The organism is Candidatus Cybelea sp., from assembly GCA_036489315.1.
Classification (GTDB): Bacteria; Vulcanimicrobiota; Vulcanimicrobiia; order Vulcanimicrobiales; family Vulcanimicrobiaceae; genus Cybelea.
Genome location: DASXFZ010000015.1, coordinates 1 through 53,028, shown reverse-complemented (window position 1 = coordinate 53,028; position 53,028 = coordinate 1). Strand labels below are relative to the sequence as shown.

49 protein-coding genes and 1 pseudogene are annotated in these 53,028 nt (G+C 62.0%); 28 read left to right on the top strand and 22 right to left on the bottom strand.

What is annotated here, in order from left to right; all coding sequences use genetic code 11:
* Positions 1 to 252 precede the first annotated feature (252 nt).
* Positions 253 to 1,563: an alkaline phosphatase family protein gene (locus VGG51_04445; protein ID HEY1882273.1), complete on the top strand. Its 1,311-nt coding sequence runs from the start codon at positions 253 to 255 to the stop codon at positions 1,561 to 1,563.
* A 71-nt stretch (positions 1,564 to 1,634) separates the two neighbouring features.
* Here the strand turns inward: VGG51_04445 and VGG51_04440 are convergent, their stop codons facing one another.
* Positions 1,635 to 2,213 carry a TMEM175 family protein gene (locus VGG51_04440; protein HEY1882272.1) on the bottom strand — a complete coding sequence of 193 codons (579 nt, stop codon included), beginning with the start codon at positions 2,211 to 2,213 and terminating at the stop codon, positions 1,635 to 1,637.
* Between the two features lie 219 nt (positions 2,214 to 2,432).
* Here VGG51_04440 and VGG51_04435 point away from each other — a divergent pair, with 219 nt between their 5' ends.
* Complete coding sequence (locus VGG51_04435; GenBank protein ID HEY1882271.1) at positions 2,433 to 3,200, top strand: SDR family oxidoreductase; 768 nt, start codon at positions 2,433 to 2,435, stop codon at positions 3,198 to 3,200.
* Positions 3,201 to 3,208: 8 nt separating this feature from the next.
* On the opposite strand, the gene VGG51_04430 is transcribed toward VGG51_04435, so the two are convergent.
* Positions 3,209 to 3,457, bottom strand: coding sequence for a hypothetical protein (locus VGG51_04430; protein HEY1882270.1), 249 nt, complete (start codon positions 3,455 to 3,457; stop codon positions 3,209 to 3,211).
* A gap of 215 nt (positions 3,458 to 3,672) precedes the next feature.
* Between VGG51_04430 and VGG51_04425 the strand changes: the two are divergent.
* From VGG51_04425 to VGG51_04410, 4 genes and pseudogenes are all read left to right on the top strand, one after another.
* Positions 3,673 to 4,806 (top strand): annotated as a pseudogene (locus VGG51_04425) (L-lactate permease).
* A 122-nt stretch (positions 4,807 to 4,928) separates the two neighbouring features.
* Positions 4,929 to 5,411 (top strand): hypothetical protein, encoded by a 483-nt coding sequence (locus tag VGG51_04420; protein ID HEY1882269.1) that lies wholly within the window; start codon positions 4,929 to 4,931, stop codon positions 5,409 to 5,411.
* On the top strand, positions 5,404 to 6,030 hold the full coding sequence (locus VGG51_04415) for a hypothetical protein (protein ID HEY1882268.1): 627 nt from the start codon (positions 5,404 to 5,406) through the stop codon (positions 6,028 to 6,030). The genes VGG51_04420 and VGG51_04415 overlap by 8 nt, the downstream gene beginning before the upstream one ends.
* Before the next feature lie 18 nt (positions 6,031 to 6,048).
* Positions 6,049 to 6,927 carry a hypothetical protein gene (locus tag VGG51_04410; GenBank protein HEY1882267.1) on the top strand — a complete coding sequence of 293 codons (879 nt, stop codon included), beginning with the start codon at positions 6,049 to 6,051 and terminating at the stop codon, positions 6,925 to 6,927.
* Here VGG51_04410 and VGG51_04405 read toward each other — a convergent pair whose 3' ends face one another.
* Positions 6,928 to 7,437 carry a hypothetical protein gene (locus VGG51_04405; GenBank protein ID HEY1882266.1) on the bottom strand — a complete coding sequence of 170 codons (510 nt, stop codon included), beginning with the start codon at positions 7,435 to 7,437 and terminating at the stop codon, positions 6,928 to 6,930.
* Positions 7,438 to 7,704: 267 nt separating this feature from the next.
* On the opposite strand from VGG51_04405, the gene VGG51_04400 reads away from it, so the two are divergent.
* From VGG51_04400 to VGG51_04390, 3 genes are all read left to right on the top strand, one after another.
* Complete coding sequence (locus VGG51_04400; GenBank protein ID HEY1882265.1) at positions 7,705 to 8,037, top strand: MarR family winged helix-turn-helix transcriptional regulator; 333 nt, start codon at positions 7,705 to 7,707, stop codon at positions 8,035 to 8,037.
* Between the two features lie 117 nt (positions 8,038 to 8,154).
* The gene (locus VGG51_04395) at positions 8,155 to 8,541 is read left to right on the top strand and encodes a MerR family DNA-binding protein (protein HEY1882264.1); all 387 of its coding nucleotides are present in this window, start codon (positions 8,155 to 8,157) and stop codon (positions 8,539 to 8,541) included.
* A gap of 256 nt (positions 8,542 to 8,797) precedes the next feature.
* Positions 8,798 to 9,130 carry a hypothetical protein gene (locus VGG51_04390; GenBank protein HEY1882263.1) on the top strand — a complete coding sequence of 111 codons (333 nt, stop codon included), beginning with the start codon at positions 8,798 to 8,800 and terminating at the stop codon, positions 9,128 to 9,130.
* Between the two features lie 79 nt (positions 9,131 to 9,209).
* Here the strand turns inward: VGG51_04390 and VGG51_04385 are convergent, their stop codons facing one another.
* Positions 9,210 to 9,629, bottom strand: coding sequence for a hypothetical protein (locus tag VGG51_04385; protein HEY1882262.1), 420 nt, complete (start codon positions 9,627 to 9,629; stop codon positions 9,210 to 9,212).
* Positions 9,630 to 10,280: 651 nt separating this feature from the next.
* Between VGG51_04385 and VGG51_04380 the strand changes: the two genes are divergently transcribed.
* The 3 genes from VGG51_04380 (at position 10,281) to VGG51_04370 (ending at position 15,331) form a co-directional block, all read left to right on the top strand.
* Positions 10,281 to 13,463: a LamG-like jellyroll fold domain-containing protein gene (locus VGG51_04380; GenBank protein HEY1882261.1), complete on the top strand. Its 3,183-nt coding sequence runs from the start codon at positions 10,281 to 10,283 to the stop codon at positions 13,461 to 13,463.
* A gap of 44 nt (positions 13,464 to 13,507) precedes the next feature.
* Positions 13,508 to 14,353 carry a hypothetical protein gene (locus VGG51_04375; GenBank protein ID HEY1882260.1) on the top strand — a complete coding sequence of 282 codons (846 nt, stop codon included), beginning with the start codon at positions 13,508 to 13,510 and terminating at the stop codon, positions 14,351 to 14,353.
* 108 nt (positions 14,354 to 14,461) lie between these two features.
* Positions 14,462 to 15,331 carry a GAF domain-containing protein gene (locus tag VGG51_04370; protein HEY1882259.1) on the top strand — a complete coding sequence of 290 codons (870 nt, stop codon included), beginning with the start codon at positions 14,462 to 14,464 and terminating at the stop codon, positions 15,329 to 15,331.
* On the opposite strand, the gene VGG51_04365 is transcribed toward VGG51_04370, so the two are convergent.
* On the bottom strand, positions 15,328 to 15,975 hold the full coding sequence (locus VGG51_04365; GenBank protein HEY1882258.1) for a hypothetical protein: 648 nt from the start codon (positions 15,973 to 15,975) through the stop codon (positions 15,328 to 15,330). The two genes, VGG51_04370 and VGG51_04365, sit on opposite strands and share 4 nt — an antisense overlap.
* Before the next feature lie 143 nt (positions 15,976 to 16,118).
* Positions 16,119 to 16,856 carry a transporter substrate-binding domain-containing protein gene (locus VGG51_04360; GenBank protein HEY1882257.1) on the bottom strand — a complete coding sequence of 246 codons (738 nt, stop codon included), beginning with the start codon at positions 16,854 to 16,856 and terminating at the stop codon, positions 16,119 to 16,121.
* A gap of 232 nt (positions 16,857 to 17,088) precedes the next feature.
* On the opposite strand from VGG51_04360, the gene VGG51_04355 reads away from it, so the two are divergent.
* The 3 genes from VGG51_04355 to VGG51_04345 all read left to right on the top strand — a co-directional run bounded on the left by VGG51_04355 (position 17,089) and on the right by VGG51_04345 (position 19,373).
* On the top strand, positions 17,089 to 18,273 hold the full coding sequence (locus tag VGG51_04355; GenBank protein ID HEY1882256.1) for a hypothetical protein: 1,185 nt from the start codon (positions 17,089 to 17,091) through the stop codon (positions 18,271 to 18,273).
* A gap of 207 nt (positions 18,274 to 18,480) precedes the next feature.
* On the top strand, positions 18,481 to 19,077 hold the full coding sequence (locus VGG51_04350; GenBank protein ID HEY1882255.1) for an RNA polymerase sigma factor: 597 nt from the start codon (positions 18,481 to 18,483) through the stop codon (positions 19,075 to 19,077).
* Positions 19,074 to 19,373 carry a zf-HC2 domain-containing protein gene (locus tag VGG51_04345; protein ID HEY1882254.1) on the top strand — a complete coding sequence of 100 codons (300 nt, stop codon included), beginning with the start codon at positions 19,074 to 19,076 and terminating at the stop codon, positions 19,371 to 19,373. Before VGG51_04350 ends, VGG51_04345 begins: the two co-directional genes overlap by 4 nt.
* A gap of 18 nt (positions 19,374 to 19,391) precedes the next feature.
* Here VGG51_04345 and VGG51_04340 read toward each other — a convergent pair whose 3' ends face one another.
* A complete protein-coding gene (locus VGG51_04340) occupies positions 19,392 to 19,970 on the bottom strand; it encodes a DUF4336 domain-containing protein (GenBank protein ID HEY1882253.1) in 579 nt (192 codons plus the stop codon).
* A 154-nt stretch (positions 19,971 to 20,124) separates the two neighbouring features.
* On the opposite strand from VGG51_04340, the gene VGG51_04335 reads away from it, so the two are divergent.
* Complete coding sequence (locus VGG51_04335; protein HEY1882252.1) at positions 20,125 to 21,909, top strand: chloride channel protein; 1,785 nt, start codon at positions 20,125 to 20,127, stop codon at positions 21,907 to 21,909.
* 122 nt (positions 21,910 to 22,031) lie between these two features.
* Here the strand turns inward: VGG51_04335 and VGG51_04330 are convergent, their stop codons facing one another.
* Genes VGG51_04330 through VGG51_04320 form a run of 3 tightly spaced genes read right to left on the bottom strand, consistent with a single transcriptional unit; the run spans position 22,032 to position 26,625 of the window.
* Positions 22,032 to 23,471, bottom strand: coding sequence for a multicopper oxidase family protein (locus VGG51_04330; GenBank protein ID HEY1882251.1), 1,440 nt, complete (start codon positions 23,469 to 23,471; stop codon positions 22,032 to 22,034).
* Positions 23,472 to 23,521: 50 nt separating this feature from the next.
* Positions 23,522 to 25,525 carry a signal peptidase I gene (gene lepB / locus VGG51_04325; GenBank protein HEY1882250.1) on the bottom strand — a complete coding sequence of 668 codons (2,004 nt, stop codon included), beginning with the start codon at positions 25,523 to 25,525 and terminating at the stop codon, positions 23,522 to 23,524.
* A 38-nt stretch (positions 25,526 to 25,563) separates the two neighbouring features.
* Positions 25,564 to 26,625, bottom strand: coding sequence for a hypothetical protein (locus VGG51_04320; protein HEY1882249.1), 1,062 nt, complete (start codon positions 26,623 to 26,625; stop codon positions 25,564 to 25,566).
* Here VGG51_04320 and VGG51_04315 point away from each other — a divergent pair.
* Entirely contained in the window at positions 26,620 to 27,063 is a 444-nt protein-coding gene (locus tag VGG51_04315; GenBank protein HEY1882248.1) for a hypothetical protein, read from the top strand. The two genes, VGG51_04320 and VGG51_04315, sit on opposite strands and share 6 nt — an antisense overlap.
* Positions 27,064 to 27,067: 4 nt before the next feature.
* Here VGG51_04315 and VGG51_04310 read toward each other — a convergent pair whose 3' ends face one another.
* From VGG51_04310 to VGG51_04285, 6 genes are all read right to left on the bottom strand, one after another.
* A complete protein-coding gene (locus VGG51_04310; protein HEY1882247.1) occupies positions 27,068 to 28,177 on the bottom strand; it encodes a hypothetical protein in 1,110 nt (369 codons plus the stop codon).
* Positions 28,174 to 28,602, bottom strand: a complete 429-nt coding sequence (locus VGG51_04305) for a DUF1775 domain-containing protein (GenBank protein HEY1882246.1) — start codon at positions 28,600 to 28,602, stop codon at positions 28,174 to 28,176. Before VGG51_04305 ends, VGG51_04310 begins: the two co-directional genes overlap by 4 nt.
* A 65-nt stretch (positions 28,603 to 28,667) precedes the next feature.
* Positions 28,668 to 29,549 carry a hypothetical protein gene (locus VGG51_04300; GenBank protein HEY1882245.1) on the bottom strand — a complete coding sequence of 294 codons (882 nt, stop codon included), beginning with the start codon at positions 29,547 to 29,549 and terminating at the stop codon, positions 28,668 to 28,670.
* A 1-nt stretch (position 29,550) separates the two neighbouring features.
* Positions 29,551 to 30,186 (bottom strand): TlpA disulfide reductase family protein, encoded by a 636-nt coding sequence (locus tag VGG51_04295; protein HEY1882244.1) that lies wholly within the window; start codon positions 30,184 to 30,186, stop codon positions 29,551 to 29,553.
* A 100-nt stretch (positions 30,187 to 30,286) separates the two neighbouring features.
* The gene (locus VGG51_04290; protein ID HEY1882243.1) at positions 30,287 to 30,838 is read right to left on the bottom strand and encodes a hypothetical protein; all 552 of its coding nucleotides are present in this window, start codon (positions 30,836 to 30,838) and stop codon (positions 30,287 to 30,289) included.
* Positions 30,839 to 30,904: 66 nt separating this feature from the next.
* Positions 30,905 to 31,585 carry a hypothetical protein gene (locus VGG51_04285; protein ID HEY1882242.1) on the bottom strand — a complete coding sequence of 227 codons (681 nt, stop codon included), beginning with the start codon at positions 31,583 to 31,585 and terminating at the stop codon, positions 30,905 to 30,907.
* A gap of 173 nt (positions 31,586 to 31,758) precedes the next feature.
* Here VGG51_04285 and VGG51_04280 point away from each other — a divergent pair, with 173 nt between their 5' ends.
* Complete coding sequence (locus VGG51_04280; protein ID HEY1882241.1) at positions 31,759 to 32,160, top strand: nuclear transport factor 2 family protein; 402 nt, start codon at positions 31,759 to 31,761, stop codon at positions 32,158 to 32,160.
* A 20-nt stretch (positions 32,161 to 32,180) separates the two neighbouring features.
* Positions 32,181 to 33,062, top strand: coding sequence for an alpha/beta hydrolase (locus VGG51_04275; GenBank protein HEY1882240.1), 882 nt, complete (start codon positions 32,181 to 32,183; stop codon positions 33,060 to 33,062).
* A 44-nt stretch (positions 33,063 to 33,106) separates the two neighbouring features.
* Here the strand turns inward: VGG51_04275 and VGG51_04270 are convergent, their stop codons facing one another.
* Complete coding sequence (locus VGG51_04270; protein HEY1882239.1) at positions 33,107 to 33,817, bottom strand: alpha/beta hydrolase; 711 nt, start codon at positions 33,815 to 33,817, stop codon at positions 33,107 to 33,109.
* A 176-nt stretch (positions 33,818 to 33,993) separates the two neighbouring features.
* Here VGG51_04270 and VGG51_04265 point away from each other — a divergent pair, with 176 nt between their 5' ends.
* Positions 33,994 to 36,456, top strand: coding sequence for a helix-turn-helix domain-containing protein (locus VGG51_04265; GenBank protein HEY1882238.1), 2,463 nt, complete (start codon positions 33,994 to 33,996; stop codon positions 36,454 to 36,456).
* Between the two features lie 35 nt (positions 36,457 to 36,491).
* Here the strand turns inward: VGG51_04265 and VGG51_04260 are convergent, their stop codons facing one another.
* Complete coding sequence (locus VGG51_04260) at positions 36,492 to 37,550, bottom strand: alpha/beta hydrolase (GenBank protein ID HEY1882237.1); 1,059 nt, start codon at positions 37,548 to 37,550, stop codon at positions 36,492 to 36,494.
* A 332-nt stretch (positions 37,551 to 37,882) separates the two neighbouring features.
* Between VGG51_04260 and VGG51_04255 the strand changes: the two genes are divergently transcribed.
* Entirely contained in the window at positions 37,883 to 38,497 is a 615-nt protein-coding gene (locus VGG51_04255; protein ID HEY1882236.1) for a hypothetical protein, read from the top strand.
* Between the two features lie 242 nt (positions 38,498 to 38,739).
* Here the strand turns inward: VGG51_04255 and VGG51_04250 are convergent, their stop codons facing one another.
* On the bottom strand, positions 38,740 to 39,447 hold the full coding sequence (locus VGG51_04250; GenBank protein ID HEY1882235.1) for a DUF2461 domain-containing protein: 708 nt from the start codon (positions 39,445 to 39,447) through the stop codon (positions 38,740 to 38,742).
* A 131-nt stretch (positions 39,448 to 39,578) separates the two neighbouring features.
* Between VGG51_04250 and VGG51_04245 the strand changes: the two genes are divergently transcribed.
* The 5 genes from VGG51_04245 (at position 39,579) to VGG51_04225 (ending at position 45,710) form a co-directional block, all read left to right on the top strand.
* Positions 39,579 to 41,045, top strand: coding sequence for an FAD-dependent monooxygenase (locus VGG51_04245; GenBank protein ID HEY1882234.1), 1,467 nt, complete (start codon positions 39,579 to 39,581; stop codon positions 41,043 to 41,045).
* A 45-nt stretch (positions 41,046 to 41,090) separates the two neighbouring features.
* Positions 41,091 to 42,014, top strand: coding sequence for a hypothetical protein (locus VGG51_04240; protein HEY1882233.1), 924 nt, complete (start codon positions 41,091 to 41,093; stop codon positions 42,012 to 42,014).
* Positions 42,015 to 42,053: 39 nt separating this feature from the next.
* Positions 42,054 to 43,016 (top strand): hypothetical protein, encoded by a 963-nt coding sequence (locus tag VGG51_04235; GenBank protein ID HEY1882232.1) that lies wholly within the window; start codon positions 42,054 to 42,056, stop codon positions 43,014 to 43,016.
* Positions 43,017 to 43,254: 238 nt separating this feature from the next.
* Positions 43,255 to 44,226: a hypothetical protein gene (locus VGG51_04230; protein HEY1882231.1), complete on the top strand. Its 972-nt coding sequence runs from the start codon at positions 43,255 to 43,257 to the stop codon at positions 44,224 to 44,226.
* A gap of 164 nt (positions 44,227 to 44,390) precedes the next feature.
* Positions 44,391 to 45,710, top strand: coding sequence for a hypothetical protein (locus VGG51_04225; protein HEY1882230.1), 1,320 nt, complete (start codon positions 44,391 to 44,393; stop codon positions 45,708 to 45,710).
* A 33-nt stretch (positions 45,711 to 45,743) separates the two neighbouring features.
* On the opposite strand, the gene VGG51_04220 is transcribed toward VGG51_04225, so the two are convergent.
* On the bottom strand, positions 45,744 to 46,709 hold the full coding sequence (locus tag VGG51_04220) for a hypothetical protein (GenBank protein HEY1882229.1): 966 nt from the start codon (positions 46,707 to 46,709) through the stop codon (positions 45,744 to 45,746).
* A 541-nt stretch (positions 46,710 to 47,250) separates the two neighbouring features.
* On the opposite strand from VGG51_04220, the gene VGG51_04215 reads away from it, so the two are divergent.
* Positions 47,251 to 48,276 carry a hypothetical protein gene (locus tag VGG51_04215; protein HEY1882228.1) on the top strand — a complete coding sequence of 342 codons (1,026 nt, stop codon included), beginning with the start codon at positions 47,251 to 47,253 and terminating at the stop codon, positions 48,274 to 48,276.
* 89 nt (positions 48,277 to 48,365) lie between these two features.
* Here VGG51_04215 and VGG51_04210 read toward each other — a convergent pair whose 3' ends face one another.
* Positions 48,366 to 49,946 carry a hypothetical protein gene (locus VGG51_04210; GenBank protein HEY1882227.1) on the bottom strand — a complete coding sequence of 527 codons (1,581 nt, stop codon included), beginning with the start codon at positions 49,944 to 49,946 and terminating at the stop codon, positions 48,366 to 48,368.
* A gap of 79 nt (positions 49,947 to 50,025) precedes the next feature.
* Positions 50,026 to 50,970, bottom strand: a complete 945-nt coding sequence (locus VGG51_04205) for a hypothetical protein (GenBank protein ID HEY1882226.1) — start codon at positions 50,968 to 50,970, stop codon at positions 50,026 to 50,028.
* 144 nt (positions 50,971 to 51,114) lie between these two features.
* Here VGG51_04205 and VGG51_04200 point away from each other — a divergent pair.
* A partial coding sequence (locus tag VGG51_04200) for an amylo-alpha-1,6-glucosidase (GenBank protein HEY1882225.1) occupies positions 51,115 to 53,028 on the top strand: 1,914 nt, incomplete at its 3' end.

Below are 53,028 nucleotides of genomic sequence, written 5' to 3'. Positions count from 1 at the left end.
CGGAAGGTTTCAGCTCGTTTGAGACCACGCGTCGCGCGTGATTAGTGAGCGATTGCGAGGATTTTACGTGCACGTTACGCGTTTGTCAAGCATCGAGTTGTCGTGCTGGTTGAATCGATGCGCGGCACGTGCGCTGCCGTCGTGTTGTTGATCGGACAACGGTCTGTTGATGTAAACGGCGTTCGCCAACGCATACGTCGCCGGCCCGGTGGGACCGCGCCGGCCACCTCCTCGGCAATAGGACAAGCCGCATTGCCGCCCGCGCTCGATGCTGCCAGCAGAGCAAAGCCGCAGAGCGGCAGTCTGAGCGACATTCAACACATCGTCGTGATCTATCAGGAGAACTGGTCCTTCGACGCGCTGTACGGGACGTTTCCCGGCGCCAACGGCGTTGGGCCAAATACGGACGTTCCGCAATATGCGTGGAACGGGCCGCAGCTGACGTTCGCGCCGCAGCCGCTCAACTATGCGGGCAATCCCGATAAGCGATTCCCCATCCAGCTGCCGCTGCAGACCTATCTTGCGTCCAAGTACGTGCCGTATTTCGACCGGACCAGCGACCTGGTGCATCAGTTCTACCACGAACAAAACCAGATCGACGGCGGCAAGATGGACAAGTTCGTCGATTACAGCGACAACGGCGGACTGGTTCTCAGCCAGTACAGCGATAGCCGGCTGCCCGAGGCAGAGCTGGCGCGCCGCTACACGCTGGCCGACAACTTCTTCCATAGCGCCTTCGGCGGATCGTTCCTCAACCACCAATACCTGATCTGCGCATGCGCCCCGGCCTGGAAGAACGCGCCTGCGAACTACATTTCCCACCCCAGCAAAAATCCGGCGAAGCTCGTCGACAATCACGTAACGCCTTCCGGGCACGTGGTCAACACGTCGTACTCGGTGTACTCGCCGCATCCGTCGGGCATTGCGCATCGGGATCTCGTGCCGCCGCTAACCGAAACGACGATCGGCGACCGGCTCAACGCGGCACGCGTCAGCTGGAAGTGGTACTCCGGCGGCTGGAACGATGCGCTGGCTGGGAACCCGAATCCGTTGTTTCAGTTCCACCACCAGCCGTTCGCGTACTACAAGAACTACGGCGATGGGACGCTGCTTCGCCAAGAGCACTTGGTCGATCAGTCCGTGTTGAACCGCGACCTGACGCGCGGCTCGCTGCCGTCGGTCGTCTTCATCAAACAGATCGGCGCGGACAACGAGCATCCAGGCTACTCGGCGCTGCTTCGCGGCCAGACGAAAACGATGGAGATCGTTAACGCGATTGCGGCGACGCCGTACTGGAAGAATACGGTCATCATCATTACGTACGACGAAAATGGCGGCCGCTGGGATCACGTTGCGCCGCCGGCGATCGACCACTGGGGACCCGGAACTCGCATTCCCGCGATAATCGTCGGGCCGTTCGCTCGCCGTCACGTCGTGGATCACACCCAATACGAAACGGTTTCGATCCTCGCACTCATCGGAAAACGCTTCAACCTCAAGCCGCTCGGAACCAGAGACGCGCAGGCCAATCCGTTCTCCGGTGCCTTGAACCTCAGCATGTAGAAAAGACGCGGCTTTCATTCCGAGAGGCCCGCCTCGTTCGCCGAGGCGGGCCTTTTCACGCAAGCGGCTGCCTAATGGGTTTTTAGGGCGGGGAGCTCCGGGCGCGCGTACGTTATCAGAACGCACGTTACCAGGGCGAAGGCCGCGAGCGGCAGCTTGAGCGACAGCAACATCGCCGTGGTAAACAGGCCCAGCGTGAGCGCGGACCGCGCGAGAGCTCTGCGGCGGATCTTTGGGTTCTCCTCTGCCGCGCGCGGCATGACTTCGTTAGCGAATCCATGATACGACAGATTGACCAAGATAATTACGGCGGCGTACACGAAGACCGGGACGGCCGCGATGCGCGATTCCGCCACCCAGGCGGTGGCAAACGGTACGAGCGATGCCGTGAGCATGTGCGCAAAGTTCCAGAAGATCAGCTTCGGCGCCGAGTGCTTCGCAAAACTCCACAAGAAGTGATGGTTGATCCACATGATCACGATGAGGAAGTAGCTGACCACGTAGCTGAGCGCCGTCGGCCACTGCGCCAGCAACGCGTCGAAGCTGGCATGCTGCGGCAGCTTCAGCTGCAAAACCATGATCGTGATGATCACGGCGAAGACGCCATCCGAAAACGCTGCCAGCCGCTCCTTGGTGATGCTCTGAGTCACGGTCCCACCCTCCTACTGATCGCACGCGATGCGCCCGCGGCTGCTTGCCGTGTGGGGGCGCAACGATCCGTTCTTCCTGCCGGCCGGCGGGCGAACCGATCGAGCTCGCGGTCGGTTTGGGCCACATTGCAGCGTGCGGTTGCGAAACTTGCATCCGAATCCGACGTAGGCCCGATTATGCACCCGTCGGTCGAACGCCAATAGGATTAGGAGAGCAATATGGAAGCGCAAAATGCGATAGCGCCGAGCGCCGCGCTGACGCTGAAGGACCAACGGATTGTCGCTTTCGGAGGGACGTCCGGAATCGGTCTCGCCGTAGCGGAGTCGGCGCTGGAGGAAGGCGCATTCGTCGTCGTAGCATCTGGCCGGCCGGAGCGGGTAGAGCATGCCCGCGCGGAGCTCGGATTGCGGTGGCCCTCACGTACCACCGCGCAGATCGTCGATGTGAGCGACGAGGGAGCGGTTAGAGAATTCTTCGAGAGCGTCGGGCCATTCGATCATCTCGTCTACACCGCCGGAGAGGACTTGCCGCTCGGGCCGCTGGCGACTACCGACTTGCAGAAGGCCCGCGCGCGCTTTGAGGTCCGCTACTGGGGCGCCGCCGCAGCCGTGAAGTACGCGACGAAATTCATTCGCCAGAGCGGGTCCATCGTTCTGACCTCCGGGTTCTCGGCAACGCGGCCGCTAGCCGGTTGGACTTCGCAGGCGAGCATTCAGAGCGCGCTCGAGGGATTGACGCGGGCATTAGCGGTTGAGCTGGGCCCAATTCGCGTCAACTGCGTCTCGCCCGGCTTGACGCGAACGCCCCGCTGGGATGCATGGCCCAGTTCGGCCCGCCAGGCCTTTTACAGCAACGAGGAGCGGCGCCTCCCCGTTGCGCGCATCGGCGCAGCGGCCGAACTCGCGTCGGCCTACGTATATTTCATGAAAAACACCTACGCGACGGGAAATATTCTTAGCGTCGACGGCGGTGGGGCACTCGTCTAGCTCTTGTTTCACCAAATACTGACGCCCATCGGGGGCTCGTTGCCGCTCTCTTTTGTCGTGGCAACGGCCCCGATCGCTACCGTGCTCGTGACGCTTGGCATACTGCGGCGGCCCGCGTGGCAAGCGTCGCTCGCCGGGCTCGCGGCCGGCGTTCTCGCCGCCGTAGCGTTGTGGCACTTTCCGGCGAAGCTCGCACTTGCGGCCGCGGCAAACGGCGCGGCGTTCGGGCTCATCCCGCTGATGTGGATCGTGTTCAACGCAATTCTGCTCTACAATGTGGCGGTCAAGTCGGGAAGCTTCGATGCGTTTCGCGATTGGATTCTCGACCGGCTGCCGAACGACCGGCGCGTCGTGCTCGTCGTAGTCGGATTTTGCTTCGGCGCGCTCATCGAAGGAGTCGCCGGTTTCGGTACGCCGGTTGCGATCACGAGCTCGCTCTTGGCGCTGATGGGCTTCGTGGCCGCTCGATGCGCTCGTTTACGCGCTGATCTTCAACACCGCCCCCGTCACCTTTTCGGCGCTGGGCGTACCGATCAACGTTCTCGCGACCGTCACCCACTTGCCGGCTTCGACGTTAGCCGCGATGGTGGGCCGTCAACTGCCATTGTTTGCGCTCATCCTGCCCTTCTACGTGACGGCGATGTACGCCGGGTGGCGATCGATCGCGGCGTTGTGGCCGGTGCTGCTCGTCGCGGCCGGGACGTTTGCGGTGACGCAGTTCGTGGTCTCGAATTTCATCAACTACGCTTTGACCGACGTGCTTGCGTCGCTCGCGTCGCTCATGGCGACGCTCTTTTTTCTGCGCCGCTGGCAGCCGGCTGAAGATTTGCGGTTTGCGGTTCAAAGGAGCGTCACAACCGGCCGGCCCACGCGCGAATCAACGCGGCGTGCTCTGGCGCCCTGGCTTATCGTTTCGGTGACCGTGCTCTTTTGGGCGACATTTTCGGTTTTCACGGTTTATGAGATCAAAGTTGCATGGCCGGTGCTGGACAATGCCGTTGCGATTACGCTGTATAAGGGCCAGTTATATCCGGCCATATGGAATTTCCAGCCGTTCGGCACGGGAACGGCGATACTGGTCGCGGCGATCGTTACGACGGCCTTGCTGCGCCTGCGGGCCGGGGATTTTCTCGGCTGCGTAATTCAGACGTGGCGGCAGACGCGCCTGGTGATCCTGACGGTTACGTTCATGGTTGCGCTGGCCTACGTGATGAATTATTCAGGAATGAACTACACGCTGGGCTTCGGCGTCGCGTCACTGGGCGTGCTGTTCGTCGCGCTCTCACCCTTTCTTGGATGGATCGCCGTGGTGCTCTCCGGCAGCGACACCGCGGGCAACGCTCTCTTCGGTAATCTGCAGGTCGTGGCGGCGAGCCAGCTTCAGCTCGATCCCGTTCTTTTCGCGGCGACGAACTCGTCCGGCGGCGTCATGGGAAAGATGATTTCGCCCGAAAACATCGCCGCGGGTTCTTCGGTAGTTCGGGCCAAAGGCGGGGAAGGAGCCGTATTCGCCCGCACGTTCCCGCACAGCTTAGTTCTGACGGGCGCCCTGGCGGCCGTCGTTATCGTTCAGCAGTTCCTCGTACCGTGGGTCGTTCCGCATTGACCGTCGACTGCCCGCGAGGATCGCCGGTGCCGGCGGGGCACGAAGGAAGCGCCGTCTCCGTTGGTTGAAGCCACGCCCAGGCCTCGTCTAAGGGCAGGCGAACCATTAAGGGCAGGCGAACCATGCGAACAGCGGCCTTCCTTACTTCGCTCGCGCTGGCGGCCGTTCTGCCGCTCGCGCAAGCACGAGCAAACGGCAATCTCGCCGGGCACCCCGGGGCGATGCTCGTCGCGTCGGCGTCGTGCGTGGACACGACGGTCCGTTCGGTTGAGCCGCGCCTAACCAGCGGCGAGCCGAACGAGCGTTATACGCGTCAAGAGATCGTCGACAGCGGCCCGGCGGTCACGTTCAACACCAAGCTTGGACAGCCCAACGGCGTGATGTGGGCGGAGGTCGTGCACTACGGCGGCATGCCCGGTAACGACGTGATGATCGCCGAGCGGGCCGGCGACAGGGTGCGCGTGTGCTTTTTGGGATCCCCCAAGCCCGACGACGGCTGCAATCCAAAAACGGACTTACGCGGCCGAAAGTTCAGCGTGTACGACTATCGCCAGGCCGCGTCTTATTCCGGTATCAACAGCGAGCACGATTGCGGCGGTGCGTAGCGCGATTTTGGCTTGCGGCCTGATGCTGCTCCCGGCCGCGGCAGGAGCGAGCACGCAAAGTGCCGGCGCGACGGCCGTGGTCACGAAGTTTTACAACTGGTATGTAGCGCAGCACGGCGACGTCGACTGGTATGCGCCGCAGAACGGCCCCATCGATTGGCATGCGGCACTGCAGCACCACACCGCGAAGTATTTTCAGGCGCAGCCGTTCTTTCATCCCGCTTTATTCGAGCTGCTCGACGAGACGTATTTGAAAGCCATCGGCGATGACACGCCGCCGATCTACGTTTCGACCACGCCCAATCACGACCAGGCAAAAATGTCGGGCTTCGATCCATACGTCGGCGCCGCGTCGCCGGCAGCGGCGTTCCGGGTTGGATCGTCGTGGGCCGGCCGCGTCAACGTCGCGGGCGCCGGCAGCGGTCAGCTGCGCGAGGTGACGTTCGTTCCGGTCACGTTCGCATTCGCCGGCACGCGATCGACGACTCAAGTCACGGTCGTCGTTCGGGAAAACGGCGGCGCTTTTCAGATTTACAATATTCACTACGGGGCGATCCCGTTCTACTACGCCGGGGAAATTGCCGACCTCCAGCACTTCCTCGGAGATTACAATTGCTAGGCACTCGCTAGACAGGCCATGCCGCGGCTTCCGACGCTGGTTATGATCTCCGGCGGCATCTTCGCCATCATGATGCTGGCGATCGTCGCGGGCGACGTCCTGATCGCATCGGGGGCCGTAAAGGATCCGCTGCAATACCAAACCCCGGCAAAGATCGTCTTCTTCTCGCTTTTCGTGGCCTTCGGCTTCTCGTTGATTCCGCTGATGGTGCGCGCGGTGCTGGCGGGACTCGAAGCGATCGGAAAGAGCCTGGACGTTCGAGCCTTCGCACCGCTGATCGCGCGGCCGGGGTGGATCGTCTGGCCGATATGGCTGCTCATGGCGGGCGGCATGGCCGTCGCGCTGCCGGCGGCCATCAAGGACGGCTTTTTCGGGCCCGACGCCGCGACGGGCGCGACCGCGCGCGACTCGGCCGCCGAGGCGATCGCCAAGCTGCCGTCGCAGGGAACGCTCGTGGCGGCGCCCGGGATGACCATCGCGTCGATGCTCGCTGCCTCGACGCTGGCGGTGCAGCGCGGATCCAAATCGAAGCTGTTCAGCGGCGCGCAGTTCGGGGGCGCCGCGATTTTCGACTATCGCGTTGCGGGAACGGCGACCGTGTTTCGCCGATGCCGCTACTACTACATCACGACGTCAACCATTCATCCGACGCGCATCGGGACCATTAACGTCGGCATTTCGCCGGAGAAAATGAGCCGTGCGCAACTCGCCGCTGCCGACCGGGAACTCAGCCGGCGATTCGCCTCCGACCGCTGGAGCGCGGTTCGGACGCATACCTGGCGACGCGGCGGCACCATCCTAACGCTGCGCTCGCGGCGCCTCGAGGATGCCGCTGCGGGCGAGAGCCCCGATGCGGCCGCGTGGATTCAGTACGTCGAGTTGTACGAACGCGAGTGACTACGCTGCCGCCGCGCGCGCACTCCTGGCCGAAGGTGAAAAGAGCAGATAGAACGCCACGACGTGCGAGATCATCAACAGCGGTACGTAGATAACTGGGATCGCGTAGGCTGCTCCCAACTGCCCGGCAACCGCCGGCACGCCAAAGTGCACCGCATTAACGGTATCGATGATGAGGTCCGTCGCGCCAACCACGTTGAAGGCGACGACGAATCCCCAGAACAGCGGCTTTATCGGGAAAAGCGCGAGCGCCAGAATTGCGAGAATCGACGTCGCGAGGTCCGCGTACGCGGCCGGAACCGCAAACTGCGCCGGAAGATTTGGACCGATGACGCCGGGCAGAATAAATACCAGTCCAAAAAACCGGAATGCGTTCAGCGCCGCGATCGCGCGCTGAGCCTCCAATCGACCGAGCGATCTCAGCCAAGGAAGGACGTACGTAACGACGACGAGCGTCCACACCAAATACCCGAACAGCAGCTGGGTGAGAAAAATGGCGGCTACCGACATATGAGCCTCCCCGATACTGTGAGCGGCACAGCAGAATTCTCCGCGGCTAGCGCATCCATAGGCTCACAATATTGCATATACAATCTGTCAAGTCAATAGCGGACCCCGACGTTGGATCCGTTCGGAGCGACGGCCGGCGAGCTCGGTCCTTGTGCCGCCTCTTTAGATATTTGTATACTCAATGATATGGAACTCGACCCACGCAGCTGCACCTGCTTCCGGCTACGCGCCGCGACGAGACGGCTTACTCAGCGATACGATCACGCTTTGGCCCCCGCCGGGCTGCGGACCGGACAGTTTTCGATTCTTTCGTTCATCTCGGAGTATCCGGCGGATCCGAGCATCACACAGCTGGCGGATTTCCTCGATATGGATCTCTCAACGGCCACTCGCAACCTGCGCCCGCTCATCGAGTCGGGGTATGTCGTGCAGAAGACTGTAACCCAAGACGCTCGCCGGCGAGAACTGAAGCTGACGGCAAAGGGTGCACGGCTTCTGGAAAAGGCATACCCGCTTTGGTCCGAGGTTCAGGCCGGCGTGATCGAGGAGTTTGGCTCGAAGCACGGCGAGCTGCACACGCTGCTGGAGCGATTACGCTGATAACGCGGCGCTGCGAGCACCCGGCAAGCCCCGGCGGGCTGCCGCAAGGATGAAGAGTCGTTGCGTCCACTAGCGCCGAAGATGCATGGCCACCGGGAGCATTCGAACAACAGCATCATGACCATCTCACAACTCGCGAAGAGCGCCGGAATAAAGACAGAGACCGTCCGGTACTACCAGCGTATCGGGCTGCTGCGAACGCCAGGGCGTCCAGGTCACGGCTTTCGCTCATATGACGACGGCGACGCGCTCCATTTACGATTCATCCGGCACGGCCGAACGCTCGGTTTCACCTTAGACGAGATCGCAGCGCTGCTTCGCTTATCGGCAGCCGACTGCAAGGAGGCGGAAAAGCTTGCGACGGAACGGCTGGCGGCCGTCAGGGCCAAGCTCGCCGACCTTCAGCGTCTCGAAACGGCCCTGCTTCATACGGTTTCGGAGTGCCGGCGAAGGCAACCCCACGCCGGCTGCCCTCTTATCGAGGTGCTTCTCGCCGACGGCTGACTCCCCGATACCGTCCGACGAAAAACTCGGGGAGGAAGTATAATGCCGGGAAGCCCACGAGAAGCGCTACGCCAAGCACGTTCCAGCCGTCGGTGCCAAGCGGCAGAACGCCGACGGCGTATGAGAATGCAATGACCGCCATTATGAGGAAAAATGGGCCGGTTAAATAGCAGTGCACTCGCCCACAGCGGTGCGCGTTCGTAATACACCCAAGCCCCATCGTCGCTAAAGCGACTACCCAGATCGCGGCTCGCCAGTGATCCGCGGCCGGCAAGCCGCCCGCAATGAGTGCAAGGATGGGAAGCCCAAAAACTACGCCGGCGACGTGCCCGTTGCGGAGCATGTCCGCACTGACCACAGCGCGGCGACGAATGGCTTCGCGAATCATCCCAATGGAGGGTGTTCCAACCACTCGCGCGCCGTCGCTGTAGGTACGGCACATGAGCCCGTACGCAGTGCGCTGACTCGCAGATGGCTCTACGTCTTCGCCGTCAATGCGCAGGGATGGCGAGCCGAGGAATTGCAAACGCTGCGCTACTTCGGGGCTGTCCACCTCGATGAAATCCAGCGTGGCAGCGACCGCCTCTAAATCGATCGCACGTCGCGCAAGCTCGCCCGCAGCCTGAGCGTTCGGGCAGCCCTTAAAAGTCAATAGCTCAACGAGCATGTCACCGACTGAAGTGCACGGTGGTTGCGAGCATTTGCCGAGCGTGGTCCGCGAAAACGGCGGCATCCAAATGAGGCGCGTTCGTGATCGCCAGTTGGTGCATCCAGAACGAGGGCTTTGGCGGATCCATCCCAGTCCATGCGATACCCGGTGGAAAGAGCATATAGACGTCCCATGCTGGCCCGCTAGCTACCGGCAGAATTCGCTCGTACGTCGCACCGAGATCGTTGCTGCCGTCCCAGTAGTGCGTCACGCGCGAGTCCGGCGCGAGGGCAGCGGCCTCGGGTACGTTAATCGCCTTGCCTCCGAGCATTGGAACCCAAATCGCGAATCCAACAAGATTCGGACTCCGTTCGCGAGTGAAGAGCTCCTGCTGGACCTTCGATACACCTTCGAGGCAGAAGGGGCACGTTGGGCTCACGAGCTCAACGACGCGGACGGCATCGCGCCGGCGGTTGAAGGCCGCGCGAAACGGTTCGTCGGACGAGTTGAGCTCAGCGATCTTTAAGGGGTCGCTTTTCGCGCGACTTGAGCAGGCTGCAAGCAGCGCTGACGTGCCAAGAAGAAATACACTTCGCTTAACAGTGCTCATGCCAAACGAGCCCATACGACGGCGACAAGAGCTGCCAGCCAGATGGCACATGACGCCCATAGAAATATTCGCGTAGTTGTTCCTAGGACGGTTGAAGAGCGCTCGACCGAGCATCGCCTCGCTCGTCCTTGAAGCCAGAACGATAGACCAATTGCGGCTCCCGAAAGCGTAAGCAAAGCCACGGTGTACGGCCGGAGGCCTTCAATTGCAACCGCGCCGCCTGCACCGAAAAGCGAGACGACAAGCGGCCCTAAGGCCGGCCCTGCGCAACACGCAGAAACGGCCGCGGCGGTTGCTGCGCCTCCGATTCCGATAGCCCCGCCCGTTGCCGAAGCGGCATTCCTCCCGACGGGATCTCTCGCATCCTCCACGGGGACATCTTAAACTCCGTACCCGACTCCGGAGTCAAGCCGACAAAAGTCCCAGGTTGTGGGTCGCATTGCTCTGGAACCTGAGCGGTGCCTGAGCTACGTTTGTCGCATGTTGGACGCCGGTAAACGTGCGTACGTTTTTGCCTTTCTGTCGCTCGTGCTGCTGTCCATCGTGGTTGCGTGCAGCGGGCACAACAGCTCGCTGCCGCCAATGGCCGCCGCTCGCCGGGGACACGTTCACCAGAACGATGCCTCGCAGAATTACGCGACGGTGATTCTGGGCGACAAGCCCACGGGCTATTATCGACTCGACGATACCGGCGCTGTCGCTGCCGATACCAGCGGCAACGGCTACGCGGGAGCGGTAGGGGCTTCCGTGCAGGAGAGTGCGACCGGGCTGATCGCGGGAAGCGACAACGCGATGGCGCTCCCCGGCACCGCGACGGCCGCGGGCATCGTCAGTTTTCCGGAGATCAAAGCCATGGAGCCGGCGACGAACGCCTCACTCGAAACGTGGCTGAGTTTTACCAAGGTGCCGAAGATCTACACCGTGGCCGTCGCGTACGGAAGCGATCGCGGCGACGCACCCTTCGACCTCTTCTTCCGGTCGGGCGGAACGATCGTCGCCCAATTCAATACGACCGGCGGCGTTCTCGAGGTCGTGGGGCCGGCGCTGGCCGCCAACACGACGTACCACGTCGTGAGCACGTACAACGGAACGACCGGGAGTATTTACGTCAACGGCGTTCTGGCGGCGGACGCCAACAAATCGGGCACGCTGACCGGGTACGTCAAGAACTTCGGCTTTGCGATCGGCGACGACGCGGCGTTCGCCGACCCGGCCTTCGCGGGTACGCTCGACGAGGTGGCCATCTACGCAAACCAGACGCTGACCGCAGCGCAGGTCGCCAATCATTACACTGCGGGCGCGACCGGTGCGTCGCCGACGCCGAGTCCGACTCCGGCCCCAACGGCAACGCCGGCGCCGACGCCGACGCCGGTGCCGACGGGCAACGGCAACTACCCGACCGTCGTTCTGGGCGACGGACCGACGGCGTACTACCACCTCGACGATACCGGAACGACCGCTGCCGATGCGAGCGGAAACGGACTCAAAGGTTCGGTCGGTTCGTCGGTGAACACCGGCGCCGCCGGCCTGCTCGCCGCGTATGCCGATGCGGCGATGAGCTTCCCGGGCACTGCCTCCGCGGCCGGCACGGTCTCCGTTCCGGCGACCGCGAAGCTGCAGCCCGCTTCGGCGGTCTCACTCGAGGCCTGGCTCTCCTTTCCCAAGACGCCGGCGACGTACACATTCGCCGTCGGGTACGGGAGCGATTCCTTGTACGCGCCCTACGGACTGTTCTTCAGGGCAAGCGGACAGATTCTCGCGCAGTTTTACACAACCGCCGGCGTCTTGGAAGTCGGCTCGACGATTCATCTTTCGCCCAACACGAGTTACTACGTCGCCGGAACCTATGACGGGACGACCGGGCGCCTCTACATCAACGGCGTGCAAAACGCAACCGCAACGCTCTCGGGCACCTTCAAGAACTACTCGCCGCAGTACGGATTTTCGATCGGCAACGACGCCGGGCACAGCGATCCGGCGTTCAATGGAACGCTCGATGAAGTCGCGGTATACGCCGGAAAAGCGTTGACGGCAGCGCAGGTTCAAAACCACTACATCGCCGGGACGAGCGGCCAGGGAGCGACGCCCTCGCCTTCACCGAGCCCGACGGCGACGCCGGCAGCGGCTACCGACTGGGATTCATTCGGCTTCGACCTGCAGCGCACGGGCTACAATCCAAACGAGACGATGATCTCGCCGAATAACGTCGGATCGCTGCAGCAAGTCTGGGTCTACAACGTCGGCTCGACGATGGTTCACGAGCCGGTATACGCCTACGGCGTCAACGTCGGCGGGCAGGCGACGAATATCATCTACGCCGGCTCGCAGTACGGATCGACGATGTACGCGATCAACGCAAGCACCGGGGCGACGGTCTGGTCCAATCCGGTTCCTTCGTCGAACTATAAGTGCGGAAAATCATCGTCGCAGTTCGGCGTCGGCGAGACGCCCGCGATCGATCGCGGCAAGAACCTTCTCTATTTTACCGACGGGCAGAATCAAGTGCACGCAGTCGACTTGGCGACCGGGAAAGAGGCGGGCGGCTGGCCGTTGACGGTGGCGGACTATACGCCGGACCACAACTTCATGCACGGCGGGCTGACCTACAACCCGGCGAACGGGATACTGTACGGGGTTAGCGGTTCCACCTGCGACATCTCGCCGTGGTATGGCCGCATCGTTGCGATCAATACGACGGGCCCCGTCATCGCCGGCACGTTCTTTACGATGAGCGGAAATGCGACGCAGGGCGCGAGCGGCGGCGGAATATGGGGCCCCGGCGGCGGATCGATCGATCCCTCAAACAACGACGTGTTCATCGCGACCGGCAATGCCGACACCAGCACCGGCGGGTCGCAGAGCGCGACGTATGCCGAGCAGGTGCTGGCCCTCTCACCCACGCTTGGCACCGTCTTGGCGAATAACTATCCGACGAACATCCCGAGCGTCGTCGGAGACGACGACTTCGATTTCGGCGCGACGCCGCTGATTTTCCAGCCGCCCGGCTGTCCGACGCTCGTCGCGGCGATCAACAAATCGGGGATGTTCGAACTTTACGACGAGTCGACGATCAGCTCGGGGCCGGTTCAGTACCTCGCGATGTCGGTTCCGACCGACAACGCCAGCTTCGTCGGCGTCCCGGCGTACGATCCGGCCACGCGGTACGTCTACGTCGGAATGCCTTCGACCGACGGACCGTACCAACCGGGTCTCGCCGCGTTTAGCTTGCAGAGCAACTGCACGCTGAATCCGACTCCGGCCTGGGCCGCGAGCTTCGGCCCCGATGGCGCCGGCGGAGACCAGACGCCGCGTTCGCCCATCTCGATCGCTAACGGCGTCGTGTACGTCGGCAACTATACCGGCGACACCGAATACGCGTTCAGCGCAACATCGGGAACCCTGCTGTGGACCGAGCCGCTATCGAGCTGGGGGAACGTCGGCACGGTTATCGCAAACGGCATGGCGTACGTGAGCGCGGCCGACGGCACGATCACGGCCTGGGCGTTGCCGGGGCAGGCGCAGATCCTGCGCAAACGCGTTCGCGCGAACAAGCACTCGTTCGTTCCGCGGCATCATCACGGCCCGAGAGACTCGTGGTCGCCGTGGAATAACTCCGCACACATCACGAGCCCCTCAAACCGGCATCGGCCGCCGAGACCCTAAAGCGGCCTCCAGGTAGGACGCCGCCCGCCGGAGTAGCTCAACCCATGAGCGGCGAGCGTTGGAAGTGGGGTTTGCTCGCGACCTGCGCGCTCGTCTCGATCGTGTTTCTCTGCTCGGTCATCGACAACTTTGGTCTCGGCGGAACGCCGTGGTTCGGCTATTGGGACGACGTCGTGGCGCTGACCGGCCGGCCGTTTGTCGGACAAGCCACGCAGGTTGTCGCCGGCGGTGCCGCGGCGCAGGCCGGAATCCGCGACGGCGATCGCGTCGATCTGCGCGAGCACGGCCTCTACGACCGCACCAGCATCGTCTTTCAGCCGATGACGTTGAAACCCGCGACGGTCCGCGTTCACCGGGCCGGCAAAACGTTCACCGTGCAGGTTCGCGCGAGCACGGTCTATGAGGGCGACGTCGCGATTAAAGTACCGAATACCGTCCTCGCGATGCTCGCGTATCTGCTCGCACTGGCCTGCGCTTTCCTCATCGCGCTGCGCCGCTGGCAGACGCGCGAGGGCCGCTACCTCTGTCTGACGCTGCTCGCGATTTGCGCCGAGACGATCGGGCCGCTGGCATCGGCCGTGCCCAACGGTACGCTGAGCGCATTGAAGTATGCGTTCTTGGGCGTCGTCGTATGCGCGCAAGCGCTGCTCCCCGTGGCGCTCGCCGCGACGTTCGGCGTGCGATCGCGATGGCGAGCCGGCATCGAGGCAGCGGCGATCGCTGCGGCGGCACTTACGCTCGCCGGATACGTCGCGGCAACGGTCGGTCTGCTCAATCTCTCGGTCGACCCGCTGGCCTTCGTCAACGGAATGCTCTGGCAGGTGCTGGGCGTCGCGATATTCGTCATGGCGACGATCTGCGCCGCCGTCGCGACGGCCACGACGCCGTAGGCCGAACGCGCACGAGCCGCGTGGCTGCTCCTGCCGCTTCCCCTCGCGCTCACCGCATCGGCGCTGGCGACGATCCTCGAACAGTTTGCGGCATCATGGGTCGTGTACATGCTGCTCAGTGCCGTTTCGAACGGCATGCTTCTGCTCGGCGCCGGTGCGGTGACCTTCGCGTTGCTCAAGCGTCGCGTACTCGATTTGGAGTTCGTCGTCAGCCGCACGCTGGTTGTGGCGACAGTGTCGCTGATCGTGGTCGCGGCGTTCGTGCTTCTCGAGTGGCTGCTGGGCTCAGCTGTCGCGAACGTGAGCCATACGACGGGATTGATTGCTAACGGCGCATTGGCGCTCGCCCTCGGCCTGTCGTTAGACTACATCCACAAGCGCGTCGACACGTTTATCGAAACGCTGTTTTTCTGGAAGCGGCGCGAGGACGAGCGAGCGCTGCTCGATTTTTCGCGAGAGGCGGCCTATGTTACCGATTCGGGTGACCTCGTCGATCGGGCGATCGAAACGGTGCAACGGCATACCGATGCGCGCACTGGAGCCATCCTCCTCGACGGTGCGGGAGCCTATACTGCAGCGCGTTCCTACGGAAACGGCGTGCCCGCTGCGGTAAGCGAGAACGACGGGGCGATCCTGGCGTTAAAAGCGTGGCGTCAGCCACTCGACCCGCACCATTACTCCACCGCGCTGCCGGGAGCGCTTGCACTTCCGATGCTGGCTCGCGGGCGACTGCTGGGCGTATTGCTCTTAGGCGAGCGCGCCGCTGGAGAAGCCTACGCGCCGGACGAAGTACAAGCACTCAGCGCGCTCGCGCAGAGCGTCGGCTCCGCGTTGGACGGCCTCTCGATGCATCGCGACGATTCGATCGCCGCTCTGCGCGAATCGCTGGCGTCGGTTGCGGAAAAGATGGCATCGCTCGAGAGCACGGTGCGGGCGCTGCCCCAAGCGATCGCGGCGGAACTGCTGCGCGAGCGCTAGAGTGCGGGCCCGTGGGTTACGGGAGTCGGATGCACGATCTCGAGTCCGACGTCGTCGTTTGCCGGGTAGACGAACCGATTCTCGAACGGGGAGGCGAAGTTGAGTACCGGCTTACCACGCTTATCCGTCGTGACCGGTCCAATCGCATACGATTCGAGAAACTGCTTCGTCTCGCCGGTGTAGACGTAGAGGAAGTAGTTCGTGCCCTCGATCCAGGTACTCGACTCGATCGCACCGGACAGCTGCGCGGGTTCGAAGGTAAGGCCGCCGCAACCGCTGCGACAAACCAACGACCAGACGCCGAACCAATCGGCGGTATAGCCGTTGGGCACGGGCAGGTAGTCGGTGTCGGGCGGACAGCTTTCCGTGAGCGATTTCACTCGGGCCCTCCAGTGGAAGGCCGCGTACTGAAAGCTGCCCGAGAGTTCGCGACTGCCAACGATGTGTGGTACGCGCTGCGATCCGCCCGACGGGTGAAGCGGCGGAAAGAACTCGAGGTAGCCGCAGACGGGATTGGGCGGCTCCGCCGCCGGGCGGTCACCCGGCAGAGCGGGCCTCGCCGCCTCCGATCCCGGCAGCGAGCTCATTCCTTGGCAAGCGGCGAGGAGCAATGAGACCATTACGATTGCGGCTTGACGCGACATAGCTTTTCCTCCGTAAGCCTTGGGCAAGCATCACGCAAGAATTGGAGCGAGAATACCCAGGGCGGGTGAAGAAAGTCTGAAGCCAATCTGGGGGCTTGGTGACCTTCAAAGTTTTTTTCGTCTTAAAGCGCTGCGGAGGCCGGCTAGGAGCGCGGCGAGCGTGCCCATTTATCTTCGATGCGTTGCAGCGTGCCGTCGGCGCGGATCGCAGCCAGCCCGGCGTCGACTCGCCGGACGAGTTCCGGCTGATGCCCTTTTAACACCGCGAGAACAAGCGATTCTTCCATGAACGCCGCCGTGGGTTCGGCGACCTTTCCGGCGTACGCTCGAGCGACGACCGATGCGCCCTCCGCAACGTTCAGTGCGGCAGCGTCGGCTTGACCTGCGAGCACGCGGTCGAGGCTTTCCTCGTAGCTCGCTGCCGTGACGACGTTCACGTCCGGAAAGTTCTTGTGGATGTAACTTACGAACGGGCCGAAGCTCGGCGTCACAACGGTTTTACCGGCGAGCATTCGGAGATCGCTCGGGGCCGTGGCGCCGGCTCGGACGAATAGGCCGCCGCCGGTTGTCATCAGCGTTGCCGTGAAATCGTAGCGCTCCGAGGCTTCGGGCGTGGCCAGGAACGGAGCGACGGCGTCGGCAGCACCGCTCTCGAGCGTCTGCGCGGTGGTGCCCGCAAGCGGCACGAACGTGAACGCCACTTGCTGGCGGGCTGCAACGGCGTTGAGGATCTCGGCGACTTCGCCGACCGTTTTCCCATTCTGGTCGGAGATAATCACGCCGAGCTGCGGATGAGCGACGCGGAAGCTCTGCGCCGACGCCGGCATCAGCGCTCCTACCGCCGCAACCCCAAAGGCTAGAAGCAATGCTCGAAGTACCATCGTCCCTCCAACGGCTCTAGTCTGAGGTATAATGCTTTTTGCCGCAAGACGGACGCTCGAACCCGTCGTCAAAGCGCTCTGCTTTTGGGGTATGGATCACGGCGGCTGGAGGCCCGTTCACCAGGTTGACCGGGTAGTAAGCTCCTTTCGGTAATCCAACGACGCTCGGGGAGCGTACGATGGGCACCTGCGGCTCGAATGGTCGCCGCGAGGAGCCGATAAGGATAAACCGATGCGTGCAGGCAGTCGTCTTTTCGTCATCCCAGTTCTCGCAGTGCTCGTCGCGAGCTGCAGTTCGCAAAGCGCGATCGACTCTTCGAACGGGGCGCTCCCCCCGACGCTGCGCGGCAACCCCGCCGGTCACACGGGCGGCCTCGGGAAGGTGCTGTCGTCTGCCTACGGCGGTCAAATCTTAGGGTTCGACATCGACCAACACGGAACGGACGGCCTCCTGTCGGAGGCCCGAGCTCAAGGAAGTAAGCTCAAATCCGCGATCGAGACGTTCGACCTCAAGTCGGGCAAAATTACGAAGATCGTTAAAACGCTGAACTCATCTCCAAACGAGGATTTCGAGACCTTCGGAATCGTCGGAGATGACGTCGGCTTCGTGGACGAGCAACGCGTGCGCCTTAACAACATTTCGCGCAACGACAAATTCTTTCTCCTGAATCCCGTGAAGGGCAAGAAGATAACCGGGCGCTGGAACCCGCCCCGCGTGCAGGATTCCGTGCTTTATCAGCAGGCGGCGAATCAGGCCACCAGCACGCAGGTATCGGTGGTCTTTCGCAGCGCGTTCTCGAAAGACGTGCCCTGGCTTTACGTCTGGGATAGCGCTACGAACGAGTTCTTAAACGCTATTCATCTTAAGTACACCGGCGAAGCAATAGCTGAAGATACGTCTGCCGATGAAGCGGTCTTAGCGGGTCAGTCCGGCAGCGGCGCACCGATCAATACTCTGGTCAATTTGAAGAACAAAAAGATCACCGTTTTTTCCGGCGTCGATAACGGGCCGTATGGGGCCGGGGCCGTCAACGGTCTTGCGGTAGATTCGAAAACCCGGCTTGCGTGTACGACGACGGAACTCAACGCCCAAGTCGAATTCTACGACCTCGCAAAGAAGACCGGATTTTCCGTGCAGCTTCCCGACACCGGGCCGGGGAGTCAACTCAACAGCGGCACGGCCGTGACCAGCGATGCGGAGAACCGGCTCTTTCTCGTCGCGCAACCCATTTCCAGCACGAGCGGGGGCAGCAGCATCTACGTTTACAACGAGAAGGGCGATCTCACCGAGAGTCTCGGGGGCTTCGCGTTTGCCGGCTCGTCGCTGCCGCTGCCGAAGATCGCCGTCGATCCCGCCCTGAGGCTTGGGTGGGTCAATGGTCCCACTCCCAATCAGCTCCAACAGTTTTCGTATTGATCGGGGTGCCGGCAATACAGGGAAAGGCGCGCGCTCGTCGGAGAAGTCCCGTGGAGGATCGCCGATCGCATGTCGCCTCTTTTCAATCAGCCGTTCCAGGGGCGCCGGGGGCGCTGGCGAGACTCGCACGCCCGCCAGGCTCTAGCGGATCAAGGTCGGCCTCCAATCCCTAATCCAAACTGTCCCGTCGAGCGTATCACGCACGTGATGAGCACGGGAGCCTTCGACCCAAGCCGGGCTTCTTCGCCGGAAGGGTTGCGGGACGCAGCCCTGGACCGGAGCCTAGAAGATGCCTTCGCTCGCCGCGAGGCCTGGGCGCTCGACGGCACCTACGCCCGTTACCATTCGCTTCTCTTCTCCGTCGCATACAACGTGCTGCGGAATTCCGACGACGCGCAGGACTGCGTGCACGATGCGCTGATCCGTGTTTGGGCGAAGCGGGTTACGTACGATGCCCAGCGGGGGGCGCTTCGAAGCTTTCTCGTCGCCTGCGTTCGCAACCAGGCCATTTCGCAGCGGCGCGCGAGCGCACGGCTCACCAAACTCGCCCAGAACGTGCAAGGGGCGCCATTTGCCGATCGAGAGATTTCCGTCGAAGACTACGTCGAGAACCGGCGACTGTACGATGCATTCAAGAGTCTGCCGGAGGAACAGCGGGCGCCGCTGATACTTTCCTATTTTCTTGGGAAGACCCACGCCGAAATCGCCGCCGACCTCGGGCTTCCCCTGGGAACGGCGAAGAGCCGAATCTCGCTCGGCCTGCGACGTTTAGGCAAGGCCCTTAAAGCGAGGGTCACAACGTGAGCGCTCACATCGGCGAACTCGCCGAGCTTTACGTATTGGGTTCTCTTGACGACCAAGAGAGAGCCGCCGTCGAGCGTCACGTGCGGGCCTGCTTGGAATGCGCAAACCGCGTTCGCGAGGCCGAAGAGACCGTCGCCTTCATTTCGGATTTGGAGGAGCACCACGATCCGCCGCAAACGATCGCGGACAGATTCGCGGCGCGGCTCGCTCTTTCGCGCGCCGAGCAAAAATCGCTGTCCCTCAAGGTCGTTACCACGGCAATGGTCGTCGGACTGATGATCCTGGTGGGCGGCTAGCGCAAGGACGCGGTCGGCTCAAGAACCCAGAAACGCAAACGCGCGCCGAACCTGCGTCTTCGCCTCAAACTCCACCGGATCGCCGTGTGCGACGACGAGCTGTTCGAAGTCCCAAGAAAGCATTTTGGCAACCGACGATCGCGCGAGTTCCCGGTTGACGAATGAAAGCCGCACGTCGATCGGCACGCCGACTCCAGAGACACCCGCGAGCCGTTGTACCCGCAGGGTTAATGGCCGGCTTCGATCGGGAGGATAGTTCTGGATGAAGTCGGCGAATATTAGCGTGCGCGATTTGAAATGAAAGAACTCAACCTCCTCTAAGAAGAGGTTTCCCCGGAAGACGACTTGGTCCAAGTCGTCGGCCCAATCTGACGGCGGAGCGCTACGCGGCCCCCACAGCTGCGCCGACGGAAAAAGCGTTGCCCACGACTGCAGCCGCCAGACGTGAAGGGGCGTCGGCGCCACGAGATACCTCACCGGTCCGATTTCGGTAAGCCGCGCCAGTTCGTTTTCGGAGATTGCGACCGGAGAGTTGACCCACAGCGAACCGTCGCCGAGTTTAACGACGACCATTCGTGTAGGTAATGGAATGCCCATAACACGCACGATGGGTCCATCGCAAATCCAAATGTCGGGACCGAAGTTCAACATCGTCAAAGGTTTTTACCCCGTGTTTTCGGCTTTCACCGGTGCTAACTTTAATTTTGATATCACATAAAGCAACGTGGGGCGCCTTGGGGAAGTAACCGCAATGACCGTTAATCTCGGGCCCATCGAGCTGCAGCTGCCAACGGCTCGATACGTCGAAACCACACGCGGCTACCGCTTCGAGTTTGGGCGCTTGTCGCTATCCCAGAGCACATTCTTGCTGCTCGCTGCAGTCGTCGTCGGGCTGGGTGGTGGTCTCGGTGCTGTCGGCTTCCGGTACCTCATCTTCGGCGAGTCCCGCCTGGCGATGGGTGTCATCGCGCCGGCCCTGTCATTTCTGGGACGCGCAAACGTCGTGCCGGTTCTCATCGCCGGCGGAATCATTACGAGCTTCATCGTCTGGCGGTTTGCAAAGGAAGCGAAAGGCCACGGCGTTCCCGAGGTCATGGCCGCGGTGGCATTGCGGGCCGGCATAATACGGCCGCGCGTCATCGCGGTGAAAAGCTTGGCTTCGGCCACGTGTATCGGCTTCGGCGGGAGCTGCGGGCGCGAAGGGCCGATCGTACAGATCGGCTCGGCCATCGGCTCCGTCCTCGGCCAAATCTGCCGCGCTCCGTCGCCCATTGTCCGGACGCTCGTCGCGTGCGGCGCGGCAAGCGGCATCTCCGCGACGTTCAACGCGCCAATCGGCGGCGTCTTTTTCGCATCGGAAGTTATTCTCGGCCGGTTCGAACCTCGTTCGTTTGCGTCGATCGTCGTCGCGAGCGTGGTCGCTGCAGTCATCGGACGCTCGTTTTTTGGCAATCATCCCTCCTTCACCGCATCGGCGTTCTATCTCGTCTCGCCGGCCGAGCTCGCGCTTTACGCCTTACTCGGCATCGTTGCCGCCCTCTGGGCGGCTGGCTTTGTAAAACTGCTCTATTACGTCGAAGACCGCTTCGACGCGTGGCGCATTACAAGCTGGGTAAAGGCGGCCGCCGGTTTCGGCATCGTGGGCATCATCGGCATTCGGTATCCGCAGGTCTTCGGCGTAGGCTACGACAGCGTCGACGCGGTCCTATCGCAACACGTTCCAGCGCTGCACGCGCTCGCGCTTGCGGCGCTGAAACCGGTTGCAACGTCGCTGACGCTGGGGGCCGGCGGCAGCGGCGGGATCTTCGCGCCCTCGCTGTTTACCGGCGCGATGCTCGGCGACGCGTTCGGAACTCTTGCTCATGCGGCGTTTCCGAGCTGGACTGCCAGCGCCGCCGCCTACGGCCTCGTCGCAATGGCGGCAGTTTTTGCGGCCGCAGCGGAGGCACCCATCACGTCGATCATGATCGTCTTCGAGATGTCGAGCGACTACACGATCATTTTGCCGCTGATGGTCAGCACGGTGATCGCAACGCTGCTCGGCCGGAGACTGCTCGGGCACACCATTTATGAGATGAAGCTTATTCGTCAGGGGATCGATTGGATGCGCGCTCGTAATCCTGGATTCTTTTCGCGCGTTCGCGTGAGCGCCGTCGAGCGCCAGGCTCCCGTGATCGCGCAAAGCGGCGAAACGGTACGCGAGGTCGCGGCGCGGCTTCGGGATACCGACGAGCTAGCCATTCCCCTCGTCGCGAAGGGCCGTTTCGTTGGTTTGGTCGCGGTCTCCGAAATTGCGGTGAGCCTCGCTCAAGGGTCGGACGGCGAGCTTAGAATCGACGAGCTCGGCCGCCCGCCGACGGTGACCCTCTCCTCCACGGACAGCTTAGAGAAGGCCGCAATCTCGATGGCCGACCCTCGGACGCCTCTGCTGCCCGTCGTCGATCCAAAGAGCGGAGCCTTCATGGGGGTCGTCACGCGACGGGACGTTCTCAATGCCTATCGCAGCGCGGCAGAGGCATCAATGCTGGGAGTCTAGGACGCTCGAGGAGTGCGCGCTTTTAGTCCGAGCCGATCGAGATATAAAAGACGAATGCGATAAGGATCAGAGCTCCCAAGACGATAGCGCCGATGAGGAGGCGGCGATAACCGGCAGGCCGCTCAGGATTCATATCTCACCTCGGTCATCATCCCGTCCATCGCATGTATCTCGTTATGGCAGTGCAGCAGCCAGCGTCCGGACAGCGAGTTTGCGGTGAATCGCCACGTCGTCGTCCCCCCATTAGCCGGTACGATGGAGACATCTTTCGAAAGCGGCCGTGCAAGCCACGTTCCACCTACCTCGACGAGCTCGAACGCATGGCCGTGCAGGTGCATCGGATGCTCCATATCGGTGGTATTTTTGAAGTGCACCGAGACGCGGTCGCCGCGTCGTACGAGAATTTTTGGCGTATCGGGCCATGTCGCCCCGTTGATCGTCCAGCGATTGCTGCCCCACGCGCCGCCCCCAAGCGTGAACTCGTATCGCAACGATCCAAGCGTTTCGGCCGACGGGGCGGCCGCCCCGCCCGCCGCCTTTTCGTAGGTGAAATAATCGACGCCGACTAGCGTCTGCGGACTCTCCGCCGGCTGTGCGTTTTCCATCCCTTCGGTGTAAAAGAGTGCCGCCTGTTGGTGCGGGGCCGGCCCCCCCGTGAGGCCCTGAAGCAAGAACGCACCGGGCTTTCTCACTTCGAAGTAGGCGTCGTAGCGTTCGCCGACGCCGATTCGCAGGGCGTCGACCGCAATCGGTGACTCAAGGCGATTCCCGTCGCTGTGGGTAACCGTGAAGCGATGCCCGGCGAGGCTAACGTAGCGTGTCTCGGTCGGACTCGCATTGAGGATGCGCAGCCGAACGCGGTCGCCGAGCCTGACGGCGAGTCTGCGCGTTCGCGGATACGTGGCGCCGTCGATACAGTGTGCCGCGTACGCCACCTCATCTCCCATCTTATGAGAGGAACGCATCGCCGTCATTGCTAGCGCCTCCGGTGAACCCGGCAGCATCGTCATTGGAACGCCGCTGATACCACGCTCGGCGGCGTCGACCGTGCTCCACTGCGGAACGTCGTGAAAAACAAGCGCGAACTCCCTGTCAGCCGGCTCATCGCTGGGATCGTCGACGACGAACATACCGAAAAGCCCGCGTGAAAGCCCCATGTGAAAGGCGTGATCGTGATACCAGCGCGTTCCGGGGGGACCTGCGGTAAACTCGTACAGGAATTCGCCATTTTCGAGGACTGGCGGCTGCGTCACTGAGGCAACGCCGTCCATGGCGTTTGGAAGAATCATACCGTGCCAATGCACGCTCGTCGGTATAGCGACTCGACTGACGTAGCGAATGCGCACGCGCTGCCCGTAGGCGGCTCGTAATACCGGTCCGGGGATCGACCCGTTGTAAGCCAAGCCGGCGAATGCAAGTCCGGGCGACGGCGAGAATTTCAAGGGCGCCGACGTCAGCGTGTAACTAATTACCTCGCTTGCGAGCGCCTGGTGCGTCCTTGGAAGGATCGCGGCCGCCGCCATCGCACTCATCCCGCTTTTCAAGAATGCCTTTCGTATCATCGCTTTCGCCGGTCACCTTTTCTTCAAAGAAGTGCGCGTCGGGAACATAATTACAGTCTGCCCAGCGGCCAAATGACGCCGCGAGAGATGCCCACAAAGCCGGCGCGCACGTTTCGCGTCGCCAGTGGTCCGGCCACGAACACTCCGCCGCTCTGAGCGAAGCCCCAAATGTGCGAGTCGTACGAGTAGTTTCGGTTGTCCCCAAGCAAAAGATAGAAGCCCATTGGAATACGGTCCGGAGCCTGCCAGAGCGCCCTCGGCGGTACGTCCGCCGTGCGGGGGTCGAGCGGGTCACCGTCGATGTAGATTTCGTAGTCCCGAATCGCTAAATCGTAGGCACCCGGTTGTTGCTCGGGCACTTCGTCAAGCGCCTTGCCGTTTCGATAGAGGATCCCGTCGCGGATTGCGATCTCGTCGCCCGGAACGCCGACCACACGCTCTACGAAGTCCTTGCCGCCGGATTCCACGGGCGGCACGAAGACCGCGAGGTCGTCGTGCCGGGGGGAGCGCAGCCGATAGGTTAGCCGGTCGACTAGCACGATGTCGTTAAGCTGCAGCGTCGGCCACATCGAGGCCGACTCTACTGAGTATCCACCGACCACGACCGTGATTAAGAAAAGCGCGGCCGATCCCGCGATGATTGCGAGGTCTAGAGACCTAGTTGCCGGCGTGGTTGAAGGCCCAATTGTACGGCCCTTTTTCGCCGACGCGAAGCGTACGATCGCCAAGATGCAGAGAACCCCGGCGAGTTCCAAAGGGGTCGACGAGGTCGATGCGGGTAGGTGCGCGGGCGGCATTTGTCCGACCAAGATCGCCGTGAGCAGCGCAACGACGATGCCGGCGAGCGTTTCGTATCCCAGCGTGGCGATACCCGGCGCGGCGCTCCTTCCAGCCCCGATGCGAAAGTGCCGCCAACCTAGCAGCAACAGAACTGCCACAACGATAATTTTAATGAGAAGCACGCGCCCGTAGGTGGACCCTACAAGATCGCCGATATGCCCAAGGTGAATAACCGACGCATACGCTCCGCTGACGACGATAATGGCGACGCACGCCATTGCGAGTGGAGTAAAAGCCACAAAAAGGGCTTGGGTCCGTTCCGTCGTTCTGACGTCGCGGGCCCGCCAAAGGGGCAACAATATCGCAGCAATTATAAAGAGGCCGCCAATCCACGCCGCGGCGGCGGCAAGATGCGCAAAGTCTACCAGCATGGCGATTGCGCGAGCGCTAAGGCTCGATTGAGCTAATGCATGACCCGATGCGCTGAAGGTGGCCAGCAAGATAACGATCGAAACGATCGCAATCCGGCTGAGCGGCTTCCAGGCGAAAAGTGCGACGAAGAGCACGACGACGGCGGCAACTAGGCGGACCAGGAACGCGACGCCCCAAATCGTTCGCAGCAGCGTCGCTCCGATATCCTGCCCAAAGGCACCGCCGGCGGCGGACGCCTGGACGATCAGGCTTGGGATGGCGACGGCCAAGAGTACGAGTGCGCCTGCGAGCGCGCCGCGCCGAGCGGTGGCGATGCCTCCGGGATAGGCAAGTTCCAACCGATCCAGCAAGTACCACCGCAAGAAAATCGCTCCGCCTGCAAGCAGCGCGCCCATCAGGCTTAACCACCGCAGTACCGACGCCGGCGCGGCGGATGGGTCGAATGGCGACGCGGCTTCCAGCACAGTACCCTGCGTCACGGGTACGCCAACGCCGATTCGATAGATGCCGTGAACGACGTGCGTATCGGCTGAAATGACGCGCCAGCGCACCGTGTAGATACCCGAGTCGAGCCGCCGGGGCAGGTTTACGATTACCCGCGTTGCGTCTTGCGGGTCGACGGCTGCGTCGCGGCGGTCGATACGCTTTCCGTGACCGTCAAAGACTTGCATGGCATTTGAGTCGAGCAGCTCGACCGGCTCGTCAAAGGATATCGCGATCGCCCCGGCCGGCTGCTGGTAGCTGCTATCTGCCGGAGGCTGCGCGCCGACGATGTAGGCGTGCGCTCCGGCCGCGCTCGGCGATAATGCCCAGAGCAACGCAAAAGCGAATAGTGCTTTCAAAAACAAGCGCGACCAGGCCCTCCGGAGCGCCATGACGCTCATCGGTGCGCGACGAACGGGCCGGTCAACGCATTCACGAAAAGCCCGACGAGACCGGCGAAGAGAATGGAACCGGAGATGACGTCCGGGGTCCACCAGATTCCGCCCATCGCGAGTGCGAGCACGGCGAGCAGCACCGCCCAGTACACTGCTGGAACCATAAATGCCGCGATTGCCCAGCGGGAGCTTAGCTGATCGGCAGGATCCAATCCGAAACCATCGGCGACGAACCCCGCGATCGCCGAGGCGACGATCACCGCGACGAACTGCCCGATATAATTTGAATGAGCTGCCGCGACGAAGGCATTCCCGGCAAGGAAGAGCACGACCATCGCGCCCGGCGCAAGCCGCACGCGCCGCGCAAGATAGAGAAAGAAACCGGCGGTTAGCAGGCTTTGCACGATGACCGCCAGCAAACCGATTCCCTCCTTATCGTACTGCAGCGTGAGCAACGTAAGGGTCTCGTGTGGTATGCTGACTGGGGATATCGGCGCGTTCATCTTTTCGGCCTCGCTTAAAAAGACGAATTGCGTTCCCCAGTGTACCAGCTCCATCATCGATGCCGCGGAAAGTACCAGCGGCAGCTGCGCAAGCAACGTTCGAGGCGGACTCGGCCGGTCGAGCACCGAGCGCACCGGGCCGGCGATGATCAAGAGCATCCCGACACCGATCAGGAGATGCGTCGGGCTCAAGAGAGCGTTGAACCCTTCCTCGAATCCCCAGAGCGCGTGTTTGGCCATATCGGCCAAACCGCCGGCGAGGCATACGATCAAGCCGGCGGCGGTAATGCCGTACCCCCTCGGCAGCGCAGCCTTCCAGGGGTGTCCCTGCCGGCGACCTGCGGCGACTGCGACGGCGGTAAAGATGTAGCTGGTAAGCAAACCGGAATAGAGCAGCGCATGCGCCGGCTCGAAAAACGTTTCTACCGTCGAGTGAAAATGATACCACGCATCGATCATGATGCCGCCGGAGAGCCATAGCGAGGCAACGGTCATTGCCCAATCGTATGAGATATTTGCAGCGGGATGCGATGCCGCGTCGAAAGCGACTACGCGATGCATGAGACGCACCCCGCGTACTTCACGCGATCCCTGCTAGCGATGCTCGCCGTGCTCGTTGCGCCCGCGTGCTCGCAGACCACCGGGCGCATGCTCGCGGCAAATCGCGTTCTCGACGCGCCATCTCCCTGGCCGGCGCCGCAAGCGCTTCCACCCGATGCGGCACCGCACATTCTAGCAGTATGGATGAACGAAACGACGATTCGACCCGGCCGGCGATGGATGGGGCGAATCGTGACGTCAACCAACGTGGCGAGTGTCGAAGTGCGCACCGAGTCGTTCTCTTTCGCGGCCGACCATCGCCGTTTTGGAGACTTCGTTTTCTCACAAGACGTCCTGGACATTATCCCGCAATACCGTCGTGCCTACACGCTTCACATTATCGCGCGCAACACGCGCGGCGATACCGACGAGCGCGTCGTGCCGATACTCATTCGATAGCACTTCATGCGGTACCAGAGTTATTTGGCGACGCAGCGAGCATGAGCTGACTGACGCAGAGGCCGACGATTCCCGCCTCGACAATCGACCCGAAGACGAAGCTCGCATCCCACCACGTTCCCCCAAACAGGGGAACCGCGAAGGCAAAATACGCCGCAAAGTAGGTCGACGGCACGACGAATCCCAGGAGCCGGAACGCGTTAGGACGCTCCGACGAGGGTCGTAACTTCGCCACGACAATGTCCCCCACGAGCCCTGCTGCAGCCGACGCAAGCACGACCAGCAGAAGCTCTTTGAAATCGCTCGAAAGCTCACCGCCGATCCAAAGCTTTTCGACGATGCAGAGTATTATGAGCGCGCCGAAGTGCAGCCGCTTGCGAACGCATAGGTACAAGACCGCCGCGGCAAGCAGCACGCTCTGCCAAATTATAATTGAGATCTCCAGCGCTTGCCTGTAAAAGAGGAAGACGGATAGAATGAACTGTTCGCTGTGATAGGCCGTTTGCGACAATGGGTGGTCACGCATCAGGGCTTCGGGATAAAAGCCATACTGCGTCAGGAACTGCGCGATCTCAAAGGCGAGCCCGAGCGCGACGAGCATCGGCAGTTGCTCGAGCAGATTCGATGGGTCGGGACGGGCGAGCGCACTGCGGACCGGGCCGGTAATCAGGAAAAAGAGGCCGGTGAGCAAGAACAGGTGGGGGGGGCTGAGCAGCAGATCGAGCTGGTGCTCAAAACCGAAGATCGAGTGCCAGACGGCGTCCAGCGCGCCGCCGACGAGCAGCGCCGCGACACCGACCACGCTCTGCGCGTAGCCGTGGGGGACGGCCTTCCAAAACGAGCCGGCATGGCGATAGTTGGCGGCGATTGCCACGCCCAACACCGCGGCGGCAAAGACCGCACCCGTGTACATGGTCATGTGCCACGGATTGAGAAATGACTCTACGGCCATGAAAAGGTGCTGGTGAGCATCGATGAAGAGGCCCGTCATGATCCAGACCGCTGCCAGCGTCACCAGCCAATCGAGCAGAATAGGGGCTGCGGCACGCTGCGCGCGCAAATCGCGGGGGGGCGAAGGCGCGGCGGCTCCCGCGGCCGGATGCGCCAATTTCATTTCACCTTCTTTCTCGTGGAGCATTTCCCGGGCACTACGGTTGTGACGGAATGGGGCGTGTCGCTCTTGGGCGCTCCGGTCCAGCGAACGATCTCGCCATTTTCATAGTATTGGCTGGCGTCCCAACTGATTGGCCCAGGCGTCTTCGGCGTCGCCGCGATAAAGGCAAACTCATCGAACTCTTCGGGCATGAGACGCCCCCCGCTCCAAGAGATGCCGGTGATAATTCCTCGCGTTTTCTGGAGTGTGAACTGCCAGCCGGCCTTCGGTTGGACGGCAAAGACGACCACGCCCTTCGGAATCGCTAGGTCGATTCGATTCGTCGGCACGTTTCTCTCGACGGGAACGCGAACGACGAACTTCGCATAGCTGCAAGCGGGCGTCTGCGTATTATTGGAGTCAGGGAACACGCGCACGTGTCCCATCGCGCCAATTGAAGCCGCGCCGAACGCCAGAAGCAAAGCACACGTTGACGTTGCAACTGCGCGCATTAGATGGTCGTCACCAAGAAGGGAGCCGTGTAGACCGTCTTTCCACCGACGAACTGCAGCCAAAAATCGTAAGGCTGAGCGCTCGGTGCGAGAATCTGAAATTCGAACTCGTTGCCGATGTTGAGGCCGGGCGGCATCGGCGTCATCGCCATCATCATACTGTCGCCGCAATCGTTCGAATTGGCCGAATTCAGCATGGCCTCGCTCATGCCGTGGGCGTGCATGTAGGCGAGATCCTTGACGCCGATAAAAACACCGTGAGCCATCACGCCGAGGTACGGATGAAGATCTCTCGCCGGCCGGCCGTTCTTGAGGATGCGTACGGAAACGGTGGAAATCTCCCCGATCGGGACCGCTGTCGGGTCGATCGTTACCGTGTATGGGCCGACGACGACGGTTCCGCCGGGCGGGTGCAGGTGCCGCGCCGGCGCCACACTGCTCCCCGAGGGAAGGTCGAAACGAAAGACCTGTCGCCCGATGCCGTGCGGCAACCCATCGATATAGATGTGGTAGCCGCCCTGCCTCTGGGGCAGGTTGAGGTCGATGTCGAGGTGACCGTTCGATTGCAAGACCGGGTGTACGTGCCGGAAGTCGACGAGGTCGTCCGAGACGACGATCATGTGCATGATCTTCGTCATATCGATATCGTAGGCTGTGACTACGCGCCCGTTGTGGACTTCCCACATGTCGATATGCGTCGTGCCACTTGGCCCGGGAGTCTCGTGCAGGTAGGCGTTCATTGGAACCGTGCCGTTGAAGATGATGTCCTTGCCGGCGATGTTTTCCGCTGCACGAACGCAACCGGGCGTCGAAACAAATAAGGCGGCCATAAGCGTAATTCCGATCGCGACGGTTCTCGCGGCGCTCGCTCGAAAATGCATGCTATCCTCCCGTTACGCCGGCAGCCCGGGCGTCGGCGGACAGCCGTTTTAGATCGATCTCCCCTATCTCAACGGACGAAATGCGTTTTGCGCGATTGACGAAGACGATGGTTGGGAAACTGCCCTGCAAATATTGCTGGGCAACGGTGAGGCCGGGGTCGTACGCCATTGGGTAGTTGACGGCGAAATAGCGTGCGAAAAGGCGAACGTCTTCGGACGTCTCGACCGACTGATGGTCGGAGGCAATATCGCTCCCCGTAACGGCTACGATCGAGAGACGGTCACCGAAAGCTCGCCGTAATCGTCTGATGGTCTGAGTCTCTCGCTGACAGTGCGGGCACCACGTGGCGAAAATCTCAAGCATGATCGGCTCGGCAATCCGCCTTGAGTCTAGGTGAGATCCGGTCAGCGTTGTGACCGCAAAGGGCGGGGCAACGCCGCCCTTTGTTAGTGAGGCGTAGGCCGGTGCTTCAGTTGCACTCGGCGGCACGCTCCTGCGTGCGACGAACGTGATGGCCGCAATGCAGATCGCGAGAGCAACTGTAACGAAGGCGGCAACGGCGCGAACTTTGGGCGATGTGACGCTTTCGCGCGATGCTCGCCGAACGACTCGGCGGCGCTCCGCTCGGGTACTCATAAAACGGAAATCCCAAACAACGGCGCCGTGCGCCGTGAAATGCGAAACATAGGGTCTCCTCCTGTGGGACGACGGTACGGACGATGTATGGTGGCGCGCCCTAAGCGCGCAGGAGCGCTACCGTCGGAGGAGGTCGTGCAAGATGGCGACGGGTTGCCGGCGTGCGTCTTGGAAGCGGCTCTTGCGCGTCGCGTACGCAAAACTGGGGCGCACGCGAGGCAGATTCAACTTGCGCTATGGCGATGACTGCATCGGCGATCGCGCGCACTACCGCGCACGCCAGCTTACCGATGACCCAGCTAGCCAGCGCCAGCACGGCGAGCGTTACCGGGATGCCCCTGGCGGCGTGAGCCGCCTCAAGCGATTCGCAGAGCGAAAAGAAGAGTGCAGCCGAGACGAAGATGGTCCCAGATCCAGGAAGGCATGCCTGGAGCCGCGTGGCAAGGACGCTTCCGTCAGCCGCGCGGCCGCCTCGCCATGCGAGCGCCGCGAAAAACGCTACGAAACTTGAAGTAACGGCGAGCGCCAGCGACACGATTGCACCGTGGAACGGGCCGCCCAACTCATGATCGGCGCCGAAGAGCAGCCCGTGGGCGATCAAGGAAGCGGGCACGCCCAGGGCCAGCGCTGCCGGCAGCCTCTGCAGCTTCACACGCTTGGATTCTTCACGCACACCGACTTGAACCTGGGTCGGAACGAATCTCGTCTTGGGTTTCATTCATGACGTGCCTGCGGTCGGGGACAGGCCCAGCTTCGCCAGCGTTGTGCCGAGGATGCGCTGGAGCTCGAAGCCGACGCTGCGCTCCAGCGCCAGCGCGACATCCGGACGCTGCGCGAGGAACGTCTGCAACGGACTGCGGGGCCAGCACATCACTCGGGTCGCCGTTTGCGTCAGGACGTCGATGTCGGCCAGCGTGTCGGCCCGCAGATCGATAGTGCCGACGAACTGGCCCGCTCCGAGCTCGGAGATCTTTTTGCCACGATAGATCACGTCGGTGGCGCCGCGCAGAATCACCGAAAATCTCACCTTTTCCCGATCGTGTATCACAATTGAATCATGCGGCGCGAGGTCGTCCCATACACCCATTGCGAAGAGATCGCGCGACTCTCGAGGCGTTAGCGATGGGAATGAAAGCTGCCGAAGCTGCGCTTCATCCGCGGTGAAGTGCACCGGTCGCCGCTCGACGATCAGCCGGACGATCCAATAGCAGTTGATCGCGATAAAGACGACGTTCCACTCGATTGCGACCCGCAGCGGAGCGCTCTGCATCGCGTAATATGGAATTAGCAGTGACGCCGCCAGCACGGTCAGGAGCCTCAGCCAGAGGATGTCGCGCACCGCGTAAGACGCCAGATAAATCACGTTGGCAGCGGTGATCCAAACGATAGGAGTCTGCATTTGGGCATCTTCGCGGCACCCCCAGCCCTGGCATTCGTAGGGCCGTTACCGGTCCGCCTTTTCGAGAAGGGGTGATGCGGCAGGTCTCCCGCACCCGATCGGCGGCCTTTCGCCAAAGGACTCTCCGAACGAAAACGCAATTCGCGCTCTGGGACACGCTACGGAGAGCTACCATGACACCGGCAGAAGAACAAAACAAGGCCATGGCTTTGCAGGCATTCGAGACACTATTTAACAAGCGCGACTACGCCGCGGCCGAACGCTTCTGGTCGCCCGGCTACATCCAGCACAGCGCTCACATTCCTCCGGGGCGGGAAGGCCTCTTCGATTTGGTCAGGGCCGCTCCAGCGACGATGAGATATGAGAATAGCAAGATCGTCGTGAACGGCAATTTGGTAATGATGCACGGGCGGTTCTCGGGGCTCGGCAATGTGCCGAATTGGATCGCGGCCGACATTCTTCTCGTTGACGGCGACGGTCGCTTGGCCGAGCACTGGGACGTTATCGAGGACGAAGCTTCGCGCGAATCGTCCAAGAGCGGTCTTCCCATGTACGGCGACACATTTCCTAACTAGGCCTGGGAAGGATCATCTGAGTGACAGCACCACACGCTTCCGCGAGTCTCACCGCTCCGACGCAGTTCGTACAGTCACCCGCCGAACGGTACGCGTATCGTCGCTTTGGGAAGGGGGGCGGCTTACCATTGTTGCTCTTACAGCACTTCACGGGGACTCTCGATAACTGGGACTCCGCGCTGACCGATGCGCTGGCGGAGCGTCGCGATGTTATCCTTTTCGATAACGCCGGCGTCGGCGGTTCCTCCGGCAACGTGCCCGACAGCATGTCCGAGATGGCCGAGCACGTCATCGCCTTTCTCGACGCGTTGCATATCGATCGCGTCGATATCCTTGGATTCTCGTTAGGCGGCTGCATCGCGCAAGTCTTAGCGCTGACCCACCCTAACCGCGTTCGCAGGATGCTGCTGGTCGGCACGGCGCCCGAGGGCGGCGAAGACATCATGCACTTGGACAAGCCGGAGCTGGCGAAGGTTCTGAACGATCGAACACTTACCGGATATGAGCCCCTTGGTGAGCTATTCTTTGCTCCGACCCCGACGAGCCAAGCCGCCGGAAAAGATTTTGTCCTTAGGCTATCGGCTCGAACCGCAGATCGAGATCTCCCATCGGGGCCTGAGGTTGCCGGGCAGCAGATGAGAGCCTTTCATGCTTGGGAGGCGCAGCGCTCCGATCGATTCGGAAAGCTCAAGCAAATCGAGCACCCTTGCCTCGTAGTTCACGGCGCGTTGGATGCAATGATCGGCTCCATCAACGGCTACCGGCTGGGCCAGAATCTGCCGAACTCCGTCTTGCTGATGTACTCGGACTCGGCGCACGGCGCTCTGTTTCAATATCACGCGGCCTTTGCCGACGCTGCCTGTCGCTTTCTGGAAGACCAATCCGATCGGGCAATCTCCTAGGCACAGCGCCGCGAGTCGGGTCAGCGCCGGCAAGGCGGTTTGTCTCAGCGCGCCGCTGCTGCCGGCTCCGCGGTTGCGGCCCGTTCGATGAAACGCGCAACCGTGTCCGGCTTCGAAACGTAGATCGCGTGGCTTCCGGGCGCTTCGGCAATCGTTGCCTTTGCGCGCTCGGCCATGAACCGCTGGGCGGGCGGCGGAATCATTCTGTCGGTCGTAGCGATGAGGTACCAACTCTGCTTAGTGCTCCAAGCCGGTTCCGCGACGACGCCGTTGAGCGCTTCGAGACCCCACGGCACCTGCGCGTTTGCCATGAACGATGCGAGTTCCGGATTTACATCGGCGGCAAAGGCCTCGGCAAACCTTGCCTTGTCCAGCATCAAAAACCCATTTTGCGGCGGGAGGATCGGCGGAGCGGGCGCGCCCGGGACCGGGTGTGCGATCAGCGCTGCCACAGACTCACCTTTGTCCGGCGCAAATGCGGTAATATAGACGAGCCCGGTCACTTTGGGATCGTTACCGGCTTGCGTGATAACGGCGCCCCCGTAAGAGTGGCCAACGAGAATGACGTCACCGCCGGCGCTGTCGACGGCGCGCCTGGTCACGGCCACGTCGTCCGCCAAGCTGATCGTCGGGTTCTGAACGACGATCACGTTGTAGCCGTCGTTCTTGAGTACCTTGTAGACGCCTTCCCAGCCGGAGCCGTCCACGAAACCTCCGTGAACCAAGACGATACTCTTCTGTTGCGCAGCTGACATTGAACTACTACCTCCTTGCGCGACGAGCATGAATACGCTCGTGCCGGCGAACAAGTGATGAAAGAGCCTATTGACACACCCGAACACCACAAAAAATAACGCGGCGCGAGCCGGAGTTCCAGCACCAATGCGTACAGTTGAAGGTACAGTTACGAGGCGGGAGTACAGTTAACAGCGTGGACGCTACCCAGCTACCACCGTTTGGGGACCTCTTGCGCGAGTACCGCATGGCGGCCGGCCTGACGCAGGAGGAGCTTGCCGAGCGTGCGCGCCTGAGCCTTGCGGCGATCGGCAAGCTCGAGCGCGGGGCTCGTCAACGACCCTATCGCGCCACGGTTGCTCTTCTTGCCGATGCGCTATCGCTCGCTCCAAACGACTGCCTAAAGCTCGAGTGCGCGGCTCGCGGCGCACTCCTCGCATCGCAGCCGGCAGACGACGCCGGAACAGCGATTCATCTCCCGGTGCATTTCTCTGCGTTTGTGGGCCGAGAGCGCGATCTGGAAAACGTCGGCGAGATGCTCGCCACCCATCGCCTCGTTACGCTCGCCGGCGCGGGCGGCGTCGGCAAGACGCGCCTGGCAATACGTGCCGCAGAGCGGTTTATCGTCGCGGCGGATCCCACGCGTCACCAACTCGATGGCGCCTGGTTTGTGGATTTCTCGACGCTGTCCGAGGGCGCGATGGTCCCGATCGCGCTCGCTTCCAGTATCGGCGTCCCTCACTGCCGGACAATCGCTGCGCTAATTACCTATCTACGGTCGCAAGCGTTCTTGCTGATCCTCGACAACTGCGAGCACCTGTTGGATCCCATCGCGCACGCGGTCAATGCGATCGTCTCCAGCTGCCCGAACGGCCGGGTCTTGGCAACGAGCCGTCAAGCTCTTTCGGTTGGAGGCGAGCGGATCTATCGCGTTCCCCCGATGAGCCTCCCGGATGCAATGGAGCTGTTCAAGGAACGTGCCGAGGCGACAGACAGCCGGTTCGAGCTAGCAGATTCGATTATTCCTGCGGTGGAAAACATCTGCCGCCGGGTCGATGGCATTGCGCTGGCCATCGAGCTTGCCGCGGCCCGCACGAACGCGTTCTCACCGGCCGTTATCGCCGAACAACTTGGGGAGCGTTTTTCACTCTTGAGCGGCGGCACCCGAACGTCGCTTCCGCGGCACGAGACGATGAATGCCCTTTTCGACTGGAGCTATGACCTGCTCGACGCCGCCGAGCGTGAGCTATTTCGTCGATCCGGGATATTTGCCGGCGGCTTCACGCTTGATCTGGTCAGCGCGCTCGAGGGAGATGAGAAGCGCGACGCTCCGCGCAAATTGGCGCGCCTCGTCGATAAGTCGTTCGTACAATGTGACATTCACGCGGGCCCGCGTTACCGGCTGTTGGAGCCCGCTCGCCACTATGCGCTCCAGAAGCTTCGCGAGCGGCGGGAATACGACCGCGCGGCGCGATCGCACGCGCTTGCACTTCTCGCCCTGGCCGAATACTTCGATTCTAAATTGGAGTTGACTCCGGATCACGTTTGGTACGCTCAGATCGAGCGCGAGCGCGACAACTTTCGCGCCGCATTCCAATGGGCCCTTGGCCCGCACGGCGACGCGGCCATCGCCCAACGGCTGGCGGCGTCGAGAACCGCAACGTGGAGCGGCTTCGCGTCGGGTGAAGTCCGCGAGTGGGTCGGCGCTGCCCTCGAAACCTGCGGCGAGTCCACAGCGCTGGCGGTGCCGGCAAAGCTCGCAATCAACGCGGCGCGAACGGCCGCCATTTTCGGACCGTCTTGGCATCCGAAAGAGAGTCCCGACGCGCGCGTCCCCGATACGCGCGTCGACGAGTGCAGGCGTGCATTGGCTCTTCAATCTCCCGACGATCTTCGTGCCGTCGGATTGGCGCAATACTGGCTTGGAGTAGCCCTTCGGGACTGCGGACGTTACGATGAGGCTGATAACGCTCTGCGCCAAGCACGGGCCGCCGCGCGCTCCGTGGGAGCGCAGACAGAATACAACGCGGCCACCACGTCCTTGGGGGCGGTACGTTACGGCGCCGGCGACTTAACGGAGGCGCGTGCACTCATTACCGAAGCGCTGCAGCTCAGTGAAGCGGCCGGATCAGATCGGGTAGCTGCCGATGCGCGCGTAGCCCTCGCAGAGGTCGAATTCGCCTCGGGCCGGGTCAAAGAGGCGCTCGAGCTAAACGAGAAAACGGCCGGGTTCTTTCGATCTCACTCGAACCTCATCGGCCTTCCCCTGCCGCTTTGCAACTCAGCCGCTTGCCTTGTCGTGTTGGAGCGTTACGACGAAGCGCGGGAATATGCGGCTGAAGCGTTGCGACGATCGCTCGCGATCGGGAGCGTTCACTGCGCGTTTTGGGCGATGCAGCATCTCGCCGCGGCCGCCGTTTTCGGGAGCGGTCCGAGCAACAATAACGCGACGCTTCAGCGCGCGGCAAACATGCTTGGATTCGTCGACGAAGCGACGACCCAAAGAGGAATACCTCGGTATGTAACGGAGCAGCAGGAGTACGAGAAGATGATCTTTGCCCTGCGCGAAGCCCTCGGAGACGACAGGCTTGCAAGCTGCATGGCTGCCGGAAAAGCGTGGACGGAGGAGCAAGCCGCGGCGGAAGCGTTCGCAATCTAAGCCCGGCAGCAAGGGCGTCGGCGATAGTCTTCAGGTCAAGAAGCGTAGCCGCTCACATCGGTAACGGCTTGGGCAAACGCCTGCGGATCCTCCTGAGGCACGTTATGCCCGATGCCCTTGAGGACCCGGTGCGAATACTTGCCCGAGAATTTGTCGCGATAGGCCGTGCCGCTCGCGCCCGCACCATCGAAATCGCTGGCAATCGTGATCGTCGGAATGGCGATAACCGGGTTTTCGGCGAGTTTCGCCTCCAGCGCGTCGTATTGCGCCTCACCCTTCGCCAAGCTCAGCCGCCAGCGATAATTGTGGATCACGATGGCGACGTGATCGAGATTGTTGAATGACGCTGCCGTGCGATCGTAGGACGCTTCGGAGAAGTGCCACTTCGGCGAAACATTGGTCCAGATGAGTTTGTTGAACGCATATCGGTTTGCACCATAGCCGACTCGCCCCCGCTCGGTGGAAAAATAGTACTGATACCACCATCCGTATTCCACCGGCGGCGGCAACGGCGTGCCGCCTCCGCTCCAGAATTTGAGATTGGTAATCAGGTAGCCGCTCACGGAGACGAGGGCCTTGCAGCGCTGCGGCCAGAGCGCGGCTACGATATCGGCGGTTCGCGATCCCAGATCAAATCCGCCAATAACGGCTCTTTTGACTTTGAGCGCATCCATCAGGGCGATAACGTCCACGGCCATCACCGCTTGCTGGCCGTTGCGGAAGGTCGAAGCCGAACGAAAACTAGTCGAGCCGAAGCCGCGCATATAAGGAACGATCACACGGTAGCCGGCCGCCGCCAACAACGGCGCGACGTCGACGTAGCTGTGAATGTCGTACGGCCAACCGTGCAATAGAATTACGGGAGGGCCATCTGCGGGGCCGGCTTCGGCATAGCCAACGCTGAGCAAACCCGCATCGATCTGCTTGCGCGAGGCGAACGACGTATGCGCGCCCGGCTTCGCCGGCAGATTTGCGGCGAGCAGTTTTCCGACTTGCGCGTTGGCGGGCCGCGCCCCGGCCAGCTGGGCACCGGCGAGGGCCATTCCAGTGTTACGTAAGAAGCCGAGGCGATCGTACTTACTCTTTTCGGGCATTTTTATCTCTCCAACTTCACGAACGGCAGGGTCGCAAGGCCCTCACCGGCATTGTAGCGCGAAGCGCCGGACGCTCACAGTGACGGTGCGCCAGTTCACCCGGACAGTTGCGCCCCGTAGTCTCCGAGGAAACGACGTTTGGGCTCTCTAACCCCTCGGCATTAACCATGCCGCTGACCGTGCACGGCAAACCTGCCGAAGCCGAGCGATCATTGAAGCTCGCATCGTCACTCATTACGGCGCGCCGCTGCGCGCGGCGCCGGCGAGGCCCTGGCCGCGGTCGAGTCGGCCTGAATGTCTTCCACGACGGTTATGGAGTGACGTAAATGTTGGTGTGGTTACAGATTTCGGCTTTTGCGGCGATCGGTCAGTTTATCGTCATCGCGATCGGCGCAGTGTTCGCCTATGCCCAGCTAAGCGGCCTGCGCCGCCATCAGGAAGCCGAATTGGTCCAGAAGATCTTCGAGACCCTTAATGCGAAAGAGTTTGCATTGGCGCTCGATTTCGTCTACAAAGAGCTGCCCGCCCGCTTAAAAGAACCGGCGTACGTTCGCGACATCGCCGAAGGCAGCGCGACCGCGGCAACCCACTGCGAGCTTCTCGTTATGCACTTCTTCAACGGCCTCGGATTGCTCGTGCATACTGGAATGGTGGGAGAATTTCCGATCGTTTCGATCGTTGCTTCGCCGTGCCTTCGCGCATGGGACCGGCTGACGCCCGTGGTCGAGCTCATGCGCCGCCGGTATCCGCATGCGTACACTCCGTTTGAATCGTTGGTCGCGCGCTCGCGCGCGCTTAGCTTAACCACGATCAACGAGCGGTATCGCGCCGAGACGCCGCGGCTTCGAGCCCAGTGGGAGAGTACCGCTCGCGACCTCGCGTCGAATCGAATACGTTTACTCGATGAGGGCGGCTCCGAAGATCCGCCGCGGGGTGCCCTCACGTGAGGAAGCGGTAATGTCTGGGGAATATACTTCTAGCCAAACGACCCTTTTCGAGAAAGGCTGAGGCTGCAACAAAATGGTCCAAGCGATGATTAAATGCCCCAAAACGGGCAAACTCGTCCCTTCCGGAATCGTGTTCGGAACCCTCGCTGCGTTCGACGCGACCATGTTGGAGAACAACACGGTACAGTGTGAGGCGTGCGGCGCCTCCCACCTCGTCGATAACTCTACCGTTAAAGTCTTCCCTAGCGAGCCGCGCTAGCTGCGAACAGGCTCCAGCCGTACTGCAGCAAAGGCTTCGCCTTCTTGACCAACGCAAGGCTCCGTGCGATTAAGCCGGAGTCGCCGATGTCCGCGTCGGAGAGTTTCTCACTGACCATGAACGTCGCGATCTTGAAATAGGCCGCGATCGGACTCCCGGCGAGCGCTTCGAATCCGCGAGGCATCCGCTTGAGCGCACGTTCTCCCTCCGACAGTGCGAGCCCGTTGCGTTCGAGGGCACGTAATACGCTTTGAAAGCGCTTTGGATCCGAGGCCATCGCTTCCCGCCAGTGCTGAAGCGGCTCTTTCTCGAGCTGGTAGAAGCCGGCGACCGCGAACGATTCCTTTGGCGCCACGTGGATGTAGAGACCGCCGGGGGAACCCCGTAGGCCGCGGTAGGGAAGATACGTTCCAAGGTTGGTCTTGTACGGGCTTTTGTCGGGCGAAAATCGCACATCACGGTAGATGCGAAATCCGACGCGCGAAGGATCGGCGTCGATCGGGATCGACGCTTTGCGTAGGGCGCTTGCGAGGTCAACCGTCAAAGCTCGCAACGGCGCCAGGCACTCGCGTTCGTAGAGATCTTTGCGCGACGCAAACCACTCACGGTCGTTGTTCTTCTTCAAGTCGCGAAGAAACTTGAGTGCTTGCGGCGAGAAACCCGTAAACGCGTCTACTGCTGCTTTTGCCATCGTCACTCGGATTCGGCCCGGGCAATTGCCGGGCCTCGCGCGCATCGTAGGCGTCCTCTGCCTACCATCGTTATTATACCGCAACTCGGGGGGCTTGCCGCAAGCCCCCGAGCTTGGCGTACAGTCAACAAATGCCGATCACCGAGCATGCGGTGCTAATCGCGGGCGCAGGCCCGACGGGGATGATGTTAGCGGCGGAGTTGGCGCTGGCCGACATCGACGTTGCGATCGTCGAGCGCCGTCCTACGCCTGAACTTGCCGGCTCGCGTGCCGGCGGACTGCATTCACGCACGATCGAAGTCCTCGATCAGCGCGGGGTTGCCGATCGCTTTCTCTCGCAAGGGTATACCGCCCAGGTTGCGCGATTCGCCGATACGACGTTGAACATCAGTGATTTTCCCACGCGGCACAACTACGGTTTGGCGCTCCGGCAAAACCATTTCGAGCGCATTCTCGCCGGCTGGATCGAAGAGCTCGCGGTCCGAGTCTATCGCGCTTGCGAAATAACCGGGCTCACGCAACATGACGCCGGCGTCAAGGTGGAGTTGTCGGACGCCGCCGTGGCGCGAGCCGAGTATCTCGTTGGATGCGACGGCGGCCGCAGCGTCGTACGCAAAGCGGCCGGCATCGACTTCCCCGGATTGGATCCGACGACGAGCAACATCGTCGCCGAAGTCGAACTGGCGGATGAGCCGCCGCAGTGGGGTATCCGTCGCGACGCTGCTGGTATCCATGCGCTCAGCAAGTTGGAGAATGGCGACACGGTGAGAGTTTTGATAACCGAGCGTGACCTTCGTACGAGCGAAGCGACGCTTGCGGATCTTAGAGAAGGGCTCGTCGCCGCCTATGGGACCGATTTTGGAGCCCACAGTCCGACGTGGATCTCGCGCTTCACCGATACGACGCGGCAGGCGGCGGCATATCGTAATGGCAGAGTGCTCGTCGCCGGCGACGCCGCACACGTTCATCCGCCCGATGGCGGACAAGGTCTCAACACCGGCGTTCAAGACGCGGTGAACCTCGGATGGAAACTGGCCCAGGTGGTGAAGCAAACGTCACCCGAGAGCCTTCTGGATACGTATCACACCGAGCGACACCCCGTAGGAGCGCGCGCATTGCGCCACGCGATGGCGTCGATTCCGCTTCGCAGCGATGAGGCGCGGCCTCGTGCCCTGCGTGATATCATCTCCGAACTCCTCATTATGGAGGAGCCCCGAAAACATATTGCCGGGATGCTATCGGGCCTCGATATTCATTATGACCTTGGCAATGGACACCCGCTGCTCGGACGCCGCGTGCCCGATCTCGACCTGATCACTGCAGCCGGTATCCTGCGCGTATTCACCCTGCTGCACGATGCGCGCCCGGCGCTGCTGAACCTCAGCAACCCGAAGAGCCTCGACATCACGCCGTGGGCGGAACGAGTCAAACGCGTCGATGCACAACACAACGGTGCCTGGGAGTTGCCCGTGCTTGGTGCAGTCACTGCGCCCGCGGCGGTCCTGATCCGCCCGGACGGATACGTCGCGTGGGTTGGGGATGGAACCGATGATGCCCTCGCGGAGGCATTAACGACCTGGTTTGGAGCGCAGCGGTAATCGCGGCTCCACGCCGAACTCCATTTAGCACGAGGGAGTACGCCGATGAAGAACTCCGATCTTCGCCGCGGTGCGCTGAGTATATGCGCTGCCTCCATGCTGCTTTCCGACTGCAGTGGGAGCGCGGGCTCTCCGATAACTCCTCCAACCGCAAATCCGCAGCATTCGCAAACCTTCAAGTTCACCGGTGCGGCGCAAACGTTCACCGTGCCGCCACGCGTGACGCAACTGTCGATCGTCGCCGACGGTGCAAGCGGTGCCGGTAGCAGACGGCGCCACGGCGGGCGCGGAGCCTTGGTAGAGGCCACGGTTTCCGTCAAATCGGGGCAGCGGCTAACGGTTGTCGTGGGCGGGGAGGCAAAAAGCGCCCATGGCGGCTTTAACGGCGGCGGCGCGGGAACTTACGGTGGTGGCGGCAGCTCGGACGTGCGCACTGGAAAGGGTGCACTGGCGGATCGCATCGTTGTTGCTGGAGGCGGAGGCGGCGCAGGCGAGAGTTTCAACTGGGCCAGCAGCAGCAGCGGTTACTACTGGTGCTACGGCGGAGCCGGTGGCGGCGGCGCCCCCAAGACCGGTAAGGGTGGCGGGAGCGGTCAGTGCGACGGCGGCGGCGGCGGCAGCGGTGGCTCGCAAACGTTCGGCGGCGACGGCGGCTATGGCGGGCCAAACGAGGGTTCGTCGCGAGGCGGCAGTCCGGGGTGCGCCGGCACCGAAGGCAGTGCAGGCGCGCTGCTCGACGGCGGCGCGGGCGGCAGCGGTTGCGTCGGGGACGGCGGCGGCGGAGGCGGCGGATATGAAGGGGGCGGCGGAGGCGGCAGCGGCGGCTGCTGTTCCCTCACCGGCGCAGGCAGTTCGACCGGAGGCGGCGGCGGCGGCTCCTCGTTCGTCGAAAAACCGGCGGGCAGCGTTCACGAATCGCCTGGGATGGCACCGGCCGGCAACGGAAAAATCGTCGTTTCCTGGAGTTAAATAACTCGATCGATTTAAAGCCCGCTTTGGAGGCGCTACGTGAAACTTGCGCGATTTGCCGTCGCTCGTACTCAAACTCTTCTGGTGGCCTTCACCCTCTCTGCCGGAATCGCCGCATGCGGCGGCGGACTTGGCACGAACCCGGTGCAGCCGGGCTCTTCTGCGCTGCACGTCGCGAGTTTCACCGGAACAGCGGGCGCGCGCAAGACGCTCGTGTACGTTGCAGACCATGCGAACAGTTTCGTCGACGTCTTCAACCGCGACGGTCTGCTTCTGTACGTGCTGACAAAGGGCGTGAGTGCGCCCGCCGGCCTCTTCGTCGACGCGCAGCACAACCTGTGGGTCGCCAATCCTGGAGCAAACAACGTCCTGGTCTTTGCCCGCGGCTCCAAGAAGCCGACGCGGACGCTGCAGGATGTGAATCAGCCCAACGACGTCGCGGTGTGCGGCAACGGCACGGCGTTCGTCGCCGACGACCTCAGCCTCGGTGGTGTTGCCGTGTATCCGCCCGGCCACAAAAAGCCGGCGCGGAGGCTCGAGGCTCAACAGAGCGGGCGCGAAGGCCTCGAGTCCTACGTAACCTGCGACACGAAGGGCAACATCTTCGCGACTGGCTACATCGGGCTTTCGCCGTTCGCAGCGACCGTGGGTTGGCGAAGGGGGCGCGAGTCCGGATACTACCTGTTTCCTCAAGACGCATGGTCGACCAACGGCATCAAGGCGACGAACGCCGGAACGCTGCTGATCGCTCGGGACGCCGACTCTCGGCCGGCGCTGGTGGAGTTCACCGAGGCCGGTAAGCGGACGGGCAATGCCATAAGGACGGGCGCCGACGTGTGGGGCGACATCGCGCTCGATGTGAGGCAGAACGTCGTCTTCGGCACAGTCCCAAGGCTGAGCGCCGTCGTGGCGCTCAAATTCCCGAGCGGTTCGCCGAGCCGCACTTATATGGCCAACAACCTCGTGGAACCAGAAGGCGTGGCCGTCGATCCGGGGGACTGATGCTCTAGCACGTGGCGCAAAAACCAAGGACGTCGCGAAGAAAATGCGCTTCACGACAGTTAAAGACCGCGTGTGCCGGTCGAACGTGAACCAGTGGTGCACCGTGCAAAGGCGAAGGCATTGTTGAGGTCGTACGTAGCGCAGGGAGGCCCGTTGTTACTCCATTGCTACTGAACGGAGCGTACATTTTATGATGAGAAGTTTGCCTATCACGTGTTGCGGGCTGTTCGCGGCCCTGGTGCTGTTGGCAGGTTGCGGCGGCTCGACCGAGAGCTCGCTGACGCCGCTCTCGGGTCAAAGCGCGAGCTCCGCACAACACCGGGCGTGGATGAGCCCGCTGGCGAGCCGGAAGTCCAAACTACTCTACGTTTCGGCATTCAACGGAAGTGACGTCACCGTCTACGACTACCCCAGCTTGGAACAGATGGGAACCCTGACCGGCTTCTCGTCACCGAGCGGCCAATGCGTCGATGCCAAAGGTAATGTCTATATCGCCAATTTCACCAGCGGAGTCGTGGACGAATACGCTCACGGAGGCACGAGCCCCATCAAAACCTTTACGACCAGCGGCGACGCTTTCGGCTGTTCGGTTGACAAGGCGAACGATCTGGCGGTGACGGATTTCCTAGGGGTAAGTTACTCCGCCGGGAGCGTCACGATCTTTCCGAAGGGCTCCAGCAAGGGCGTCGTTTACAGCGACCCAAGTAATTGCCACTACATATGGAACGCCGGCTACGATAACAAGGGGAACCTCGTGATGATCGCCGAGAACGAAGCATCGGAGACCGTTACCTTTTGCGCGGTGCTCAAGGGAGACAAATCTCTAACGATGCTGACCGCGAGCGGATTCACGATCTACTCTCCTGACTCCACGATGTGGGACGGCAAATACATCGCTCTTGGCGATCAGCAGCTTGGCGGGGGCCTTCAGTCGGGGATGATTCGGGCCTCGCTGTCGGGTTCGACGTTAACCTCGCATGGTCAAGTCCTCTTGGCCGACACTTGTCAGGGTAACTACACCCACGTGGTTCAGCCGTTCATCGTCGGCCACAAGAACACGCCCGTCAACGACAGGCAAGGTGGCGTCGTCGTCGGCGGAAACGAAATTTGCAACGCGGACCTTCGTTTATGGCACTACCCGGCAGGCAATACGCCCTCCAAATCGTTCACCGTTCAATCGGGCGGCCAATCCGTCAGCATCGCCAAATAGATGCGACCAAAGGACTCCTAGCTTCTCTTTGGACGGTTCGTTAATGGTTTAAAGCGGCGTTAGCGGAAGCGTCACGTTTGTGCGCGATCGGTCGTTACCGGGATCCAGCCAGAATCGCGCACCAAGCGGGCGTCGTAGATTTGGTTGGAGAGGAGCATCCGCCAATGAACATTTCGATCAACGCCGCCTATGCATCAGCTGCATTAGCGGCCGCCGTGGTGCTGTCCGGCTGCGGCGGCGTGCCGTCCTCGACCTTCGCGCCTGCAGCATCGACGCAGCAACGCGTTACAACATCCGGGCCGAACGCACGCTCGAAGGCACGCTTCAGGCACTACGATCTCGTCACGCTGGACTCGCTCGGCGGAAGCGTCAGCTTCGCCATCAACATCAACGATCGCGGCCAAGCCAGCGGCACATCGCTGCTAAGCTCAAACGAAATCGAGCACGCCCAGATCTGGGAATATCCCCCGCGCACGATCGACCTCGGCACGCTGGGCGGCCCGAACAGCGCCATTTTCCAGTATAACCACGGGAGCGCCGGTCAGTTCGTGGGATGGTCGGAAACCTCGGCCACTGATCCCAATGACGAAAACTTCTGCGGTTTTGGCACGTCGCACATTTGCTTAGGTTTCAGTTGGCAGCGCGGTAAGATGAGGCCGCTTCCAACCCTCGGCGGAAACAACGACAACACCAACGACGTGAATATGCGCGGCCAAATGGCCGGTGCCGCCGAGACCAGTATTCAAGATCCGAGCTGCACTCCGCCGCACGTTCTCGATTATCTCGGCGTCATTTGGCAGCCGAACGGCAAGATCACCACGCTGCCGCCTTACGCCGGCGACACTGTTTCGTATGCGTACACGCTCACGCAGTCCGGACGGGCTGCCGTTGGCAATTCCGGCTCGTGCGCCGCTCCAACGAGTCACGCGGTCCTCTGGCAAAACGCCTCACCAATTAGCCTCGGAAGCCTCGGGGGCAGCGTCAACATCGCATTGGATATCAACGAACGACGCCAGGTCATCGGCAACTCAAACCTGTCCGGAGACACGGTGACTCACGCTTTTCTTTGGCAGCGCGGCAGAATGAGCGACCTTGGCACGTTGCCCGGCGACACCGATAGCTTCGCCGGCGGAATCAACGATGCGGGACAGATCGTCGGCGAATCGTGCGACGCGAGCGGAAACTGCCGAGGCTTCCTCTGGCAGAACGGTTCAATGAGCGACCTCAACGCGCTCATCGCGCCGAACAAGAACCTGAACGTGCTGTTTGGCGGCAACGTTAACGACCGGGGGCAGATCGTCGGCGCAACGGTCGACGCACAGGGACTAGAGCGCGCGGTCGTGTTGATCCCCGGCAGGGCGGGCCATGCTTTGCCGGGTGGCGCTTCTGCGCTTGCGGTTACGCCGCCCGGAGGCTTGCTGATGCGACTTCGGAACCCCCGTGCGAAGTTCTGGGATCTTCGCAAATCCGCAATTCCGCGATAGCGCAGAGACGGAGAGTTGAAGGTAGTGGTCGAGTTACGGGACGACGACGGCGCGGCGGCCACTGCTCTCCGACGCAGCCCAGGCATCAGCGATCGATGAGAGAGTGAAGGGTTGTGTCGGTACGTCAATCTTGTGATCGGCGATGAGCTGCATGTAGATCGGAATCTGCGCTACGACGTCGGCAATTGAGGCCGAGCCTGCGCCGCTTCCGGAAATACGAATATGCCGGCTGCGCAGGAGCGACGCGGGCACAGCCGCATCGGGACCGGCCATAGCCCCAATCTCGACATACGAGATGTTCGCACGATCTTCGTCCAAACCGTGCCGGCCCAGCGCACGGAATGCCGCTTCGGCCGCGCCGGCCCAAAGGAAATCAAGGACGATGCTCGGTGCCGTCTCGCCGAGTGCTCGATGGAGCGCATCCGCATCGGCTTCGGGGTCACCGATCAGCGAGACGGTTTTGGCATCGGCTTTCGCTATGCGTTCAAGCGCGGCAGCATTACGCCCGGCTCCAACGATCCGCGTGGCGCCGAGCACGCGCGCATTTTGGGCGGCAAGCGACCCTGCCATGCCGGTTACGCCGAGAATCAAAACACTGCCAAGGAGGCCGATCTCGCGTTTGCGTGCGTTCAACGTCAACCAAGACGCCAGACCGGGATTGACTCCGCCGGCTATCTGTACCGGGTCCGCCTCGGGTGGAAGCGAGATGCGCACGCCCTGCGGCACGGCCATACGTTCGGCAAGGGTGCCGTACGGCCGCGCAATATTTCCCGTGTAGATCAAGTCGCCGTCTGCCGTGCGCGCAACGGCGTCGAGGCCTGGGATCAGCGGCCATACGCCCGCACTTCCGTAATGACGTCCCGATGCCAAAGCGCGTACGATCGGGTGAATCCCCGCCGCAACAAGGCTAACGAGTTCGTGGCCTTCGCCGAGGATGGGCTCTGCGAAAGACCCGTATTCCGGCACGCCGTCGCGTGCCCTTATGATTGCCGCCTTCAATCCGCGTCCACGTCAAGCACGTTGTGTAAGTACTAAGCCGCGATTCCCCATGTGCGGTCGCGCTTCGACGCAAAAAAGATTTCTTCCATCCCGACCTCGCGCGGTTCGAAGAGCGAGCGCTAGCTTGTCCGATAACGAGGTGCGTTTCTCGTCAAAAGACGAGGCGCAACTTGGGAAACGAGCACTCTAGGTGCCCTCGCTTAATCTGGCCAGGGAGACGACCGCTCCGAGGCCCCCCGGCAGCCAGAAGATGCCGGCCGTTTTTGGCCTGCGCTCCCCCAGAAGAACCACCCCAAAAAGATGACCGCTGTGAAGGATTTGCTGTGGCAAAAGTCACAGTCCACGGCAGACCCGAGGACCTCGCACGCTTTCCCGGCCGAGGACTTCGCCTTTCATCTCCCCGGTCGAAGCAACTGCCTGACGTCTCGCGAGTGCCGCGTGGTCGAGTGAAGTTATCTCGATCTCTGTCATTCATTACTGAGGCAAAGTCGACGCTGACTAAAGACACTTCGATCTAAAGAAATGGAGCAAGGTTCCACAAATGAATACATTGAGTTTGGCCAAGTATACGTTAGGACTTGCGGCGGCCGGGGCGATGCTCGCGGCTTGCAGCAGCGGGGGCGGATCGGCGCTCGGTCCCAATTCAGTCGGAACGTCCAACGGGATGCACCTCGGCAGAGCGGTATCGCAAAACGGTATCCTGATTACCGCAGCCCACCCCAACCTGAACGCACACGTAACCCCTGACAAGCACCACCGCCATAAGAAGAAGAAAGCCGATCAATACATCGCGGACTTCAGCGCAAGCGACGTACTGGAGTTCGATTATCCGAAGGGCGATTCATCGATCGGAACGATCTCCGGCGTGTCGGAGGCCCAGGGCTCGTGCACCGATGTACTCTACGGTAGCGGCAAGAAGACCTTCTGGGTAACGGCGAGCGGCACGGATTCGTTCGAGCAGTTCAAGGTCGGCGGTACCAGCCCGATCGCGACGCTAACTACAACGGCCGGCGAACCGGTGGGTTGTTCCATCGATCCCAAGACCGGCGATCTTGCCGGGACGATGATCAACAACGGTGTGGTTGTGATCTACAAGGGCGCAAAGGGCTCGGGAACGGCTATCTCTACCCCGTTGGTTGAAGCATTCTTCTCCGGCTACGACGCCAGCAGCAACCTCTTTATCGACGGCTTCAACTCCCAAGGTGAATTCGGCTTGGTTGAGATTCCGAAGGGCAAGAACACCGCCGAAACCATCACGACCAGCAACTCGGTCGAGTTCCCAGGCAGCGTTCAATGGGACGGCAAGTATGTCACGGTGAACGATCAGGAAGCCCACACGATCGACCAGTACACGGTTAAAGGAACGACCGCGACGGAAGAAGGCACCGTCTCCCTCTCCGGTTCGTCGGACTGCGATCAAACGTGGATCGCCAAGGGCTACGTCATCTGTCCGGATGCCGGAAACGTCGACGGCGAAATCTACAGCTATCCGGCCGGCGGTTCGCCGCTCGCGACCCTCACGGGCAGTTTCTCGGAGCCGCTCGCATCAGTCGCAGCCGCCAAATAGTCTAACCAAGCCCTTCAATAGGGGCACCGTCAACGCGTACAATGGGCCAGCTCCGGCTGGTCCATTGCTTTTCCGGCCGAGCGGTTCAATCAGAAAGAGATCGGCCGGCTCCGCCGCCCTGAGCCGAGAGCCTCCAGTTGCGCCTTAGAATCCGGCGCTCGCAGCGTGTCGCGGATCTCTTGCGCGAGCCGCGGCGCCGCTCCGCCGATGCCCTCGCGCTGCGCCGTTGCATAGGCGCGCGCGAGCGAGTACGGATGACCGTGCGCCGACAAAAGGCAAAGCGCCAAGTCCGCCTGCTCGCGGGCCTGCAACGGCAGGTTGAGTGCGGCGTAGGCGTCGGCAGAGATTCGCGCGGCCATTCCGGCGTAACGCTCCATTCCGCGCGCCGACGCGAAGCGCGCGGTTTCATTGGCGTGGGTAAGCGCCCGTTCAGAGTCGCCCAGCGCCAAATGCGCCTCCGCCATCGCGAGCGGCGCCCGAGCGGCAAAGAGTGCGGTTCGTCCGTGCGTCGCAGCCTCGCGTGCGAGCGCCAGCCCCACTTTTGGATCGCCGCCAAGTGCGTGCGCCTGCGCCAGCAGCAGGGCCGAATCCGCAATCAGCTTCGGGTTTCCGGCGGTGCGCGCCGTCTCGAGCGCGAGCGTGCCGAGCGCCAATGCCTGCTCGAACTCCTCGCACTGCGTCAGCGCACTACAGAGTAAGCCGCTTGCGACCGCGACGCCTTCGGCGTGACGCGCGCATTCGAAGACGTCCAGCGCCTCCAGCGCATACTCGATCGAACGCGGCATGCCGCCGACGATCAGCTCGTGCACGACGCTGAGCTCGAGAAAGAGGCGGCCGAGCAGATCGTTGGGCTTGTGAGGCAGCCGGTCGAGCAGCCGCCGCGCGCGGCCCAGCGTGTGGAGTGCCGCCGCCGGATCGCCATGCAGACACGATAACTCTGCGCGATGGAACAGCGCGCCGGTGGCCACCCTGACGTGACCGCGTTGAACCGTGGGCGGCAGCCGTTCCGCGGCGCCGGCGGCCCGCTCGAGGTGCACGGTCGCGCCGGCCAAATCGCTGCCCGCGTTCCACGCCACGTACGCGGACGCCATTTGCAGAGTGACCTCGCCGATCGGCTCCAATTCGCCGGCCATCTCGCGAACGTGCTGCAGTGCCCGCGCGAACAGGCGCTGTGCGCGCTCGTTATCGCCGATATCGCTCGCAATTTCTACGCCGTAGCACCAGGCGCGCACGCCGTCGTTGGGATCGGCCGCCTCGATCGCGATGCGTTCGAGCAGTGCGAAGGCCGCGCCGAACGCCCCAACGAGACGAAGGTTTGCGACGCGATCGAGCTCGAGCTCGAAGCGGGTGGGAAGGCTTCGGACCGGCCGCGCCGACTCGCGCAGATTCGATTCGAGGTTCGCCAGTAACCGCTCGAACGCACGCCGCCGCTCGCGATAGAACTCGCGCAACGAGACGCCGAGATCGGCGGCCACCGCGGCGTGCTTTTCTCCACGCAGGTCGCAGCGCGTGACGATTGTGCGCTGCCGCGCGAAGTGCACGTTGCGCGTGTCGAGCTCCGTATCGAGCGTTGCCACCGCGGACAGCACCGCGGCGCGGATGCGCAGCAGCGTGAGCTTTTCGTCGATGGGAGCGTTTCCAGTTCGCAGTCCGCCGAACGCGCCACGCACCAGCGCGCTCTGCCGTACCGACTCCGGATCGTCGAGACGGCGCAGGAGACGCGACAGTTCGGCGAACTGCGACGGGCGCTTAATACGGGCTGTCCGGACTCGTCGCGACTCCGAATGCTCCCGAGAGACCGCTGGAGAAGCTTTGAATGGGCGTTCCAGAGGGATAGGCGACCTCCTGAACCGATGGGCCGAACGGATCGCTCACGAAGAGGTGCGCGTTCTTCTTGTTGAGTGCGATCTGGTAGGCGAGGTTAAAGCCTTTGATCTGCTGCGACGGCACGGTCGCTCCCGGCGGAAAAACGTCGACGCCCGGCAGGCTTTGATCGTCGAGCAGCAGATCGTCGCTCTTGTCGAACGCGAGGCCCCCCGCGTTATCGTACTTGATGTGAATGCCGAGATTCTTCCCTTTGGTCGACCCCGGGGCGAACTTGAGCACTTCGAGGTCGTTGTTGGTTGGATCGCTGTACGCTACGTAAAGCTTGTTTTGAGTATTCAGTGCGACGCCGGCCGGAAACGTCGCAAACGGGATGGTCGTCGTGGGCGTCGTGCTGCCTTTGGCGTATTCGTACAGGTTGCTGTGCGAGCCGTCGCCAAAATCGGAAACGTATACGGTGCCGTCGCGTCCGGCGACGACGTACTTGGGCCCAATGGTGCCGGTCAGCGTCTTCGAGTGCGTCGTCTGGCCCTTTGGATATTCGGTAACGGTTCCGGCGCCGAAGTTGCAAACGTAGAGCGTACCGCGCGGATCGACGTACAATCCGTCGGGGCCGGCGATCGCGTCGGTGATCTGGCCGGTCGGTGCGCCGGTCTTCTGAGAGAATATCGCGACGCGCTGATTGGACTGGTCGGCAACGTACAGCTGACCGCCGTGCTTGGCTTGCGGCGATAACCAACCGATGCGTGCGGCCGACGGCGCCGCGGCCGAGCCTGCGGGAGGAACGACGCGGGCGTCGCCCGAGCATCCCGCCGCCACGGCCGGCACGGCAACGAGCGCTAACGCGCTCAAAAGACGGTGTGCGTGCATCTCTTAAAACCTTTCTCGTAAACAGAGCGCAGAGGCTCCTTTGGTTTTGAGCCTGGCATCGCGCCACCTTGCGCGAGGCATGACCAAAACCTGACCCGGCGCGGGCACCTCAGGATGACGCGCCCGGGCGACGAAGATAGCGGCATGGAAGTGGGCTCGCTGCCGTCGTTCACGACTACGGAGTCAAACCTCGGCATGGGCGCGAGCCTCGGCAACAGCGCTCTGTGGATTCTCACTAAAGGTACGGGCCAGATCGAACGCGTCTTTCTCAATGACGCAGCGCAATCGTTGATTGGCACGATCGGGGTTCAATATGGTTCTCGTTCCAAACCGCTTGGCAGCTTAGGCTTTTCCGATACCGGCGAACCGTCAGATGTGCAGGAGTCCCCGAGCTATACACAGCTCTTTGCAGACGTCGGCAAACGCGTCTTTGAACTCCATCCCGCATATCAGCGCGTCAGATATACGCTCAAGAGCGTGATCGACATTGTGGAAACGACGTTCCTTCCACTCGGCAGCGCCAAGCCCGGGCACGAAGATCCTCCGCTGGTGTACATCATCGTCGACGTTATCAACCGCGACACGATCCTGCATCATGCTCGCGTCATCGGTTCTGCGATGCTGAGCGGCAGCACGCCGGCCGACGTACAGACGCGATTCGAAGCTAGAGCGAATGCGCTCGTCTCCATAAACAAGAGCCGTCCCCAGTGGGTTCGCATCTTCGGTCTCTCGGAACCGCCGACGCGATACGGGTGCGACTTCGACTACGGCGGAACGTACGACGCGACGTACCTGCATAACGTTCGCAACAACCTCGATGCCGTCGGCGCAGTCCTTGGCCGGCTCCAACTCGATCTCGCGCTGGAGCCGAATAAACCCCGCCGGTTCTGTTTTGTTGCCGGTGCCTACGCGCACGGTGACGTCGACGCGCTGCGGAACTATTTAACGCGCGAGGAGCCGCACGCGGCGCTCGAGCGGTCGATAAAGCACCTCGCGCAGGTTCTGCGCCACGGACGCGTGCTCACGCCTGATCCGGTGATCAATAATGGCGCGCTCTGGAGCAAAGTTAACATGCGCCGCGTGATGGCGACCTACCCGACAGCATGCGGGTTGACGAACGATCCAGGGAACTACCCGAACATCGTGGTTCGCGACTCGGCGTGGTTTGTGTATGGTAACGATCACTTTCTTCCGTCGTTCTCTCGCGATCTGCTCGACCACATCGCACGCCGCCAGTATGAGAATGGAAAGCTTCCGGAATACTTCGATGCGGTCACCGGTCACATCGAGGACGACGGACTGAACATCAACGACGACACGCCGTTATTCATCCTCGCAATCAATCACCATTTCCGCTCAACGGGCGATTCCACTTGGCTGCAGCAAATGTACCCGTCGGTCGCGAAGGCCGCGCGCTACATTATCTCCCAAATCGACGCTCGCGGACTGGTCTTCTGCACTGCGCACGATCCGCGCGGCGACGTTTGGGGCATCGCCGGGTGGCGCAACATCATTCCGCGCTACAACATCAACGGCGCGGTGACCGAGATCAACGCCGAGTGCTGCGCCGCGTTGCGCGCCGCCTCGCATTTGGCGGAGAATCTCGGCACCTTCGACCAGGATCGGATCGCCTTTGGGGAAGCATCCGCAGGTATTCGCGACGCGATGGACGCTCATCTCATTAATCCGAAGAATGGATTGTACTACCTCAACGTCGACGTCGATGGCTACGCACGAACGGACGTGACCGGGGATGAAGTATTCCCTGTTATCATGCGCGCGTGCAGCGATGAAACGGGGTTTCGCATCATCAGCCGGCTGAATTGCCCCGATTTTTGGACCTCAGCCGGATTGCGAACCGTCTCACGTTTGGACCCGCGATACGAGCCCGCTGCGTATTCGGGTCTGCTTGGCGGCGTCTGGCCCGGGCTAACGTGGTGGTATGCATTTGCTGCGGCGCGATACCATCCCGACGTTATGGTGCGCGCACTTCGCTCGTCGTTCGAGCATTACGGCCTCGAACCGCGCCTCTACAACACGGTGCCGGGCCAGTTCAGC

Coding starts and splice junctions, on each gene's coding strand:
- VGG51_04270 (HEY1882239.1), bottom strand. CDS start 33,817: ATGTCAGCTGCGCAACAGAAGAGTATCGTCTTGGTTCACGGAGGTTTC.
- VGG51_04365 (HEY1882258.1), bottom strand. CDS start 15,975: ATGTCGCGTCAAGCCGCAATCGTAATGGTCTCATTGCTCCTCGCCGCT.
- VGG51_04260 (HEY1882237.1), bottom strand. CDS start 37,550: ATGCCCGAAAAGAGTAAGTACGATCGCCTCGGCTTCTTACGTAACACT.
- VGG51_04240 (HEY1882233.1), top strand. CDS start 41,091: ATGAAGAACTCCGATCTTCGCCGCGGTGCGCTGAGTATATGCGCTGCC.
- VGG51_04405 (HEY1882266.1), bottom strand. CDS start 7,437: ATGTCGGTAGCCGCCATTTTTCTCACCCAGCTGCTGTTCGGGTATTTG.
- VGG51_04335 (HEY1882252.1), top strand. CDS start 20,125: ATGACCGTTAATCTCGGGCCCATCGAGCTGCAGCTGCCAACGGCTCGA.
- VGG51_04250 (HEY1882235.1), bottom strand. CDS start 39,447: ATGGCAAAAGCAGCAGTAGACGCGTTTACGGGTTTCTCGCCGCAAGCA.
- VGG51_04350 (HEY1882255.1), top strand. CDS start 18,481: ATGAGCACGGGAGCCTTCGACCCAAGCCGGGCTTCTTCGCCGGAAGGG.
- VGG51_04410 (HEY1882267.1), top strand. CDS start 6,049: ATGCCGCGGCTTCCGACGCTGGTTATGATCTCCGGCGGCATCTTCGCC.
- VGG51_04370 (HEY1882259.1), top strand. CDS start 14,462: ATGCTGCTCAGTGCCGTTTCGAACGGCATGCTTCTGCTCGGCGCCGGT.
- VGG51_04355 (HEY1882256.1), top strand. CDS start 17,089: ATGCGTGCAGGCAGTCGTCTTTTCGTCATCCCAGTTCTCGCAGTGCTC.
- VGG51_04205 (HEY1882226.1), bottom strand. CDS start 50,970: ATGCACGCACACCGTCTTTTGAGCGCGTTAGCGCTCGTTGCCGTGCCG.
- VGG51_04375 (HEY1882260.1), top strand. CDS start 13,508: ATGAGCGGCGAGCGTTGGAAGTGGGGTTTGCTCGCGACCTGCGCGCTC.
- VGG51_04225 (HEY1882230.1), top strand. CDS start 44,391: ATGAACATTTCGATCAACGCCGCCTATGCATCAGCTGCATTAGCGGCC.
- VGG51_04305 (HEY1882246.1), bottom strand. CDS start 28,602: ATGGGACACGTGCGCGTGTTCCCTGACTCCAATAATACGCAGACGCCC.
- VGG51_04310 (HEY1882247.1), bottom strand. CDS start 28,177: ATGAAATTGGCGCATCCGGCCGCGGGAGCCGCCGCGCCTTCGCCCCCC.
- VGG51_04340 (HEY1882253.1), bottom strand. CDS start 19,970: ATGGGCATTCCATTACCTACACGAATGGTCGTCGTTAAACTCGGCGAC.
- VGG51_04245 (HEY1882234.1), top strand. CDS start 39,579: ATGCCGATCACCGAGCATGCGGTGCTAATCGCGGGCGCAGGCCCGACG.
- VGG51_04395 (HEY1882264.1), top strand. CDS start 8,155: ATGACCATCTCACAACTCGCGAAGAGCGCCGGAATAAAGACAGAGACC.
- VGG51_04215 (HEY1882228.1), top strand. CDS start 47,251: ATGAATACATTGAGTTTGGCCAAGTATACGTTAGGACTTGCGGCGGCC.
- VGG51_04420 (HEY1882269.1), top strand. CDS start 4,929: ATGCGAACAGCGGCCTTCCTTACTTCGCTCGCGCTGGCGGCCGTTCTG.
- VGG51_04295 (HEY1882244.1), bottom strand. CDS start 30,186: ATGAGTACCCGAGCGGAGCGCCGCCGAGTCGTTCGGCGAGCATCGCGC.
- VGG51_04320 (HEY1882249.1), bottom strand. CDS start 26,625: ATGCATCGCGTAGTCGCTTTCGACGCGGCATCGCATCCCGCTGCAAAT.
- VGG51_04435 (HEY1882271.1), top strand. CDS start 2,433: ATGGAAGCGCAAAATGCGATAGCGCCGAGCGCCGCGCTGACGCTGAAG.
- VGG51_04280 (HEY1882241.1), top strand. CDS start 31,759: ATGACACCGGCAGAAGAACAAAACAAGGCCATGGCTTTGCAGGCATTC.
- VGG51_04300 (HEY1882245.1), bottom strand. CDS start 29,549: ATGCATTTTCGAGCGAGCGCCGCGAGAACCGTCGCGATCGGAATTACG.
- VGG51_04315 (HEY1882248.1), top strand. CDS start 26,620: ATGCATGAGACGCACCCCGCGTACTTCACGCGATCCCTGCTAGCGATG.
- VGG51_04360 (HEY1882257.1), bottom strand. CDS start 16,856: ATGGTACTTCGAGCATTGCTTCTAGCCTTTGGGGTTGCGGCGGTAGGA.
- VGG51_04330 (HEY1882251.1), bottom strand. CDS start 23,471: ATGATACGAAAGGCATTCTTGAAAAGCGGGATGAGTGCGATGGCGGCG.
- VGG51_04380 (HEY1882261.1), top strand. CDS start 10,281: ATGTTGGACGCCGGTAAACGTGCGTACGTTTTTGCCTTTCTGTCGCTC.
- VGG51_04285 (HEY1882242.1), bottom strand. CDS start 31,585: ATGCAGACTCCTATCGTTTGGATCACCGCTGCCAACGTGATTTATCTG.